General features: G+C 41.2%; 60 protein-coding genes, 12 tRNA genes, 1 rRNA gene and 1 riboswitch (1 of these 74 only partly in view). Of the genes, 17 read left to right on the forward strand and 56 right to left on the reverse strand.

Translation table 11 applies throughout. The features are described 5' to 3' along the window. From groL to ABID27_RS07680, 3 genes are all read right to left on the reverse strand, one after another. Positions 1-98 carry the beginning of a chaperonin GroEL gene (gene groL, locus ABID27_RS07670; RefSeq protein ID WP_354281440.1) on the reverse strand. The gene continues 1,525 nt to the left of window position 1, outside the view, so only the first 98 of its 1,623 coding nucleotides appear in the window; its start codon is at positions 96-98; the stop codon falls past the left edge of the window. 62 nt (positions 99-160) lie between these two features. Continuing rightward, the gene (groES, locus tag ABID27_RS07675) at positions 161-445 is read right to left on the reverse strand and encodes a co-chaperone GroES (protein WP_253365443.1); all 285 of its coding nucleotides are present in this window, start codon (positions 443-445) and stop codon (positions 161-163) included. Between the two features lie 177 nt (positions 446-622). After that, positions 623-1,018 (reverse strand): single-stranded DNA-binding protein, encoded by a 396-nt coding sequence (locus tag ABID27_RS07680; RefSeq protein ID WP_354281368.1) that lies wholly within the window; start codon positions 1,016-1,018, stop codon positions 623-625. Between the two features lie 90 nt (positions 1,019-1,108). Between ABID27_RS07680 and ABID27_RS07685 the strand changes: the two genes are divergently transcribed. Both ABID27_RS07685 and ABID27_RS07690 read left to right on the forward strand, forming a co-directional pair. Beyond that, complete coding sequence (locus ABID27_RS07685; RefSeq protein ID WP_354281370.1) at positions 1,109-1,816, forward strand: class I SAM-dependent methyltransferase; 708 nt, start codon at positions 1,109-1,111, stop codon at positions 1,814-1,816. Positions 1,817-1,825: 9 nt separating this feature from the next. Then, positions 1,826-2,599, forward strand: coding sequence for a DUF2785 domain-containing protein (locus ABID27_RS07690; protein WP_354281372.1), 774 nt, complete (start codon positions 1,826-1,828; stop codon positions 2,597-2,599). Between the two features lie 27 nt (positions 2,600-2,626). Here ABID27_RS07690 and ytpR read toward each other — a convergent pair whose 3' ends face one another. From ytpR to ABID27_RS07705, 3 genes are read right to left on the reverse strand one after another with little or no spacing between them, the layout of a single operon-like run. Then, positions 2,627-3,253: a YtpR family tRNA-binding protein gene (ytpR, locus tag ABID27_RS07695; protein WP_354281374.1), complete on the reverse strand. Its 627-nt coding sequence runs from the start codon at positions 3,251-3,253 to the stop codon at positions 2,627-2,629. Beyond that, positions 3,254-3,571 (reverse strand): thioredoxin family protein, encoded by a 318-nt coding sequence (locus ABID27_RS07700; RefSeq protein ID WP_354281376.1) that lies wholly within the window; start codon positions 3,569-3,571, stop codon positions 3,254-3,256. Further along, positions 3,568-3,852, reverse strand: coding sequence for a DUF4651 domain-containing protein (locus ABID27_RS07705; RefSeq protein WP_253365430.1), 285 nt, complete (start codon positions 3,850-3,852; stop codon positions 3,568-3,570). The genes ABID27_RS07700 and ABID27_RS07705 overlap by 4 nt, the downstream gene beginning before the upstream one ends. A gap of 52 nt (positions 3,853-3,904) precedes the next feature. On the opposite strand from ABID27_RS07705, the gene pepA reads away from it, so the two are divergent. Further along, entirely contained in the window at positions 3,905-4,975 is a 1,071-nt protein-coding gene (pepA, locus tag ABID27_RS07710) for a glutamyl aminopeptidase (protein ID WP_354281378.1), read from the forward strand. A gap of 39 nt (positions 4,976-5,014) precedes the next feature. Here the strand turns inward: pepA and ABID27_RS07715 are convergent, their stop codons facing one another. Then, complete coding sequence (locus ABID27_RS07715) at positions 5,015-5,572, reverse strand: folate family ECF transporter S component (protein WP_354281380.1); 558 nt, start codon at positions 5,570-5,572, stop codon at positions 5,015-5,017. 41 nt (positions 5,573-5,613) lie between these two features. Continuing rightward, positions 5,614-5,703: riboswitch (THF riboswitch) on the reverse strand. A 104-nt stretch (positions 5,704-5,807) separates the two neighbouring features. On the opposite strand from ABID27_RS07715, the gene ABID27_RS07720 reads away from it, so the two are divergent. Continuing rightward, on the forward strand, positions 5,808-6,524 hold the full coding sequence (locus ABID27_RS07720; RefSeq protein ID WP_354281382.1) for a hypothetical protein: 717 nt from the start codon (positions 5,808-5,810) through the stop codon (positions 6,522-6,524). Positions 6,525-6,596: 72 nt separating this feature from the next. On the opposite strand, the gene ABID27_RS07725 is transcribed toward ABID27_RS07720, so the two are convergent. From ABID27_RS07725 to comGA, 9 genes are read right to left on the reverse strand one after another with little or no spacing between them, the layout of a single operon-like run. Next, positions 6,597-7,793: an acetate kinase gene (locus ABID27_RS07725; protein ID WP_253365421.1), complete on the reverse strand. Its 1,197-nt coding sequence runs from the start codon at positions 7,791-7,793 to the stop codon at positions 6,597-6,599. A gap of 47 nt (positions 7,794-7,840) precedes the next feature. Further along, on the reverse strand, positions 7,841-8,794 hold the full coding sequence (locus ABID27_RS07730; protein WP_253365419.1) for a class I SAM-dependent methyltransferase: 954 nt from the start codon (positions 8,792-8,794) through the stop codon (positions 7,841-7,843). A 37-nt stretch (positions 8,795-8,831) separates the two neighbouring features. Continuing rightward, positions 8,832-9,152, reverse strand: a complete 321-nt coding sequence (gene comGG / locus ABID27_RS07735) for a competence type IV pilus minor pilin ComGG (RefSeq protein ID WP_354281384.1) — start codon at positions 9,150-9,152, stop codon at positions 8,832-8,834. Beyond that, positions 9,130-9,570, reverse strand: a complete 441-nt coding sequence (gene comGF, locus ABID27_RS07740; RefSeq protein WP_253365416.1) for a competence type IV pilus minor pilin ComGF — start codon at positions 9,568-9,570, stop codon at positions 9,130-9,132. The genes comGG and comGF overlap by 23 nt, the downstream gene beginning before the upstream one ends. Continuing rightward, positions 9,554-9,793, reverse strand: a complete 240-nt coding sequence (comGE, locus tag ABID27_RS07745; protein ID WP_253365414.1) for a competence type IV pilus minor pilin ComGE — start codon at positions 9,791-9,793, stop codon at positions 9,554-9,556. The genes comGF and comGE overlap by 17 nt, the downstream gene beginning before the upstream one ends. Before the next feature lie 25 nt (positions 9,794-9,818). Beyond that, on the reverse strand, positions 9,819-10,253 hold the full coding sequence (comGD, locus tag ABID27_RS07750) for a competence type IV pilus minor pilin ComGD (protein WP_253365412.1): 435 nt from the start codon (positions 10,251-10,253) through the stop codon (positions 9,819-9,821). Next, on the reverse strand, positions 10,213-10,527 hold the full coding sequence (gene comGC / locus ABID27_RS07755) for a competence type IV pilus major pilin ComGC (RefSeq protein ID WP_253365410.1): 315 nt from the start codon (positions 10,525-10,527) through the stop codon (positions 10,213-10,215). The genes comGD and comGC overlap by 41 nt, the downstream gene beginning before the upstream one ends. 1 nt (position 10,528) lies before the next feature. After that, positions 10,529-11,566 carry a competence type IV pilus assembly protein ComGB gene (gene comGB, locus ABID27_RS07760; RefSeq protein WP_354281387.1) on the reverse strand — a complete coding sequence of 346 codons (1,038 nt, stop codon included), beginning with the start codon at positions 11,564-11,566 and terminating at the stop codon, positions 10,529-10,531. After that, complete coding sequence (comGA, locus tag ABID27_RS07765; RefSeq protein WP_253365408.1) at positions 11,478-12,428, reverse strand: competence type IV pilus ATPase ComGA; 951 nt, start codon at positions 12,426-12,428, stop codon at positions 11,478-11,480. The genes comGB and comGA overlap by 89 nt, the downstream gene beginning before the upstream one ends. Positions 12,429-12,516: 88 nt before the next feature. Here comGA and ABID27_RS07770 point away from each other — a divergent pair, with 88 nt between their 5' ends. Next, a complete protein-coding gene (locus ABID27_RS07770; RefSeq protein ID WP_253365406.1) occupies positions 12,517-13,473 on the forward strand; it encodes a S66 family peptidase in 957 nt (318 codons plus the stop codon). Between the two features lie 28 nt (positions 13,474-13,501). Here ABID27_RS07770 and alsE read toward each other — a convergent pair whose 3' ends face one another. The 10 genes from alsE to pbp1b all read right to left on the reverse strand — a co-directional run bounded on the left by alsE (position 13,502) and on the right by pbp1b (position 28,515). After that, positions 13,502-14,188, reverse strand: coding sequence for a D-allulose 6-phosphate 3-epimerase (alsE, locus tag ABID27_RS07775; RefSeq protein WP_354281389.1), 687 nt, complete (start codon positions 14,186-14,188; stop codon positions 13,502-13,504). Between the two features lie 18 nt (positions 14,189-14,206). Beyond that, positions 14,207-15,313 (reverse strand): PTS fructose transporter subunit IIC, encoded by a 1,107-nt coding sequence (locus tag ABID27_RS07780; RefSeq protein WP_253365401.1) that lies wholly within the window; start codon positions 15,311-15,313, stop codon positions 14,207-14,209. Between the two features lie 13 nt (positions 15,314-15,326). Continuing rightward, positions 15,327-15,776 (reverse strand): PTS sugar transporter subunit IIA, encoded by a 450-nt coding sequence (locus tag ABID27_RS07785; RefSeq protein ID WP_253365399.1) that lies wholly within the window; start codon positions 15,774-15,776, stop codon positions 15,327-15,329. A 17-nt stretch (positions 15,777-15,793) separates the two neighbouring features. Next, entirely contained in the window at positions 15,794-16,108 is a 315-nt protein-coding gene (locus ABID27_RS07790; protein WP_253365397.1) for a PTS fructose transporter subunit IIB, read from the reverse strand. Between the two features lie 35 nt (positions 16,109-16,143). Further along, positions 16,144-16,527: a PTS sugar transporter subunit IIA gene (locus ABID27_RS07795; RefSeq protein WP_253365396.1), complete on the reverse strand. Its 384-nt coding sequence runs from the start codon at positions 16,525-16,527 to the stop codon at positions 16,144-16,146. Continuing rightward, positions 16,524-17,984, reverse strand: coding sequence for a BglG family transcription antiterminator (locus ABID27_RS07800; RefSeq protein ID WP_253365394.1), 1,461 nt, complete (start codon positions 17,982-17,984; stop codon positions 16,524-16,526). Before ABID27_RS07800 ends, ABID27_RS07795 begins: the two co-directional genes overlap by 4 nt. A gap of 148 nt (positions 17,985-18,132) precedes the next feature. Next, the gene (locus ABID27_RS07805) at positions 18,133-18,480 is read right to left on the reverse strand and encodes a DUF1033 family protein (RefSeq protein ID WP_354281392.1); all 348 of its coding nucleotides are present in this window, start codon (positions 18,478-18,480) and stop codon (positions 18,133-18,135) included. 114 nt (positions 18,481-18,594) lie between these two features. After that, positions 18,595-22,221 carry a DNA-directed RNA polymerase subunit beta' gene (gene rpoC, locus ABID27_RS07810; protein ID WP_253365392.1) on the reverse strand — a complete coding sequence of 1,209 codons (3,627 nt, stop codon included), beginning with the start codon at positions 22,219-22,221 and terminating at the stop codon, positions 18,595-18,597. Between the two features lie 83 nt (positions 22,222-22,304). Next, positions 22,305-25,865, reverse strand: coding sequence for a DNA-directed RNA polymerase subunit beta (gene rpoB / locus ABID27_RS07815; protein ID WP_253365390.1), 3,561 nt, complete (start codon positions 25,863-25,865; stop codon positions 22,305-22,307). A 256-nt stretch (positions 25,866-26,121) separates the two neighbouring features. Next, on the reverse strand, positions 26,122-28,515 hold the full coding sequence (gene pbp1b, locus ABID27_RS07820) for a penicillin-binding protein PBP1B (protein WP_354281394.1): 2,394 nt from the start codon (positions 28,513-28,515) through the stop codon (positions 26,122-26,124). 110 nt (positions 28,516-28,625) lie between these two features. Between pbp1b and tyrS the strand changes: the two genes are divergently transcribed. Together tyrS and ABID27_RS07830 are read left to right on the forward strand one after the other, a co-directional pair. Further along, complete coding sequence (gene tyrS, locus ABID27_RS07825) at positions 28,626-29,882, forward strand: tyrosine--tRNA ligase (protein ID WP_354281396.1); 1,257 nt, start codon at positions 28,626-28,628, stop codon at positions 29,880-29,882. 43 nt (positions 29,883-29,925) lie between these two features. After that, complete coding sequence (locus ABID27_RS07830) at positions 29,926-30,309, forward strand: HIT family protein (RefSeq protein WP_253365387.1); 384 nt, start codon at positions 29,926-29,928, stop codon at positions 30,307-30,309. A gap of 165 nt (positions 30,310-30,474) precedes the next feature. Here the strand turns inward: ABID27_RS07830 and ABID27_RS07835 are convergent, their stop codons facing one another. The 9 genes from ABID27_RS07835 to ABID27_RS07875 form a co-directional block, all read right to left on the reverse strand. Further along, complete coding sequence (locus ABID27_RS07835) at positions 30,475-30,684, reverse strand: heavy-metal-associated domain-containing protein (protein WP_354281398.1); 210 nt, start codon at positions 30,682-30,684, stop codon at positions 30,475-30,477. Between the two features lie 13 nt (positions 30,685-30,697). Next, positions 30,698-31,129 carry a CopY/TcrY family copper transport repressor gene (locus tag ABID27_RS07840; protein WP_354281442.1) on the reverse strand — a complete coding sequence of 144 codons (432 nt, stop codon included), beginning with the start codon at positions 31,127-31,129 and terminating at the stop codon, positions 30,698-30,700. Between the two features lie 154 nt (positions 31,130-31,283). Further along, positions 31,284-31,952, reverse strand: a complete 669-nt coding sequence (locus tag ABID27_RS07845) for a fructose-6-phosphate aldolase (protein WP_253365385.1) — start codon at positions 31,950-31,952, stop codon at positions 31,284-31,286. Positions 31,953-31,961: 9 nt separating this feature from the next. Further along, a complete protein-coding gene (locus ABID27_RS07850; RefSeq protein WP_354281400.1) occupies positions 31,962-34,418 on the reverse strand; it encodes a glycyl radical protein in 2,457 nt (818 codons plus the stop codon). A gap of 195 nt (positions 34,419-34,613) precedes the next feature. Then, complete coding sequence (locus tag ABID27_RS07855; protein WP_253365376.1) at positions 34,614-35,915, reverse strand: PTS sugar transporter subunit IIC; 1,302 nt, start codon at positions 35,913-35,915, stop codon at positions 34,614-34,616. Positions 35,916-35,933: 18 nt separating this feature from the next. After that, a complete protein-coding gene (locus ABID27_RS07860) occupies positions 35,934-36,239 on the reverse strand; it encodes a PTS sugar transporter subunit IIB (RefSeq protein WP_253365374.1) in 306 nt (101 codons plus the stop codon). 18 nt (positions 36,240-36,257) lie between these two features. Beyond that, complete coding sequence (locus tag ABID27_RS07865; RefSeq protein ID WP_354281403.1) at positions 36,258-36,578, reverse strand: PTS lactose/cellobiose transporter subunit IIA; 321 nt, start codon at positions 36,576-36,578, stop codon at positions 36,258-36,260. Between the two features lie 226 nt (positions 36,579-36,804). Continuing rightward, on the reverse strand, positions 36,805-37,782 hold the full coding sequence (locus tag ABID27_RS07870) for a sugar-binding transcriptional regulator (protein ID WP_354281405.1): 978 nt from the start codon (positions 37,780-37,782) through the stop codon (positions 36,805-36,807). A 13-nt stretch (positions 37,783-37,795) separates the two neighbouring features. After that, a complete protein-coding gene (locus tag ABID27_RS07875) occupies positions 37,796-38,536 on the reverse strand; it encodes a DeoR/GlpR family DNA-binding transcription regulator (RefSeq protein WP_253365368.1) in 741 nt (246 codons plus the stop codon). A 130-nt stretch (positions 38,537-38,666) separates the two neighbouring features. Here ABID27_RS07875 and ABID27_RS07880 point away from each other — a divergent pair, with 130 nt between their 5' ends. Next, positions 38,667-39,446 (forward strand): glycyl-radical enzyme activating protein, encoded by a 780-nt coding sequence (locus ABID27_RS07880; RefSeq protein WP_253365365.1) that lies wholly within the window; start codon positions 38,667-38,669, stop codon positions 39,444-39,446. A gap of 263 nt (positions 39,447-39,709) precedes the next feature. Continuing rightward, on the forward strand, positions 39,710-41,137 hold the full coding sequence (locus ABID27_RS07885; RefSeq protein WP_354281407.1) for a sialidase family protein: 1,428 nt from the start codon (positions 39,710-39,712) through the stop codon (positions 41,135-41,137). A 35-nt stretch (positions 41,138-41,172) separates the two neighbouring features. Here the strand turns inward: ABID27_RS07885 and ABID27_RS07890 are convergent, their stop codons facing one another. The 8 genes from ABID27_RS07890 to ABID27_RS07925 all read right to left on the reverse strand — a co-directional run bounded on the left by ABID27_RS07890 (position 41,173) and on the right by ABID27_RS07925 (position 48,923). Next, positions 41,173-41,781 carry a YesL family protein gene (locus ABID27_RS07890; RefSeq protein ID WP_253365647.1) on the reverse strand — a complete coding sequence of 203 codons (609 nt, stop codon included), beginning with the start codon at positions 41,779-41,781 and terminating at the stop codon, positions 41,173-41,175. An 81-nt stretch (positions 41,782-41,862) separates the two neighbouring features. Then, positions 41,863-43,317 carry an ABC transporter substrate-binding protein gene (locus tag ABID27_RS07895; RefSeq protein ID WP_253365363.1) on the reverse strand — a complete coding sequence of 485 codons (1,455 nt, stop codon included), beginning with the start codon at positions 43,315-43,317 and terminating at the stop codon, positions 41,863-41,865. A gap of 73 nt (positions 43,318-43,390) precedes the next feature. Further along, the gene (locus tag ABID27_RS07900) at positions 43,391-44,317 is read right to left on the reverse strand and encodes a carbohydrate ABC transporter permease (protein WP_253365362.1); all 927 of its coding nucleotides are present in this window, start codon (positions 44,315-44,317) and stop codon (positions 43,391-43,393) included. A 9-nt stretch (positions 44,318-44,326) separates the two neighbouring features. After that, a complete protein-coding gene (locus ABID27_RS07905; RefSeq protein ID WP_253365361.1) occupies positions 44,327-45,280 on the reverse strand; it encodes an ABC transporter permease in 954 nt (317 codons plus the stop codon). Between the two features lie 164 nt (positions 45,281-45,444). Next, entirely contained in the window at positions 45,445-46,947 is a 1,503-nt protein-coding gene (locus tag ABID27_RS07910; protein ID WP_354281410.1) for a zinc ABC transporter substrate-binding protein AdcA, read from the reverse strand. 9 nt (positions 46,948-46,956) lie between these two features. Further along, entirely contained in the window at positions 46,957-47,775 is an 819-nt protein-coding gene (locus tag ABID27_RS07915) for a metal ABC transporter permease (protein ID WP_253365359.1), read from the reverse strand. Position 47,776: 1 nt separating this feature from the next. Further along, complete coding sequence (locus tag ABID27_RS07920) at positions 47,777-48,478, reverse strand: metal ABC transporter ATP-binding protein (protein ID WP_354281412.1); 702 nt, start codon at positions 48,476-48,478, stop codon at positions 47,777-47,779. A gap of 1 nt (position 48,479) precedes the next feature. Beyond that, a complete protein-coding gene (locus tag ABID27_RS07925) occupies positions 48,480-48,923 on the reverse strand; it encodes a zinc-dependent MarR family transcriptional regulator (RefSeq protein WP_253365356.1) in 444 nt (147 codons plus the stop codon). 796 nt (positions 48,924-49,719) lie between these two features. On the opposite strand from ABID27_RS07925, the gene ABID27_RS07930 reads away from it, so the two are divergent. The 8 genes from ABID27_RS07930 (at position 49,720) to ABID27_RS07965 (ending at position 55,358) form a co-directional block, all read left to right on the forward strand. Then, positions 49,720-50,100 carry a hypothetical protein gene (locus ABID27_RS07930; protein ID WP_354281414.1) on the forward strand — a complete coding sequence of 127 codons (381 nt, stop codon included), beginning with the start codon at positions 49,720-49,722 and terminating at the stop codon, positions 50,098-50,100. A 168-nt stretch (positions 50,101-50,268) separates the two neighbouring features. Beyond that, on the forward strand, positions 50,269-50,589 hold the full coding sequence (locus tag ABID27_RS07935; protein ID WP_354281416.1) for a hypothetical protein: 321 nt from the start codon (positions 50,269-50,271) through the stop codon (positions 50,587-50,589). Positions 50,590-50,640: 51 nt separating this feature from the next. Then, a complete protein-coding gene (locus ABID27_RS07940; RefSeq protein ID WP_354281418.1) occupies positions 50,641-50,877 on the forward strand; it encodes a hypothetical protein in 237 nt (78 codons plus the stop codon). Further along, positions 50,828-52,204 carry an FtsK/SpoIIIE domain-containing protein gene (locus ABID27_RS07945; RefSeq protein WP_354281420.1) on the forward strand — a complete coding sequence of 459 codons (1,377 nt, stop codon included), beginning with the start codon at positions 50,828-50,830 and terminating at the stop codon, positions 52,202-52,204. The genes ABID27_RS07940 and ABID27_RS07945 overlap by 50 nt, the downstream gene beginning before the upstream one ends. 275 nt (positions 52,205-52,479) lie before the next feature. After that, complete coding sequence (locus ABID27_RS07950) at positions 52,480-52,899, forward strand: hypothetical protein (protein ID WP_354281422.1); 420 nt, start codon at positions 52,480-52,482, stop codon at positions 52,897-52,899. Between the two features lie 4 nt (positions 52,900-52,903). Further along, on the forward strand, positions 52,904-53,920 hold the full coding sequence (locus tag ABID27_RS07955; protein ID WP_354281424.1) for a replication initiation factor domain-containing protein: 1,017 nt from the start codon (positions 52,904-52,906) through the stop codon (positions 53,918-53,920). A 92-nt stretch (positions 53,921-54,012) separates the two neighbouring features. Next, positions 54,013-54,219 carry a DUF3173 domain-containing protein gene (locus ABID27_RS07960; RefSeq protein WP_354281426.1) on the forward strand — a complete coding sequence of 69 codons (207 nt, stop codon included), beginning with the start codon at positions 54,013-54,015 and terminating at the stop codon, positions 54,217-54,219. Between the two features lie 2 nt (positions 54,220-54,221). Continuing rightward, positions 54,222-55,358, forward strand: coding sequence for a site-specific integrase (locus ABID27_RS07965; RefSeq protein ID WP_354281428.1), 1,137 nt, complete (start codon positions 54,222-54,224; stop codon positions 55,356-55,358). A gap of 84 nt (positions 55,359-55,442) precedes the next feature. Here the strand turns inward: ABID27_RS07965 and ABID27_RS07970 are convergent. From ABID27_RS07970 to rrf, 13 genes are all read right to left on the reverse strand, one after another. Continuing rightward, positions 55,443-55,526, reverse strand: a tRNA-Leu gene (locus tag ABID27_RS07970). 10 nt (positions 55,527-55,536) lie between these two features. Continuing rightward, positions 55,537-55,608 (reverse strand) — tRNA-Gln (locus ABID27_RS07975). Positions 55,609-55,619: 11 nt separating this feature from the next. Beyond that, positions 55,620-55,692 (reverse strand) — tRNA-His (locus ABID27_RS07980). 10 nt (positions 55,693-55,702) lie between these two features. Next, positions 55,703-55,773: transfer RNA gene (locus tag ABID27_RS07985), tRNA-Trp, on the reverse strand. Positions 55,774-55,780: 7 nt separating this feature from the next. After that, positions 55,781-55,861: transfer RNA gene (locus tag ABID27_RS07990), tRNA-Tyr, on the reverse strand. A 17-nt stretch (positions 55,862-55,878) separates the two neighbouring features. Beyond that, positions 55,879-55,951: transfer RNA gene (locus ABID27_RS07995), tRNA-Phe, on the reverse strand. 4 nt (positions 55,952-55,955) lie between these two features. Then, positions 55,956-56,029, reverse strand: a tRNA-Met gene (locus tag ABID27_RS08000). Between the two features lie 9 nt (positions 56,030-56,038). Further along, positions 56,039-56,128, reverse strand: a tRNA-Ser gene (locus ABID27_RS08005). A gap of 6 nt (positions 56,129-56,134) precedes the next feature. Next, positions 56,135-56,206: transfer RNA gene (locus ABID27_RS08010), tRNA-Glu, on the reverse strand. A 10-nt stretch (positions 56,207-56,216) separates the two neighbouring features. Continuing rightward, a tRNA-Ile gene (locus ABID27_RS08015) sits at positions 56,217-56,290 on the reverse strand. A 39-nt stretch (positions 56,291-56,329) separates the two neighbouring features. Beyond that, positions 56,330-56,400, reverse strand: a tRNA-Gly gene (locus tag ABID27_RS08020). Between the two features lie 3 nt (positions 56,401-56,403). Continuing rightward, a tRNA-Val gene (locus ABID27_RS08025) sits at positions 56,404-56,476 on the reverse strand. Between the two features lie 4 nt (positions 56,477-56,480). Further along, a 5S ribosomal RNA gene (gene rrf, locus ABID27_RS08030) occupies positions 56,481-56,575 on the reverse strand; the annotation flags it as partial.

Consider the following 56,575-nt stretch of genomic DNA (forward strand, 5'->3'; position numbering starts at 1 on the left):
TTTGGTCCAAGAGTCACTTTGACCGTATCTGCTAAAATATCAACACCACGGACCATGGCACTACGTGCGTCTGCTGAAAATTTAATATCTTTTGCCATCATTATTTCCTCTTACTTACTATTTACTTACTATTTCTATTGTCAAACTTAAAGAGCTTTGATTAGCCCAAGATTGCCAAAATGTCACTTTCACGGACAATAGCGAGTTTTTCGTCTCCGTCCTTGATGTCAATCCCTGCGCCATTTTCCACAAGTACCAGATCATCAACTGCTACGCTCGGTGCAATCAAATCACCATTCAAGGTGCGCAGACCTTGACCAATCGCTACAACGGTCGCTTTCTTTGTCGCTTCATGTGATTTTCCTGCAAGGACAAAGCCGCCTGCTGTTTGCTCTTCAACTTCTTCAAATTTTACGACCACTCGGTCGCCTAATGGTTTTAACATAAGATTCCTCCCTTGATTTTTTATACTTTTTAGCACTCTTTTGTCTCAAGTGCTAATTCACATTTCTTATTGTATCACTCGGTCAAAAATAGTCAAGAAATACATCATGATTTTAGAAATTTTGCCCAAACTAAAAAGAGGAAATTTCCTCTTTTTAATGATGACTTAAAAGATGACTTAAAAAGGGAGGGTTTCCTCTTCCAAGACCAAATCAGCTAAATCTTCCGCGACATTATTTTCTCGCATAGCTCGCTGCGCTCGGCTTTCGAGCAGTTGGAAGCTGGAACCAATCACTTCTGTTACATATCGGGTTTGTCCATCCTTTTCATACTTGCGAGTCCGCAATTCGCCATCCAAGGAAATCAAGCTGCCCTTTGTTCCATAACTTGCCAAGGTATCTGCCAGTTTTCCCCAGAAAACAACGTTGATAAAATCAGCTTCTCGCTCACCATTTTCTGCCTTGAATCTGCGATTGACAGCGACGGTCACACGGGCGACGCTTTTCTTATTTGGGGTCTGACTTACTTCAGGAGTCGCTGTCAAGCGACCAATCAAGATAACTTTATTGTACATTTTTCATCCTCCTATCTATTTATTCGCAAATTCTGTGAAAAATCTCCTTTTTAGACTATTTTTGTTATAATTTTTCAAAAGGAGGCAAATATGGTCAATCTCGAAAATTATCGTGCTATGTTGGAACAGCCGTGGGGGAAGATTCAGTACGAAATCACCTTTGCACAACTTGCACATCTAGAAGGTAAACAAATCTTAGATTTTGGAGCTGGTTTTGGACTGGTTAGTCAATTTTTGGCAAAGAAAAATCAGGTGACCGCCGTCGAACCCAATGCAGATATGCTGGATATAGAAACAGAGACCGATTACCAAAAAGTATTAGGAAGTCTAGAGAAACTAGCTGCTTTTCCGGATAAGAGTTTCGATGTCATCACCTGCCACAATGTGCTAGAATACGTCGCTCCGGCTGAACGTCCGAATTATCTCGCAGAATTCAACCGTCTGCTCAAAGACGACGGTAAGTTATCCATCATCAAGCACAATCAAGTCGGGAAAGTGCTCCAAAACGTCGTTTTTTCAAACGATGTCGATACCGCACTAGACTTGCTAGCTGGCGGTGACTTCCACAGTCAATCATTCGCCCAAGGCAGCACCTACTCCTTAGACGAATTGCTTGAGCTATCAGGTTTGGAGCTAGAAAACTACCAAGCCATCCGTACATTTTATAGCCTGCAGCCCAATCACTTCAAAACCGAACCCGGCTGGCTAGAAAAAATGACCAAAGTCGAACTCGCCGTCTGCGACCAAACTCCTTACAAGGACATTAGCTTTTTGCAGCATGTTTGGTTGAGGAAATAGGAGGAAATTATGAAAGAAATCTTACAGAAGCAACTGGAAACGAACGAAAATTATTCCCAAGAGCAACTGACTTGGCTCATCGAGCATATCGGTGACGAAAATCCCCAAATCCGTGACGAGCTGGTCTATGCTAGCTTTTGCCATGCCATACTAGATGCCTTATTAACGCCAGAAGATTATCACTGGCTACTTCAGCAACTCTGGGAACACGGAAGTGTCACAAGTCCCCACACGCCCACTCGGTCTTTTACAGCCTTAGTTCTAGCTCTATTTCTATATGTGGATAGTCTAGAGGGAAGTCCTTATGAAAATAGACTAACTACAACAGACAAAGTGCAACTTTTCCAAGCCGCTCTGCAATTTCTATCAAATAAAACAGATAGCCGAGGTTGGGACGAGCAACTGGGCTGGCTACATGCCATCGCTCACGGAGCCGACTTCCTCCTGACAGCAGCCTGTCATCCAGATTTTCCAAAGGAAGACTTGGACAAGGTCTGGCAAAGTGTCCTATCCGTTTTCCAAAAGCAAACAAAAACGTTTTCTGCTGGCGAAGACCAGCGATTGGCAAATGTCATTGTTCAGTTAATCTTATCGGAAAAATTGTCTCCAGAAGAGTTGATTGACTTCTTAAAAACGACTACTCTTCCAAATCAAGAACCGCAAGACTATTTCGCCTATCTCAATTTCCAGCATTTTTTTCAGAAAATTTATCTAGACTTGGATAAGGAAAATCAGTTATCTGAAAATTTGAAGCTGGCAATTCAAGAGTGCTTAATCAACTAAAAAAGACGGAACGATTCGTCTTTTTATCTATGCATTCCAATGTTTCTCTGCATCAAAAGAAGCTCCCACTTCTGCATCTGCAGCTAGTTCAATAATTCCGCGTACTTGTGGAGCATTTAGCAATTCCAACTCACGCGCACTACATAGCATCCCGAAGCTGTCTTCGCCGCGCAATTGACCTGGGAAGATAAAGCTTCCATTTGGCATCATAGCACCTGGCAAGGCTGCAACTGTCTTCAAACCTTGAGCTGCATTTGGCGCACCACAAACAATTTGTACCACTTGACCATCGTGGATCTCCACTTGACAAATATGGAGGTGGTCGCTATCTGGATGATCCACCATTTCCTTGATTTGTGCAACAACAAATTTTGGTCCAGCATCGTTAATCAAGCGCTCAGAGAAACCTTCTTTTTCTAACTCAGCATTTAAGACCGCCACTTGCTCGTCCGTCAAGAAAACCTGGCCACGGTCTGCGATTTCCACCAAGGTAGAAAGATCAAAGATATTCCAAGCCACTGTCTCCCCGTTTTCTTCCAAATAGACACGCGCTACATTTCCCTTACGCTCAACGGTACGCTTGGCATCCTTCGCTTCCTTGACCAAAACCATCAAGGTATCACCGACATGTTCCTTGTTATATGTAAAAATCATCTATTTCAATCCTTCTAAAAATGTTACAATTTCTTTTTTACTTTTTCGATTTTTATCGACAAATCTGCCCAATTCCTGACCATTTTGCACAACTACAAAACTTGGAATCCCGAAGATATCCCATTGCTGAGCCACTTCTATAAATTCATCACGGTCAACCCGAACAAAGGTAAACTCTGGATTCTCTGCTTCAATTTCGGGCATGGCAGGGTAGATAAATTGGCAATCTGGGCACCAATCTGCTGTGAAAAAGAAGACCGTTTTCTGGTCTTTTTCGATATAAGACGCGATTTCTTCAAAACTAGTTGGAATAATCATTTTTCTTCCTCCTCGTAGGCAATCTCTCCTGCGTGATTTTCAAAAGTATAGACCTGGCCCGTTTCCATGACTACGCCTCCTTTTAGCAAATCTGCACTGGATTCTGCTTCATAAATGAATACCGTAGCAATCGGTCCCAGTTCCGCAAAAAATTGTCGCACCTGCACTAAAGCCTGTGCCTTTTTCTTTTCTTCCTGGACTTTCATATAATAACGCGCGCTAGCCGCAAGAATCCCAGTCCCCAAGACTCCTGCTAAAACAGCTGTCTTTTTCTTGTTCATGCAAACAATTTTACCATAAAACATGGTAAAATAATAGCAATAGGAGGTCATTATGACAAATCAATTATTCGATAAAATCAAGGAAGTAACAGAGCTTCAAGGCGTTTCTGGTTTTGAGGGACCTGTTCGTAACTATCTTCGCGACCGCATCACGCCGCACGTTGACCGCATTGAAACAGACGGTCTGGGCAGCATCTTTGGTATCAAGGACAGCCAAGCCGAACAGGCACCGCGCATCATGGTCGCAGCCCATATGGATGAAGTTGGTTTTATGATTAGTGATATCAAGGCAGACGGAACTTTCCGCGCTGTTGCTCTTGGTGGTTGGAATCCGCTCGTTGTATCAAGCCAGCGCTTCACTCTTCAGCTACAAGACGGCCGTCACATTCCAATCATTTCAGGCTCAATGCCTCCTCACCTTTCTCGTGGCAATAACGGAGCTGCAGCTCTTCCTGCTATCGGTGATGTGATTTTTGACGCTGGATTCACTTCTAAAGAAGAAGCTATGGAATACGGCGTACGTCCTGGTGACACTATCACCCCTCTAAGCGAAGCAACCTTGACTGCCAACGGTAAAAACGTCATCTCAAAAGCTTGGGACAACCGCTACGGCGTACTGATGGTTTCTGAACTCTTGGAAAGCCTCTCTGGCACCCAACTTAATAACCAACTAATCGCCGGTGCAACTGTACAAGAAGAGGTTGGCCTACGCGGCGGACATACTTCTGCCACAAAATTTGACCCTGAAATCTTCCTCGCCGTTGACTGCTCACCAGCCGGCGACGTCTTTGGAGACCAAGGAAAAATCGGCGATGGAACCCTTCTTCGTTTCTACGACCCAGGACACATCATGTTACCAAACATGAAAGACTTCCTCTTGACAACTGCTGAGGAAGCTGGTGTGAAATTCCAATACTATTGCGCCAAAGGTGGTACGGACGCAGGTGCAGCCCATCTTAAAAATAGCGGTATCCCATCTACCACAATCGGGGTCTGCGCACGCTACATCCACTCTCATCAAACTCTCTACAACATGGACGATTTCTTACAGGCTCAAGCTTTCTTGCAAGCCATCGTGAAAAAATTAGACCGTTCAACAGTTGATTTGATCAAGAAATATTAAAAAAGAACCCTCTGGCGGGATGAGCCGGAGGGTTTTTCATTATTTTTTTATGCCTGCTAATTTACGTACTTCTGGAATACGTTGTAGCTGAGGAAGAAGGGCCATTGTCGTAAAGACACGAATTGGTAATTCAAATATTTTCAACCAACGACCTGCGATAAATTGAGCCACAAATGGAACACCAAAGTAAATCTGAATTAAGAGTGGTGTAAAGATAAATGTCCCAAATAGCAAGATTACTGCCATTGCTACCGTTACATGCACCCAATCTTTTTTATTGTTCCAATCCAGCTTTTTCCCATAGAAGAAAAAGCCGTAGAGGGCGCCTTGGACTGCTTCCATCAAGGTCCACCAAATGATAAAATCTGCTCCGCCTTTTGTCAGCATATCGACAATATCAATCAAGAAAAGACTGACGAAGCCCCAAAGTGGGCCACCAATCATCCCAATCACCGTATGAACGATAAAGGTAAAGGCCACCACCAATTGTTTGGGGATGATCGTGATAGAAAATTTCTCCACAATCAAGGTCAAGGCAATCAACATGGCTAAGGAAGCCAAGAGTTGAACAGATACACGAGGATTTTTGTTTTTCATAAATGCTCCTTTTTACTTGGAGCTGTCTAGGAATTTCCTTTGACAGCGGATGCAATGGTTTACCGCGCTTTCGCTTCGTTGTGCGGCAACATCCCATCCACACACACTTAACGCAAACCACCTACTCTGTGCAAATTGCTTTGCTCTTCTATTTTAACACATTCAGAAAAAATTGACTACTCCTATATATTAAGCTATAATGAAAGCGTATAATATATATACAAAAGGAGAAAATATGAAAAAGAACTTTTTTAAAGCACTATTGCTTTCTTTAACGGCAGGAGCACTGCTACTAACGGCTTCGATGGTAAGCGCCGACTCATATGTCTATCGGCTCTACAATCCACGTAACGGCGAACACCTCTATACGACAGATGCCAATGAACGCGACGTCCTTTTCTTCAATCGCGGATGGGGGTATGAAGGAGATGGTTGGGTAGCTCCCGATCAAGGAACACCTGTCTATCGCCTCTACAATCGTGGTCTGCAGAACCACCTTTACACTTCTGACCTCAATGAAGTAAACGTCTTAACAAGCCGACACGGTTGGACAAAAGACAACAACGGTAAACCTGTCTTTTATTCAGGTGGTGAAACAAATATTTACCGTGTCTACAATCCAAAACTACGTGGATTGCACCACTGGACAACGGATGCTAATGAATACAATGTCCTTCCTCGTCACGGTTGGAGACAAGAAGGAGTTAAGTTCAAAGGTACTGCAATTGGCAAACAAATCCGTACCCAATATTTCGATCCAAATGCAGACATCATAGCTGGTGATCTTGGTAACTCTGAATGGATCTTCCTTCGAAGTGATGATGCTGCATGGGTTGCCGAAGATGCACTCAATGACCCAAGTTCTGAATTTCACCAATATCAAGATTATGAAGTTGTCGAACTAAAAACATCAAATGGTGCCACTTTCTACTCTGTAGACTTTTTCAACTAAGAATATTGCCCCTTACTGGGGCTTTTTGATTGCAAAAAAGAAGACTAGTATAAGCTAGTCCTCTCTTTTTTATTATTTACTATTTTTCAATTTTTCAACGTCACGGGCAATCATCAACTCTTCATCTGTTGAGATAACCAATACTTTGACTTTTGATTCAGGAGTTGTGATGTCGCCACGGTAGCCGAATACATTTTTCTCAGGATCGATTTCCATACCAAACCATGACAAACCTGCAATCACGTCTTGACGCATCAAGTAGGCATTTTCACCCATACCTGCTGTGAAGACGATAGCGTCTGCACCATTTAAGACAGCGAAGTATTGACCGATAAATTTCTTGATACGGTCGATAAAGATGTTGTAAGCCAACATTGCATCAGGATTTTTAGCTTGAATACCTGCTTCGATATCACGCATATCGCTAAATCCACCTGAAACTCCAGCAAGACCTGATTTTTTGTTAAGCATGTTGACAACATCAGCTGCATCTTTCAACTCAGGGTCTTGTGCAATCAAGTATGGAATGATAGCTGGGTCAATGTCCCCTGAACGAGTTCCCATCATAGGACCTGCAAGTGGTGTGAAGCCCATTGATGTATCAACAGACTCACCATGGTAGTTAGCTGTGATAGATACACCGTTCCCGATATGAGCTGTAATTAATTTCAATTCTTCTAATGGACGGCCCAACATTTTCGCAGCTTCTTGTGCGACATATTTGTGACTTGTTCCGTGTGCACCATACTTACGAACCTTGTTCTCTGTGTAATATTTTTGAGGAATTGGATACATGTAAGCATATTTTGGAAGTGTTGTGTGGAATGATGTATCAAACACCACGACACTTGTAATATCTGGCAAGATATCTCTGAAAGCACGGATACCAGCTGCTGCACCTGGATTGTGAAGCGGTGCAAGAAGTGACAATTCCTCTACTTGCTCGATAACTTTTTCATCAACCAAAGCTGACTCTTTGAAGTACTCACCACCCGCAACGACACGGTGACCAACACCTGTAATCTCTGCAAAATCAGAGATGATGCCGTGTTTCAATAGGTCTTCTAACAAAATTTTTACTGCCACAACATGGTCTGGAATATCCAAGATTTGTTGGTCTTCTTCTTTTCCAAATTTAACTGTTGAGATTGAGTCTCCTAGACCGATACGCTCAATCAAGCCTTTTGCAAGAACTCCTTCTTCTGGCATTTGATAAAGTTGCCATTTCAAACTAGAGCTACCTGCATTGATTGCAATTGTTTTAGACATAATTTTCCCCTTTAAGCGTTTTCCTCATAAGTATATCAAAATTTCACTTACTTTGCATGTCCTTCATGCCATTTTTTAAAATTGTTTGTGAATTCCTGCAAGGCCTTGGCATCCTGCAAATCTTGAAGTGGGTAGACAAATGTTTGAGATGGATTTTCCGTTTTTTTCTGTAAGACAAAAATAGATTTTGCCATGCTTTGTGTCCCAAAAAGACTAGCCGGTAAAGCAATCATAGCTACCACACTGGCATGACTAGTCAACCATTTTTTCAACAAGTCGCTCTGCGGGCTAGTCAAGAGGTCATTCGGCGCTAAGAAAATAGCGTAGCCTTCTTGCTCCAGATATTTGAGCGATTGTTCCATGAGCAAATGGTGGGCGTAGGTATGTTCTTGACTGCTCGCCACGTCATATCGCTGTGCAATCTTGTCATCCGGATAATAGCCAATCGGCAGGTCGCTGATAATCACTTGACTTTCTTTCAAAATCTGTGGACGTACCGCATCACCTTGGGCAAAACTCATTTGGCTACCGACAACATCTGCAATGCTGGCTGATAAATCAATCAAGAGGTCGTCGACCTCGATTCCTAGGTAATCTAGCTGTTTCAGGCTATGATTGAGAATGGTCTGCGCCAGATTTCCCGTACCAGAACCGATTTCTAATACGGTAACATCCTTGGCTAGCACTAAGTTATCCAGTAAAAAAGTCAAAATAAAGCCGATGCTGTCTGGGGTAAACTGGTGATTGTACTGGAGAGGCTCCGTTTGATTAGCCTTGATAAATAAAAATTGAAAAGCCCTGCGCCACTCTTCAGCGGACAGGTTGAGACTTTTCAGTTTTTGATTGTTGGCTAGGACAATTTCTGAGTCACTTTCCGTGCTCAAATAAGCTGCATTTTGCTCAATCATGGCATCGTAGATATTGGTTGACAGAGCGTTTTGGATGGTTTGGACGTTTTCTAATAGCAGATCATAAGCCTGTTCAATTTTTTCAAAATTCATATATTTATGATACCAAATTTCACTTTTTTTCGCCATATTATAAAGGAAAGAAGTACTGGTAGGTTGGTCCTGATTTGAGGCTAACAACAACTTCAAGCTGCTGGTCCGTTTGCTGGTAGCGACTTTCTCCATCTGTAAAGACCAATTTTCCCTGCTGATTGCTTGCATTTTTCAAATCTACATTGTCACGCGTCAGCTGCGCCATCAGATAAGCTTGGCTACTATTGCGACTCGCCATATGCTCTTGCGCGAGAGCGTTTTGATTTCGCAAATAGAATTGTAGCAAGAAACTAAAGACCGCTAGCATGAGTAGGGTATAAAGCAGGATGCCACCACTAACTTTTTTCTGTAAAATCATAAACAAAACTCCGTTTTTTACCATTCTCAAAAGAAAATTCGATTTCGACTAATTTTCCCTCTTGCCTCATAAATACATCCCTGAGTCCATAAAGCATGGGCTGATAACCCTGCCCCTTTTGGTTGGTTTTCCGAAAATCATCCGACTTGGACAAACCAAAAGCGAGTTCCTGCTTGTTTTTTTCGACATAAAGTCGCTGATTCTCAACTTTCTGCAACCGTACACCGTCTAATTCGCTCCGAAATTGTTCCGAAAAGACCTGCCAATCTCGGTCAATATTCTTCGTCTGATAGTGCATATCCTGGCGCAACAGACGTGTCAATCCTTCAAAAACCAAGACGCTTCCTGACAAGACAAATAAGGAAATCAGACATTCCAACAAGGTGAAAGCTGCCATTTTCTTAGTCTTTTTCCACAAGAATAATCTCCTTTCCTTGGCTAAAAACTTGTATTTTATGCTGATTGCGCTCAACCTGGACGGAAAGGCCATTCTTTTCCAAATGAGCCTGTCTGGTCTGCACCGCCATTTTCATCACATTATACAACTCCTGCTCTTTTATCATGCTCTCCTGTCTCTGCCTAGAAAGGTCAATCGCCGACAAAAACAAGCTGACAACCATTGCCAAAATCCCCAGTGACATCAAACTTTCCAGCAAAATATAGGCCTTATTTTTCCGACTTTTTATAACGACCACTCCCCATATACAACTGATAATAGACCCGTTTCTCTCCTATCTGAAACTCTAATTTTGCTAAAGAAGAATTTCCACCCTTTTTATCAAAATCAATCACAGCTCCGCGAACCAACTGAACCGTCCGAGGAAGTTTTACCTGCTGAAATCCATTTTTCACTCCATCCTGATCAACAGTCAGCTGCACAGCTTGCTGAGAGGTCACCGCCAAACGCTGACTATTTTTATAAACCTGTTCAAATTCCAAAAAGAAGAGTTGTTCCTCCACCTGATGAAAAACTGTTTGAACTGAACCTGACAAAGCAACCGCTAAAAAGCTTGTAACAAATAGGGTTAAGAGACTTTCTAGCAGGGTAAAGGCAGCTAGTTTACGGCGCAACACTGGCTGACTGTCCCTTGTGTTTTGCATAGTATTCCTTGTAGGTTTGTGACTGCTCGCTAGTGATCGAGCCGCTCTCTACCAATTTTGCCAAGCTCGCATCTCCCATATTGTAGAGTTCGTAAAGTTCTGCCTGACTCTCCACAACCTTGATAACCGCCGCTGCACCTGTTTCCTTGACTTTGTCTTTTTGTTGGCTAAGATTCGGTACGAAGAGGAGCAAAAGAACACTGATGATAACCAGTACAACTAACATTTCTACTAAAGTGAAGGCTTTAGCTTTCATTTTTAACAATCGTTTCATATTACATCTCCATATTTTGGTAAATTGGCAGCAGCATAGCCGCATAAATCAACACAATCATCAGAGCAACTCCAATAAAAACCAAGGGTTGAATGAGTTGCATACTGGCTTGAATGCGACGGAAAAATTCTTCCCAACATTCATCAGCATAGAGGACTAACTCACTGCCTAGTTTCGATTTTACCTGCCCATATTCAATCATTAAGCTGAGCTCTTTTTTGAAAAAGGAATAGGTCTTGATGTGGTCATGAAAACTCTGACCATTTGACAAGGCAATTTCCATGTCTCGTCCGATTTCTTGAAAAAGGGAAGCCGACTGCTCCTGCATGATCGCCAATATCTGAGTCATTTCAAGTCCTTGTCCGATGAGATTTCCCCACTCACGCGCATAATAGGCTGTCAGATAGGTCTGTATCAATATTCCCACAAAAGGCAGCCGAGCAAGTCGGGTATAGACTTGAATCTTAGCTGTTTTCCGATACCACCAGACAAAAAGCAGAGCTAAAAGTCCAATCAGCACCAGCATTCCAAAGAAAACCGTCGGCAGATGGGGAATCAACCAAGTGGCTACATTTCCCTTTTCCATTTGTGGCAGGAGGTAATTTTTCAATCCTAGCATAATCACGATGAGAAAGCCGAGAAGGATTAGTGGATAGGTCACCACTTCCACCAACTTCTTGCGGACTTGGTCCAGATTACTCAGGTACTCTTGAATTTTCGACAAACTAAGATGCGTATTGCCATGAATTTCAGACAGAGCAACTTGGGTCACAACAGCATCTGAAAATTGCAAATCTGCTAGTAGCTGCGAAAAAGGCTTACCCGCTAGTAATCCGTCAGATAGAATCTGTGTATACTGGTCTGCCAGCAACTGACTCCTCTTCAAAAAATCAACCACTTCTCCCAGATGAAATCCACTGGCAAACAGATTATTGAAGAGTTCAATGACTTTACGTTGTCTTGTTAAAGGTAATTTTTTCGGTTTCCGCTTGGCGAAGACTGATATGTCCTGCTGCAAGAAGCGCATCAATTTGCTCATTCCACTCTTGCGGCTGATGTTCTTGGTAGCCGTCACTGGCATAATCCACCATCCCCTTTCCTTCTATCAAACGCTGGTAGGTAATCCCCTGTAAACAATTGTCCAGCTCAGCCTCTGAGATGCCAAATTCCAGCATCCTCGTATAAACGCCAGAGATACTCTTAGCGTGAACGGTTGAAAAGACAGTCGCACCCGTCAAGCTTGCTCGAATAACCGCACGCGCCGTTTCCTCATCGCGGATTTCCCCGATAATGAGAAGATCTGGTCGGTGCCGAAGCGATAATTTAATGAGATTGTCATAGGTTCCACCGATGGCCTCGTTGATTTGCAACTGCAACATGTCTGGGTGCTTGATTTCCACAGGGTCTTCGATGGTCAAAATCTGCTGGTCAGGAAACTTCAACTGGGCTAAATGATACATAAGCGTTGTCTTTCCCGAGCCAACCGGACCCGAAAAAAGATAAAGCCCTCGTCCTTTGATATGTTCACTTAACCGCTCGACTGCATCAAACCAAAATTTCAGATTGTCCTCTCCATCATAAAGAAAACGGATGACTAGACTTTCCTTCCCACGGTAATCACCGACCGTTGACAAACGAAGAGCAACCTCACCACTCCCATAATGGTAGTTACAAGCCCCCTGTTGACTGCGGCGTTTCTCACCGACATTGAGTCCTGCAACAAACTTAAAATGGCTAATCAAGGATGAGAATGCTACCTCGTCATATTCCCCTACAAACGCCCGCCCATCCGACTTTCGTTCATAGAGCTGGTAGGCATTCTCACGGGGGACCAGATAGATATCGCTCACCTGCTTTTCTACTGCCTCACTGATCATTTTTCTAGCTAAATCTTGTACCATAAGACCTCCTCAACTATACTATTCGAAAACGCAGTTTACTTTTGAAATCTTTTTTGTTAAAATAGTAAAAATTTTTAAGGAGGTTGCTATGAAAAAGTTAAAAAAAGGAGACCACATCCGCGTACTGAGTCCATCCTCATCTATTGAGCGTCTGGGTGGTTTCGAAGCCAATATTTCTGCCAAGGAAACTCTGGAAAAGCTCGGATTTAACTTGTCCTTTTCGGAGCATTATTTTGAAAATGACATCTTTTTCTCAGCTAGCATTGACAGCCGCGTTTCAGATTTACATCAGGCATTTGCAGATGAGTCCGTCCACGCTATATTAGCGACGATCGGTGGTTCTAACTCAAACGAACTCCTTCCTTACCTTGATTACGACTTGATTCAACAGCATCCAAAGATTATCTGTGGCTACTCAGATACCACCGCCATTCTCAATGCGATTTTTGCCAAAACGGGAATGCCGACCTACATGGGACCATCTTACTCCAGTTTTAAGATGAAAGAAGGTCAGGACTACCAGAGTCAAAGTTGGCTAAATGCGGTTACGCAGGAAAATTATGACCTCATCCCAAGCAAACAATGGTCTAGCGACCCTTGGTATGACCCAAGGCAGCCCCGTCATTTTTTCCCAACTGAATGGAAAGTCTACACCTCTGGACAAGCAAAGGGTACTGCCATCGGTGGCAATCTCTCCACATTCGGACTGCTACGTGGTACAGACTATGCTCCAAAACCAGACGAATACGTCCTCTTTCTCGAGGAAGCTGAAGTGGATGATTACATCGAGTTCGCTCGCAACTTGGCCGCTATCCTACAAGCCTATCCAAACCCTCAGGCTGTTCTCATCGGACGCTTCCCAAAAGAATGCCAAATGACTGAAGAACGATTGCTCGCTATCCTAGAAAAGCACCCTATTCTCAAAACTATTCCAGTCTTATACGACATCGACATGGCTCACACCCAGCCTCTTTTTACCATCACCATCGGCGGACAAGTCAGCATCGACACCGACACACCCCGCATCCATTTCCAGACAAACTAAAAAAACGCGATTGCTCGCGTTTTTTAATTTACAAACTTTTTCCAGTCATGTCTGTGTAATCTTGAGACATGATATTCCACGAATCCTCAATCTTCTCTGTCAAGCTAAACAAGCCACTACGACCAACAATATAGATATCTGGACCGGCAGTATCAATCTGCTTAAATGTTTTCCGACTAGATGAACCATCCATCTCAATGACATATGAATAACCATACTCATCTCGTAATTGACGAAGTTCGACAATCTTGTCCAGGGTAGACTCCAAGAATCGTTGTCCTGCAAAACCTGGATCGACAGTCATAATGGTTACTTTATCTAGCAAATCAATGTAAGGTAAGATTTTGTTAACAGGTGTTTCAGGATTCAAGACAACGCCTGCCTTTAAACCTGCATCATGAATCTGATCAATCAAACGAAATGCTAGTCCGTTAATCACTTCAGCATGCATACAGATCCACTCACACTTGATATCAATCATTTGCTGAACCCAGAAGGGTTGGTCTGTCACCATCAAATGGGCTGACATTGGAACTGTACTTACTTTTCGTACTTCTTCTACAAACCACGGAGAAAGTGTGATATTGGGAACAAAATGTCCATCCATAATGTCAATGTGATAGGACCCTACCTTATCATTCAAAAAAGTAATTTCTTCTTTAAATTTATCTAGGTTCATACACATTAGCGAGGGAGAAATTTCTACTTTACTCATCTTCTTACCTCTTATCTTTTACAAAATTTCAAGGTCATCGAGATCAATATCCGCTTCATCTTCAGCATTGACAACCGCAATTTCATCCTCTGCTGTAACTGGCTTTTTAATCAAAGCATATACCAAGCCTGTTACAAGAATGTTTGCCAAGAGTGCCAAGATACCTGCCATAGGACGTGACATAGTTGGGATCATCAAGATGCCTCCAAATGGAACGGTTGAATCCGCACCAAGTGTCATCGAGACAGAACCACCTACACAGCCACCAACTGCTGCTGCAATCAAACCTGGAACCAAATTGTTCATTACAACTGGAATAATTCCCTCAACAATATTCACAATTCCCATTGGTACTGCTGACTTTAGAGTTTCAATTTCATTTTGTGTGTAGATTTTTTTATTCATCAATTTAGCGATGAAGTATGCCAAGCCAAATCCAACCGGTGTTGCTGTATTAACCAATTGAAGGGCTGTGATTGGCTCATTTACTCCTTCGGCTTGCAAGGTCAATACAAAAGCGTAAACTGTTTTATTTAAAGCCCCACCAAAGTCAACGATACTCAAGATACCAACTACACCACCAAATACTAAACGAGATGAACTTCCTAAGCCTTGAAGAACACCTGTTAACCAAGTGGTAAATGCTGAAATAGGTCCGCCAATCAAGTAAATCATAATCAAGCTTGCTACAAACGAAGCCAACAGAGGAACAATCATGGTTGGCATCAATCCTTTAGCCCAGGCAGGAACCTTGAGATTTTTCAAGATGTAAAGGGCTAGGAAACCTGCGATGTATCCACCCAGAATACCACCGATAAAACCGGCACTTACAACGTTCGCCATTAAACCGACTACAAAACCTGGGGCAATCCCTGGTTTACCGGCGATAGAAAATGCAATACCAGTTGCCACGATAACTGGCAATAATCCTAGGGCCTTCCCACCCATAGTAGCCATAGCATCCCAAAAACTAAACTGACCAATCACCAAGCTATCTTGGGCATGGCCTCCGAGCGCCATACCAATCGCTACCAAGAAACCAGCACCACATACGATAGGCACCAAATAAGAAATAGCTGTCAGCAAGTGTCCTTTAAGATTTGCTTTTTTCATTAAATCCTTCATTTTTGTCTCCTTTTTATTGAAATGCCTCATAAACTGAGGTTGGATTTGTTGCCTTTAATAATGATGAAACGACCTGGTCATTGCCCAGTTTACGAGCAAATAATGACAAGAGTTTTAAATGTTCTTTTGCTGCCTCAGCGTCGTTTCCAACAGCAAATAAAATAACCACTTTTACACCGTTCCCATCTAGAGTTTCCCAAGGAATTTCAGATTTGTTAACGCCAATTGCAACGACAGATGTTGAAACAAACTCACTTTTCCCATGAGGAATAGCCACATAATTTCCAATACCCGTCTGTCCTTCCGCCTCGCGAGCATACACGTCTTTAAGAAATCCATCGACATCTGTTACCTTGCCCTCTTCATAAAGCAGTGTCGCCAATTCACGCAGGATATCGTCTTTATCTGTAGCCTCTAAATCTGTTTTAACAAGTTTTAAATCAATTGCATCCTTTGCTTCCATGTTTTCTCCTTTAATCTCTAAGCTTTTCCAGCAACCTCTGCTAATTTTGCAATCAGCTTGTTTGGAGATTTGATAGCTGTTTCTGTTGAAACTTTTACAACTTTCTTGCCTGCAAAGCGCTCTTCACCAGAAATTTTTACATCAACTGCTAAAATAACAATGTCTGCCGCAGCAATCTCCTCTGCAGTCAATTCATTTTCAATCCCAATCGTTCCTTGGGTTTCAATTTTAATATCGTAACCTGCATTTTTCCCAGCGGTTTCTAACTTCTCTTGGGCAATATAAGTATGGGCAATTCCTACTGTACATGCTGCAATTCCAACGATTTTCATCTGATTTTCCTCCTAAAAAGTAAACTTCTTTATGTTTAATTTTCTAGCAATGCTTGTATAAATTCTTCATCTGCTAGTTGATGAACAAATGCAATGAGTTGGCGCTTAATTTCTACTTCCTCATCTTTTTTCATGGCAAGTAGGATCATTAAACGAACATCCCTAGTTGTATTCAGCCACTGAATGCTATCCTGTAATTGTAAAATAATGATTTGACTCTCTTTCAAACGATTACTTTCCAAGTGAGGCATAACAACTCCAGGAAATATTTCAATACTTGCTAGTCGCTCTCGCTCTTCTAGCAAGTGTAAAAATTGAGTCGATTCATCTTCCCCCAGCTGTCCAACTAGAAATTCGTAACATTCTTGACGTGAACGAAAAGGCTGCTGGAAAAATTGTTTTTTTAGTAGACTCTTCATGAATTCAATTCCTTAAGTAGATTTTCTAAACGGGTTTGGTCATCTCGATGAAACATACCACTTACTAATAGAACCGGTATCGTTTGGTATTCGGCTATCGGAATGGTTGATATAATCAACTGAACTCCTTTTTCAAGCAACTCATCTTGATTGATATCTTTAGAAGCTAAGACTTTCACAATCTCAATTTGAGAAAACTTATTAGAAATCTTGGCTTTTAACAACTCAGATATCCCAATTCCAGTTGTGCAAACAATCACTACTCTTATAGGCTGTTGATTATTTTCCAACACTTTAGCAAAGTACAATGTAATAAATCCATTTTCATCTTCACTAATAGTCGGTAAATCATAAGCTTGACTAACAACCTCTGAGCATTCTCTGACTAATTCGAACAAACCTAGGTAGGTCGTCTTGATTTGCGAAAGTAGCCCATTACGAATGACAATCGCTTGCTTCAGCCGTTTAAGCATCGGCTGAATATGATTGGCTAAATCTAAAAATAAATCTTGACTCACTAGCTTCTTTTGCAGTTTAAAACTCATTAGTTCTATATAGTCATTTGAAATGCGCGTTACCAATTCTGAAAATGATTGTAGATGTTGGTTGGTTGCCGTCACACGCGACGCGGCAAGATATTGATAAAGATAAAAAATCTCAACCTCAGGAACTCGAATTCCCAAATATTTAGATATATTTTCAACAATCTCTTCTGCTACTAAGTAGTGCTCTACTTGTTTATTCATCAGCTGGTCGTCAATATCAACAGCATAATGATGAAATTGACGCGCTCTTTGAATAAAAATATACAAATGGAGAAAAATATTGATATTATAGGGATAGGGCAATTGCGATTGGTAGTGTTGCTCTATGAGTTGGATTTGTCCTTTTAAAAAAGCAATGTCATTAGGATGAAAATCCAATTTGGCCTCTTTAATCAACACATCCAAATCCATTTGATCTGAGCGTTGATAAAAGTCAGATAGAGCACGGCGGACATCCCTCTCTGCTCCCAGAATAGCTAAGCTACGATGTTTTTTCTGTAATTGTAGCCCGTAACTTGCCAGTTCCTTACCGAGCCAAACTTCATCAGTTGTCAGGGCAGATTCGCTGATAAAATACACCTCAAGAATATCGATAATCGAATATGAAGACGGTGATCTAAGAAGTAACTCCCGTAGTAAACTCACTCGACGCTCTTCAACCGTCATTTTTCCTTGAACATTACCTGTACTAGACCATAATAGATAATTTTCATAGTGAAGGCGATAACCTCGACCTTTTTCTGATAAAATTATTTCCCCACTTGGAAACTGAGTATTTATCTCCTTGACAAGGCGATAAATTGTTTTTGTGGAAACTGCCAAAGAAAGTGCCGCTTCTTCCGAGGAAATATAATCTGCCTGTTCCAATAGCAAGTGAACCAACTGAGTTTGACGATCCTGCTTTATTCCCATACTTCCTCCTTAATAAAATCATAACAGAAACAAATGTAAGCGTTTTATATTTTTGTGTCTTCTACAATAGACACTCCTAACTTATTTTATTGTATCAATCCCGTCATCTATTTTCCAGACAAACTAAAAAACGCGATTGCTCGCGTTTTTATGATTTTATCTGACAAGAACGAATACGTTTTTCGCTGGCTGATTTTCGTAAGCCCTTGGGAAGAACTTCCTTGGACTCCAACAACATGATGGAATGAAAATTTTGCAAGTGCTCATCACACTCTTCGCACCAATACTGATCCTCTGGCTCCCAAAAAGCTGTCATCATACCAACCTTGCTTTTTCGCTGAGGATATTCTTCTGATAGGTAAACCCATTCTTGTTGGTAATACCTGAGCGCTTCTTCGTAGCGCTCAAACTGTTTACAACTGACTATATCTTCTTCCCAACCGTCTAAAAACCACCAGGGTTCACAGTCGCCATACATCTTCACAACACTATACATAACTACCCATTCTTCCTTTGTATGGCTTATTATAGCTTATTTTACGAAAAAAATGAAAAATTCCGCTCGGGAAAATGTTCACAAAAAAGCACACCAATTGGTGTGCTTTTACCTTTATTCAGTTACAGGTTCTTCTGTCACTTCTTCAGCTTCAATGATTTCAACTTCATTGATGGCTTGTGGTTCAAGGTTGCGGTAACGAGCCATACCAGTACCAGCTGGGATGATCTTACCGATGATAACATTTTCCTTAAGACCAAGGAGGTTATCACGTTTACCACGGATAGCAGCATCTGTCAAGACACGAGTTGTTTCTTGGAAGGACGCAGCTGACAAGAATGAGTTAGTTTCAAGGGAAGCTTTGGTGATTCCCATGAGAACTGGACGTGCTGTGGCTGGAATACCACCTGCGATAACCACTTCTACATTGGCATCTGTAAAGTCAGTGATATCCATAAGGGTACCCATGAGCAATTCAGTATCACCTGGATCCATGACACGAACTTTACGAAGCATTTGGCGAACCATTACCTCGATGTGTTTGTCACCGATTTCTACCCCTTGGCTACGGTAAACTTTTTGAACTTCAGAAAGAAGATAAGTTTCCACAGACAAGACGTCACGGACTTCAAGCAAGCGTTTTGGTTGGATTGAACCTTCGGTAAGGGCTGCACCGCGGGCAACTTTGTCACCCACTTCAACCTTCATACGAGCTGTAAATGGTACCACATATTCGCCTTCGCCAGTTTGACCTTTAACGTAAACTTTCTTAGTACGAGTTGCGGCATCTTCATCAATAGCTGTAACTTCACCCTTAACTTCTGTGATAACCGCTTCCCCTTTAGGGTTACGCGCTTCAAAGATTTCTTGGACACGAGGGAGACCTTGTGTGATATCGCTGTTAGAGGCAACACCACCCGTGTGGAAGGTACGCATTGTAAGCTGTGTACCAGGTTCACCGATAGATTGGGCAGCGATTGTACCAACTGCTTCACCAACCTCAACTGCATCGCCTGTCGCCAAGTTAATACCATAACAGTGACGGCAGACACCGTGGCGAGTGTTACATGTAAATACGCTACGGATAGTAACTTGTTCAACACCAGCATTGACAATTTGACGAGCAATATCTTCTGTAATCAATTCGTTTGGACCGATGATAAGCTCACCAGTTTCTGGATGTTTAACAGATTTCTTAGTGTAACGACCTTGAAGACGTTCTTCAAGTGGTTCAATCATTTCTTTACCATCTGTGATCGAACGAATATCAAGACCACGGTCTGTTCCACAGTCATCTTCACGAATGATAACGTCTTGGGCAACGTCAACTAAACGACGAGTCAAGTAACCTGAGTCGGCTGTCTTAAGGGCCGTATCGGTCATACCTTTACGCGCACCGTGAGTTGAGAAGAACATTTCCAAAACGCTCAAACCTTCACGGAAGTTTGACAAGATAGGCAATTCCATGATACGTCCGTTAGGCGCTGACATCAGACCACGCATACCGGCAAGCTGTGAGAAGTTTGAGATGTTACCACGGGCACCTGAGTCCATCATCATAACGATTGGGTTCTTAGGATCTTGTGATTCTGTCAAACGTTTTTCAAGTTTTTCCTTAGCTGAACGCCACTCGTCTGTAACAGCAGTGTAACGCTCATCTTCTGTAATCATACCACGACGGAATTGTTTCTTGATTTGCTCAACACGCTCATGAGCAGCCTCAATGATTTCAGCCTTGTTGTCAATAACTGGGATATCGGCGATACCCACTGTCAATCCAGCAAGAGTTGAGTGGTAGTAACCAAGGTCTTTCAAACGGTCAAGAAGGGCAGAGGTTTCAGTCGTACGGAAACGTTTGAAGATTTCTGCGATGATATTTCCAAGATTTTTCTTCTTGAATGGTGGGTTAATCTCAAGTTCAGCAATTGCTGCTTTGATGTCGCTACCTGGTGTCAAGAAGTACTTATCTGGTGTACCTTCTGTCAAGTTGGCATTATTTGGTTCTTGCAAGTATGGCAAGCCTTCAGGCATAATCGCGTTGAAGAGAATTTTACCAACAGTTGTCATCATGACTTTGTGTTTTTGGAAGTCAGTCCAAGGTTTGTCAAGGCTGTCTGTTGCGATACCAACACGGGTATGCAAGTGAACAACGCCGTTGCGGTAAGCCATCACAGCTTCATCCGCATCCTTGAAGACCATACCTTCGCCTTCACGACCAGCTTCTTCCATAGTCAAGTAGTAGTTACCCAAAACCATATCCTGAGACGGTGTTACAACTGGTTTCCCATCTTTAGGGTTAAGGATGTGCTCAGCAGCCAACATCAAGATACGAGCTTCTGCTTGAGCTTCTTCTGACAATGGTACGTGGATGGCCATTTGGTCCCCGTCAAAGTCGGCATTGTAGGCTTCACAGACAAGTGGGTGAAGACGAAGTGCCTTACCATCAATCAAAACTGGTTCAAAAGCTTGGATACCAAGACGGTGGAGGGTAGGTGCGCGGTTAAGAAGAACTGGGTGTTCTTTGATAACTTCTTCAAGAATATCCCAAATACGGTCATCTCCACGCTCAATCAAGCGTTTCGCAGCTTTTACGTTACCGGCAATGTCACGCGCAACAATTTCACGCATCACAAATGGTTTGAAGAGCTCGATGGCCATTTCACGTGGCACACCACATTGGTACATTTTAAGAGTTGGACCTACAGCGATAACGGAACGTCCTGAGAAATCAACACGTTTACCGAGCAAGTTTTGACGGAAGCGTCCTTGTTTACCTTTCAGCATGTGGCTAAGAGATTTGAGTGGACGGCTACCTGGTCCTGTGATTGGACGGCCACGACGACCATTATCAATCAAGGCATCAACCGCTTCTTGCAACATGCGTTTTTCATTTTGTACGATGATACCTGGCGCATTCAATTCAAGCAAGCGAGCTAAGCGGTTGTTACGGTTGATAACACGACGGTAGAGTTCGTTCAAGTCAGATGCCGCAAAACGTCCACCATCCAATTGAACCATCGGACGAAGATCTGGTGGGATAACTGGAAGGATATTGAGAATCATCCATTCAGGTTTGTTACCAGATTTTTGGAAAGCATCAAGAACGTCCAAACGACGAACTGCTTTAATTCGTTTTTGACCCGTTGCTGTTTTCAACTCGTCCTTAAGCGCAGCAATTTCAGCAGCCAAGTCTACTTGTCTCAAGAGGTCTTGGATAGCTTCTGCACCCATTTTAGCGACAAATGAGCCTGAACCGTATTCACGTAAACGCTCACGGTATTCGCGCTCTGTCATGATAGATTTGTGTTCAAGTGGCGTTTCTTTTGGATCAATGACCACATAGGCTGCGAAGTAGATGACTTCCTCAAGTGCACGTGGACTCATATCCAAGGTCAGACCCATACGAGATGGAATTCCTTTGAAATACCAAATATGTGAGATAGGTGCTTTCAACTCGATGTGACCCATACGTTCACGACGAACTTTTGCACGTGTTACTTCAACACCACAGCGGTCACAGACGATTCCTTTGTAACGGATACGTTTGTACTTACCACAAGCACATTCCCAGTCTTTTGTTGGACCAAAGATGACTTCATCAAAGAGTCCATCACGCTCAGGTTTGAGCGTACGATAGTTGATTGTTTCAGGTTTTTTAACTTCACCGTAAGACCATGAACGGACCTTACTTGGAGAAGCTAACGTGATTTGCATACTTTTAAATCGATTTACGTCAACCACTATTTATCCCTTTCTGTTTGTTTCAAGCCGAATCATCGACTTTTGCAAAATAGGCCGGCGGGGAGAAACTCCCCAACCTATTTTTACTCTTCTGATTGTGCGAATGCTGCTGCGGCATCTGCTGCAACTTTAGCACGTGCTTTTTCAAGATCATCTACGTGGATGATGTCATCATCTTCCCCTTCATCAAGGTCACGCAATTCAACTTCATTGTCATCTTCATCAAGGACACGCATGTCAAGACCAAGTGATTGCAATTCTTTTACAAGAACGCGGAATGATTCTGGAACACCTGGTTTTGGAATTGGTTTACCTTTTGTGATGGCTTCATAGGCTTTCAAACGACCCGTTACATCATCTGACTTGTAAGTCAAGATTTCTTGAAGGACATTTGACGCACCATAGGCTTCAAGGGCCCAAACCTCCATCTCACCGAAACGTTGTCCACCGAATTGTGCTTTACCACCAAGCGGTTGTTGGGTAACGAGTGAGTAAGGTCCGACTGAACGAGCGTGAAGTTTATCATCAACCATGTGGTGAAGTTTGATCATGTACATGACACCAACGGATACACGGTTATCAAATGGCTCACCTGTACGGCCATCGTAAAGAATTGTTTTGGCATCTGAATCCATGCCTGCTTCTTTAACAGTTGACCAAAGGTCTTCTGAGCTTGCTCCATCAAAGACTGGTGTTGCAATGTGGATACCCAAGTTGCGAGCAGCCATACCCAAGTGAAGTTCCATTACCTGACCGATGTTCATACGTGATGGTACCCCGAGTGGGTTCAACATAATATCAACTGGAGTTCCGTCTGGAAGATATGGCATGTCTTCAACTGGAACAATACGTGAAACGACACCCTTGTTACCGTGACGACCGGCCATCTTATCTCCGACCTTGATTTTACGTTTTTGAGCGATGTAAACACGAACAAGCATGTTTACGCCTGATTGCAATTCATCACCGTTTGCACGAGTAAAGATTTTCACATCGCGGACAACACCATCGGCACCGTGTGGTACACGAAGAGATGTATCACGTACTTCGCGTGATTTGTCACCGAAGATAGCGTGCAAGAGACGTTCTTCTGCTGATAGATCTTTTTCACCCTTAGGTGTGACTTTACCAACCAAGATGTCGCCTTCTTTAACTTCCGCACCGATACGGATGATACCCATTTCATCCAATTGGCGAAGTGCATCTTCACCAACGTTTGGAATTTCACGTGTAATTTCTTCAGGTCCGAGCTTTGTATCGCGTGTTTCTGATTCATATTCTTCCAAGTGAACAGATGTATAAACATCATCTTTCACAAGGCGTTCGCTCATGATAACGGCATCCTCGAAGTTGTAACCTTCCCATGTCATGTAGGCAACGATTGGGTTTTGTCCAAGGGCCATTTCACCATTTTCCATAGAAGGACCATCTGCGATGAAGTCGCCTTTTTCAATCACATCGCCAACTTTAACAAGTGTACGTTGGTTGTAAGCAGTACCTGAGTTTGAACGACGGAATTTTGAAACGTGGTAAACGTCCAAAGAACCATCTTCGCGACGAACTTCTACCTTGTCAGCGTCAGAGTAAGTAACCTTACCATCGTGTTGAGCGATGATTGCGGCACCAGAGTCATGGGCTGCTTGGTATTCCATACCTGTACCCACATAAGGTGCTTTGGGATCAATCAATGGCACAGCCTGACGTTGCATGTTGGCACCCATGAGGGCACGGTTGGAGTCATCGTTTTCCAAGAAAGGAATACATGCTGTCGCAACGGCAACTACCTGCTTAGGAGATACGTCCATAAAGTCAGCAGATGCAGCTGGGAATTCTTGGTTATTACCTTGGTGACGACCCATAACGATTTCGTCGATAAAGCGGTTGTTTTCGTCAAGTGGTGAAGTAGATTGAGCTACGATGTAGGCATCTTCTTCATCCGCTGTCAACCAGACGATTTCATTTGTGACTGTACCAGTTGCGCGGTCAATCTTACGATATGGTGTTTGGATGAAACCGTACTTGTTGAGGTGTCCATATGAAGACAAGTTATTGATCAAACCGATGTTTGGTCCTTCAGGTGTTTCAATCGGACACATACGACCGTAGTGAGTGTAGTGCACGTCACGTACTTCATATCCGGCACGGTCACGTGTCAAACCACCAGGTCCTAAGGCTGACAAACGGCGTTTGTGTGACAACTCAGAAAGCGGGTTGTGTTGGTCCATGAACTGTGACAACTGTGATGAACCGAAAAATTCTTTGATAGCAGCTGTTACAGGGCGGATATTGATGATTTGTTGAGGTGTTAAGACTTCATTGTCTTGAACGCTCATACGCTCACGCAAGTTACGTTCCATACGCGTCAAACCGATACGTACTTGGTTAGCAAGCAATTCACCAACGGCACGGATACGGCGGTTCCCCAAGTGGTCGATATCATCTACGCGACCCAAACCTTCAGCAAGGTTAAGGAAGTAAGACATTTCTGCCAAGATATCAGCTGGAGTAACAGTGCGAACATTTTCAGCTGGATTTGCATTACCAATAACAGTTACAACGCGGTCTGGATCAGTTGGAGCTACAATCTTGAATTTTTGCAAGAGAACAGGTTCAACGACAACAGCAGCGTCATTTGGAATGTATTCAACTTGGTTGAGCTCATCGAATTGTCCTTCAATTGATTCCAAAACGTCACGGTTCAAGACTGTGCCAGCTTCGAGAACAATTTCACCTGTTTCACTGTTGATCACATGTTCAGCCAATGTTTGGTTGAGCAAGCGTGTGCGAAGGTTGAGTTTCTTGTTGATTTTGTAACGACCAACAGGTGCCAAATCGTAACGACGTGGGTCGAAGAAACGAGCTGTCAAAAGGCTACGTGAGCTTTCAGCTGTTTTGGGCTCACCTGGACGAAGGCGTTCGTAAATTTCTTTCAAGGCTTCGTCTGTACGTGAATCTGCTGGATTTTTATGGATATCTTTTTCGATGGTGTTGCGGACTAATTCGCTATCACCAAAGATATCAAAGATTTCATCATCACCTGAGAAACCAAGTGCACGCACCAAAGTCGTAAATGGAATTTTACGTGTGCGGTCGATACGAGTATAGGCAATATCTTTTGAATCTGTTTCCAATTCCAACCAAGCACCGCGGTTAGGGATAACAGTTGAGCCATAGCCTACTTTACCATTTTTGTCTATCTTATCATTGAAGTAAACACCTGGTGAACGAACGAGCTGAGATACGATAATACGCTCTGCACCATTGATGATAAAGGTTCCCATTTCAGTCATGATTGGGAATTCACCGAAGAAAACTTCCTGAGTTTTAATCTCACCAGTTTCTTTATTGACCAAGCGGAAAGTTACAAAGATTGGCGCTGAGTAGTTAGCGTCGTGCGAACGCGCTTCTTCCAATGTATACTTAGGCTCTTTCAATTCATAACCAACAAATTCCAACTCCATTGTATCTGTAAAGTTTGATACTGGAAGTACATCTTCAAACACTTCTTTCAAACCACTGTCCAAGAAGTCTTTGAATGAATCTGTTTGGATTTCAATCAAATTTGGTAAATCAAGAACTTCCTTGATTCTTGAAAAACTACGACGGGTACGATGTTTCCCGTATTGAACGTCATGTCCTGCCAAGTTAATTCTCCTCTATTTTTTCTATTGATTTTTTGCAAAATCAAACACATTTGTCTTTTGTTAGAATTTTTAGAATCTTTAAGAATAGGTTACAATTCCCAAAAATCCGTCAAATAGACACAAAAAGAGCAGCTAAATCTTCCTTTTTGAAAAGTATGATTTAACTGCTGCAAGCCTTGTATGGACAATATTTCACACAAGACACACGACAAATTATTTCTCTATATTATAGCACAATTCCGTGTCTATTACAAGTTTATTCGCTCCTTTGTGAGCTGCTTGGTGTTGTCGAACTGGATGGTTTTGTCGTAGATGAAGAGCTCTTGGTTGAGGACGATCTCTTGGTTTCATTCACCGTACCAAACAAGCTATTCCACGCACGCGCTTTATCGCTATCCGTTCCACCAACCATAAAGTCATAGCTGGTAATCGGTGCCCCATTTTTCGCCCAATAGCTGGTTGTGGTCGCACCAGAAACGGTAATGGAACGACCATTTACCTGGGCTGTACCAGATTTTTGACCCGTTGAGGCCAGGACTGATGAGGAAATAACCGAGCTATCCATGTTAAAGCCGGTAGAGAACCACTCGGGTTTGGCTTGCGCCAAGGCATTTACCAAGTAGGCTGAATACTGGGCGTTATTGTTGTACCCAGTCAAGTAGTGCATTTCTGTATTGTCATCGTGTCCCGCCCAAGTACCCAGGGTTACAGAAGGCGTTGATAACATAAGCCATACATCGGCCGTGTCATTACTTGTCCCCGTTTTCCCTGCCAAGACACCGCTTGAAGCAAGTCCGGGATTCAAGGCCGACAATCGACTCGGGAAGGTCGTTGTTTCGCCAGAAGTTAGTACTCCTTTTAGCAACTGCATCATGATGCTAGAGGTTGCTTTTGAGTAGACCTGCACAGGCTTAGCCTGATGCTTGTAAATCTCCGTCCCATCTGCTGCTGTAATAGAGTCGATGATGTATTTTTGCTGGTAAACACCACCATTTGCCAGTGCTTGATAGGCATTGGTGTTTTCTGCAACGGTTGTTTCAATTCCTCCACCGAGAGGCAAACTTTCAATATCGTACATCGAGATGTCGTAGTGCATCTTATCCATGTAGGATTTGACATCAACACCGTTGTTTTGTAGCATTTTATAAGTCCAGAAAGCTGGAATATTAGCCGAGGCGTTTAGGGCATTTTGTAAAGTCATCATGCCTGTACCACTACTATTTCCGTGCATAATCTGGGTGCCGTCTGCAAAGGTTGCAGGGTAATTGGACAGGATACTAGCCGACCCCATCAGCCCCTGGTCGATCGCAATACCATAAGCCAAGAAGGGCTTGACAGTAGAACCCGGCGAACGCTTCGTAGAAAGCGCGTGGTTGTTTTGGTTGTTGGCATAATCACGACCACCGATAAAACCTAAAATCGCACCGCTATGGTTATCTAATAACACACTCCCCGTCTCAACATAACCGTTATTGGCATCCAATTCATAGCCGTGGTTAGCTGCGACACTTTGCATAGTATTGTAGATCCCCTTATCAACTGTACTCTTGATTGTGTAGCCACCTTGGCTGATTTCTTTTTCTGCCAATTCCTTATAGGATGCTACCGTCTTGTCGTTTTTAAGGTCATTTGCAGATACTTTGTCACGTTTAATCAGGTAATCATACATGACATCCTTGGCTTCAGCCATGACAGCGTAATACAGATAATCCTTATTGTCTCCCGTTACAGGGGATGGTGCGATGAAATCTTTCTTGATATCGTAGGCTTTATAAGTCTCATAATCTTGCTGGCTGAGCTTACCTGTTCGATACATGTTGTAGAGAACATCTTTTTGACGAGCCAAGCCATAGCTCATATTTTCATCAGACTTAAAGGTTCCATCTACTGAGTACGGAGAATAGACAATGGGACTCTGTGGCAATCCCGCGATAAAAGCTGCTTGCGGAACGGACAAGTCCTTAGCTGATTTTCCAAAAATTCCTTGTGCCGCTTCTTCAACACCTGCAATATTCAACCCGTGGTTATTGCGGCCAAAAGGAGAAACATTCAGATAAATTGTTAAAATGTCGTCCTTTTTCATGGCCCGTTCTAGCGCCAAGGCTGAAACAATCTCGTTTGCCTTACGGCTAAATGTTGGCGCATCTCCTACAAGCTGTTGCTTAATCAACTGCTGCGTTAAGGTAGAACCACCACTTGATGAGCCCATTCCAGCTGAGCCCAAGGCAGCACGGAGAACAGCTTTCGGCACCACTCCATTGTGAGACTCAAAGGTCGCATCCTCTGTCGCAACGACCGCATCCTTAATATTCTGAGAAATGTTGTCGCCTGTGACCGGTGTGCGTAGCAGGTCAGAGCTTACTTCTGAGATGAGACTATTGTCCGAGTAAACCACTTTGGAAATACTACTGATATTGCCCACTTGGGTCAGCAATTCCTTTTTGTCTGGCACTTTTACTTGGTCAAAAAGATTGGCAACAAATCCAACTCCAATCCCTGCTCCAAAGACGCCAAGTAAGCAGCCCAAGACAACTAAAAAATTCACCGTCAACTTAATACTACGCAGGATAATTCCTAAAATATCTCCTGCCGTCAATTTCTCATTTTCTGTTGACTTTTTCTCTTCTTTTTTATCCTGTTTATTTACCATAAAAAACCTCATATTACCCCTATTTTATCACATTTTCTTGTATTTGACGAAAATTTCCTATTTGATATAATAGAAAGATAGAATATTAATTAGAAACTGTAGGTGTATTTATGAACATTTTTGATGAACTCAAAGAACGTGGGCTTGTCTTTCAGACAACAGACGAAGAGGCGCTTCGTAAAGCGTTAGAAAAGGGTTCTGTCTCTTATTATACTGGTTACGACCCTACAGCTGATAGTCTTCACTTAGGCCACCTCGTTGCTATCTTGACATCTCGTCGTCTTCAATTGGCTGGTCACAAACCTTATGTTCTTGTTGGTGGCGCAACTGGATTGATCGGTGACCCATCCTTTAAAGATGCAGAGCGCAGCCTTCAAACCAAAGACACCGTTGATGGCTGGGTTGGAAAAATCCAAGGACAGCTTTCTCGCTTCCTCGACTTTGAAAATGGGGACAACAAAGCTGTCATGGTCAATAACTACGATTGGTTTGGTAGCGTGAGCTTTATCGACTTCCTTCGTGATGTGGGGAAATACTTCACTGTTAACTACATGATGAGCAAAGAATCTGTAAAAAAACGGATTGAAACAGGGATTTCATATACTGAATTTGCCTACCAAATTATGCAAGGTTATGACTTCTACGAACTCAACGACAAATACAATGTCACACTTCAAATCGGTGGTTCTGACCAATGGGGAAATATGACCGCAGGTACCGAACTCCTTCGTCGTAAAGCAGACAAAACTGGTCATGTTGTAACGGTGCCACTTATCACCGATTCAACTGGTAAAAAATTCGGTAAATCTGAAGGTAACGCCGTTTGGCTCGATGCGGACAAAACATCACCATACGAAATGTACCAATTCTGGCTCAACGTTATGGATGCCGACGCTGTTCGTTTCTTGAAAATCTTCACTTTCCTCACACTAGAAGAAATCGAAGACATCCGCGTTCAATTTGAAGCAGCACCACACGAACGTTTGGCACAAAAAACATTGGCACGCGAAGTGGTCACACTTGTTCACGGTCAAGAAGCCTACAACCAAGCCCTCAACATCACTGAGCAACTCTTTGCTGGCAATATCAAAGGTCTTTCTGTCAAAGAACTCAAGCAAGGTCTCCGTGGCGTTCCAAATCACCAAGTGAAATCTGACGACAACCTCAACATCGTTGAACTCCTCGTAACAGCTGGTGTTGTCACTTCAAAACGCCAAGCGCGTGAAGATGTGCAAAATGGCGCTATCTACGTCAACGGCGATCGCATCCAAGACCTCAACTACGTCCTTTCAGACCAAGACAAATTGGAAAATGAATTAACTGTTATCCGTCGTGGTAAGAAAAAACACTTCGTCGTAACTTACTAATACCCTTAACGAGCTTCGGCTCGTTTTTTCATAAGGAGATTTTATGGAAAATTGTATCTTTTGCAACTTCATCACAGAGAAGCAAATCATCCACCAAACACCTCACTTCAAAGTTGTCTTTGATATAGACCCTATCCAGACAGGTCATCTCCTCATCATTTCAAAAGACCATTACGAGAGTATGACCGAATTGCCAAAGCCACTCTTGCATGAACTCATCGAGTTACAAGCCAAACTGATTGCTGCGCTTGAAACGAGTTTGCCAATTGCTGGTGTTACAAGTGCCAGCAATGACAAGGAGCTGATGGATACTGGGACCCACTTCCACCTGCACTTGATTCCTAGACGGAAAAATGACGGATTTTGGGACAAACTTGAAATCCCGACAGAAGACTGGGACCTGAACAATTTTTTGAAGACAATCTAAAAGAACCTAGGACTCAGTCCTAGGTTCTTAACTTTTATTGTAATTTTAACAGATTGACGCACCGGGAGACCTTTTTAAGCTGGAAATAAAATTTGCAAAGCAATTGTCAACAAAATCGATTTCTGCGAAATCACGATTGAGTCCCACTCTCTTTTCATTTTCTACTTAGCCGACTGCAATGACTTCGTAGATCGTATCTTCAAGTGCCGTTTGGTAGTCCGTCTGCGAACGCTCGGTCTGTGTGTCAACTGTTGCTTGTTTTGCATCCAAGTCCACGCTGACACCAATCACTCCCTCCAGAGCAGACAAGTGTTCTGTGACATGTTTCACACAATTTTGACAAGACATGTGCTCGATTGTAAGTGTTTGTTTCATCTTTTTCTCTTTTCTAGTGGTGATGACCACAGGTACATTGACCTGATAAACAATGACAAATCAGGGTTTCTGGTGAATTTTTTGTCAAATTCTCTATTTTGCTCAAAATCTTGTGCAAGTCCGACGTGGAAAATTGCCCCTGCTCCAACAAGGCCTCCACCAGTTGACCATTTTTCGTCGAACAAACATTGTCCAATATGGTCTGGATTTGCCCGCTGAGATGCTCTTTTTCTGTCACCAGGGGTTGGTAACGATAGGTCGTCCCAACTTTTTCCATCTCTAAATAGCCTTTTTTCCGCAAACGACCCAGCAGGGTCTTAATCGTAGCCGCCTGCCAGTCAAAGCCTTCCTGCAGAGATGATATGATAAATTGTGAGTTGGAACCTGGATGAGACCACACAACACGCATAGCCTGCCACTCGGCCGCAGACATGATTTGTTCTATCATAAAGACCTCCTAACCACTTTTAGTTTACATTTGTAATCAACATTTGTCAAGGAAATGTATTTCCGTCTAGGCATGGAGGCTATGCATCAAACATCGCTAGATGCACACAGACTCACAAAATAACCCTACCTAAAATTAGGTAGGGTTATTATTAAATGTAATCCTTGCCTTGTGTTGCTTTCCAATCCGCTGCAAAATCATCTACCGCTTTTGCAATCGAAGGCATCGCAAAGGCTGCTTCAAACACATCTGGACCTGCCGTGATAGATTGTGCTCCCTGGGCCAAGGCTTTTGTCACCTGACTTGCATTTTTGAAACTCGCCGCCAAAACTTTACTAGACGAACCTGTTCTGTCAATTGCATCCACCAATTCGCCAATCACTTGAATCGGATCAATATCCAGATTCTCCATCCGATTATAATATGGAGCTAGATAATCTGCACCTGCTGAAATAGCTAACAACCCTTGCATTGTTGTATAGATGGCGGTTGCTGTGATATTAAACCCTTGGCTCTTCAAGGTTTTAATCGCTGCAAGACCGTCCGGGGTTACAGGAATTTTGATATAGACATGGTCGTCTGTCTCCTCACGAATCTTCTGCGCATCTTTAACAATGCCTTCATAATCCTTTGCTACTACTTGGACATGTAAACTAGCATCTTGTCCAATAATCTCACGAACATCTCGAATTCGTTGGAAAAAGTCAATTTGACCTTCCTTTTTGGCAATGGTTGGATTAGAAGTTACACCAGCCAACGGTAAGATATGATGCCATTTTTTTATGGCCTCTAAATTTAAAGTATCTAGTAAAAATTCCATAATATTCTCCTAAAGAGCATGTTCTGTACGTGCAATGATATCGTCTTGTGTTGCTTTGGAAAGAACGTTGAAGAAGGCTGAATACCCTGCAACACGTACAATCAAGTCACGGTGTTTTTCAGGATGTTTTTGCGCATCAATCAAGGTTTCTCGCGATACAACATTGTACTGGATATGATAGCCATGAAGGCGATTGAAGAACGTTCTGAGAAGAGCAATAAGTTTTTGCTTATCTTCTTCTTTGGCCAATGTTTGTGGGTTCACTTTTTGATTAAGAAGAACACCACCAACAATCTCTTCCGTTGGTAATTTAGAAACAGATTTCAAAACAGAAGTAGGCCCTTTTTTATCCATATTATGCGATGGCGAGCAACCTTCTGCTAGTGGTGTTCCTGCATGGCGACCATCTGGTGTCGCTAACGTGCCACGACCTTGACCCACATTAGCAGAGATTGAGGATGTGCCAGAGTAGCGGATACCTCCAATTGGTCCTCGACCATAACGAGTGTTTGGATATTTCACAATTTCGTCAACGTAGACATCATAGCACTCGCGGACGAGGCTGTCAGCATAGTCATCATCGTTACCGTATTTTGGTGCATCGTTAATCAACATTTGACGAATTTCTTCGCCACGTTTACCTGCATAATTACTTTGCAAGACATCCCACAATTCATCTGTCGTCAAGCGTTTTTCTTCAAATACTAGTTTCTTCAATGCCGCTAGAGAATCTGACAGATTGGCAATCCCAACTTGTAACCCAGAGATATAGTCGTAGACTGCTCCGCCCTCTTTCAGGTGCTTCCCGCGACCGATACAATCATCTGTAAGCGCCGAACAAAGGATATCCGGCACTTCCCGCTCAAGGCTGATATCAATTGCATTTTCTACGATAACACTCATACGAGTTAGATAACGAAGATTCTTATCCCAAGCTGCTTTCAGTTCTGCATAGGTCTTCATATCTTTAAAATGACCATAACCTGGAGTAAACCGTTTACCTGATGCTGGATCAATACCATCATTCATGGTAATGAGCAAGATTTTAGGGAAATTGATATAACTCATACCTGTACAACGGTACCCCCATTTACCCGGCACTGCTGTCTCTACACAGCCAATCGCAGAATAATCATAGGCATCATCTTCTGCAACACCTTTATTGATGAATGATGGAATAATAACTTCATCGTTGTTAAAAGCTGGCATCCCAAAACCAAGTTTCATTACTTCGATTGCTTCATTCATAAAATCAGGATTCAGTCCTGCATGGTAACGAACTGTCAAGTTTGGTTGTGGTAGGTGAGTTTGAGCAACAGATTTCAGTACTAAGAAGGATAATGGATTAACTGCATCTTTCTTATCACGTGTTTGTCCACCAATTGTAACATTTTGATAAAGTGGGCTCCCCGCTGATGAGAATGTATGAGCCTGACTGCGAACTTTATTGATAGTGATTGTCTTAATCCACAGGTTGGTCAAGCGTTCTACAACTGAATCTTCCGTTTCACGACCTGCTTCTAGATCTGCCTTCACATATGGATACATGTATTGATCAAAACGTCCATAAGACAAGGAATGCCCATTAGATTCGATTTGGAGGATACACTGGATAAACCAGACTGACTGAACAGCTTCTGCAAATGTTTGTGCAGGATAGTAGGGCACGCGCTCACAGATTGCTGCAATTTCTAATAGTTCTTTACGACGTTTCTCATCTGCTGTTTCTGCCATTTCTTTGGCCAAGGTTGCAAAACGAGTAGCATAGGTTTTAACCGCTGCAATCGTAATAAGAATAGAATCATAAAAATGGTACTTATCAATGCTTGCTGGGTCTGTTAAATCAAGTTTAGCTTTCGCTTCTCTAGTACGTTTTTCAAAGCCAACCAAGCCAAATTCAAGGAGTTTTTGGTAGTTTACCGCTAGATGGGCATCTCCTGAGTTCATCTTACCTTCCATACCGAAGAAGCCTGTTTCCATATAAACTTGTACTTCATCAGGGAGCATTGCGCCTGCACGCGCACGTAAGTTGTTATTTTCCCAAAAAGGAGCAATTTCACGTAGCTGCTCTTTTGTTTCTTCTGTGATGTAGAAAACATCACCGTCACGCTTTTCAAAGAGATCCAGCTCTTTCATGACAAACTCAAGTGTGTACTCAGGGAAGATTGGAGCGTCTTTATCTGATGAAGCTTGGTTCCCAACAATCATTGTTTCATCGTCAATATAAAGAGTCATTTTTTCCAAAATATTTTGAAGCATATAAGCGCGTTTCAATACATTTGGTTTTTCTTGATGTTGACGGTAACTTTCTGTAGCTAAGATAGCACGCTCTGCATCGATATAAGGCTTCTTGTCCAAGACCTTGTCTCGATAAGCGTACATGCGCTCAGTCAAATACCCAAAATGTTTTTGAGAATTTTGTTGGACATCGTTGTTGTATTTTTGTGTTAAACGTTGGACTGTCATAAGCGGCTCCTTTGTTTCGTTTGTAATTTTTTTGTTTACTTTCGAAATTATTATATCGCTTGTAATGCTATAATTCAAGTAAAAATACAAGTTTAGGTAAACTGGTTTCCAGACGCACATTTGTGCAATTTTTTATTTCTTACTCCTGCAAATCAATTTATTAAAAAGCTAGGGAGATAGCCTCAGCTTTTTACATTATGCTTTTTCAGACGCACATTCATTTTGATAGGCAATATTGTCCTGGATTTTAAAGAATGGGAAATAAACCACTGTGGAAACAGCCAAGACAATCAGCTGCACTACCACACCTTGCCAACCACCCACCATAAATCCTGAAATAATGGCTGGTGTACTCCACGGAAGAGTTACTCCTGAGAATGGTTGCATGAAGCCAATTGCGATCGAGCCGTAAACAATCAGAGCTGCTAAGATTGGCACTAAAATAAACGGAACAAACATAACTGGATTCATCACGATTGGGAAACCAAAAACGATTGGTTCATTTACATTAAATAAGGTAGGAAATGCTGCCACTTTCCCAAGCGCTTTATATTGTTTTGATTTTGCCGCGAACATCATCGCAACAACCAATCCAAAAGTAATACCTGAACCTGATAAAATCAAAAAGCTATCCAAGAACTGTTGGGTCACAATATGCGCACCATTGTCGAGAGAAAGTTTGTCTGCCGCTAAGAGAGCTTTGTTGGCATCTAGGTTGGACAAGAGAAGTGCTGTAACAATCCCATTGACCACCGACTGACCGTGAACCCCAAACCACCATAAAAATGAGATAAAAAAGGCAATACCGATGGCACCATAAAGCGAACCCGTCAAACCTTGCAATGGCACCTGAATAATAGCATAAATCATTTCAATAAAGGTGCCGCCAGTAGTTGCTTTAGCAAAGATATACACAAGCATAGACAACAGGAAGACAACAAAAGCTGGAGTCATGGCTTCAAACTGCTTCGAAATAGCTGGTGGAACTTGATCAGGCATTTTGATAACAACATGGTGTTGAATAAACCAAGTGTAGATGGCGCCGACTGCTAGACCTATTAAAATTGCACCAATAATACCTTGCCCTCCGAACCATACCTTAGCCATCGCATCTGCTATTTCTTCTCCCTCAGCTGGTATGTAGGAAGATTTTAATAAAATAAAGAAAGAAGAAACGGAAAGAACTCCTGCCGGTAATGGTTCAACACCGCTATTTTTAGCATAAGCATACCCAATCGCAAAACAAGAAATCAAGCCCATGATAGCAAATGTTCCTGCATACACTTGCATAAACGGTTCCGTCCATCCGGCACCAAATACATTTGCAATCGCCTTGTTTAATCCCTCAAAGGGTAACTGTCCCAAAATAAGAAATAAACTTCCCACTACAGTAAGTGGTAAAATAGCGAGCATCCCATCTTTCAGAGCAATAATCCCCCGCATATTGACAAATTTCATAATTGGGGTAATCACTTTTTGAGTATCAAATTTTGCCATTTCACACCTCTTCTTTTATCAGGCAATCAAGTCAAGCGCCAAATTAAGCACTTTTTCCCCATCCAACATACCATAATCTGCCATCGGAATAACTGCTATTGGCACATCATGTTCTTTACAAATAACTGCTGACTTATCCAAAGTATAGGCTACCTGTGGGCCAAGTAGAGCAACATCAATATTTGGAGCATAGTCGGCAATTTTTCCTTGAGAGTAAGCATTAATCTCTGCTTCCAATCCACGCTTGCCTGCTGCCACCTTCATGTTATTCACTAACATTCCTGTAGAAAAACCTGCTGCACAAAATAATGCTATTTTCACCATGATAAAACTCCTTTAAATTTATTTTTGAGATAGTTCTTGACGTAGGTCAATAATTTCTTTGATGAGATTGATCTCTGTAATAGAGGTCATCAAGTGGTCCTGTGAATGCACAAATAATGCTGTAATTTCCGACTTATTTCCACTCGCTTCCTGCGCTAAAAATTGTGTTTGTAGATTGTGTGCTTCTAGCAATGCGTTGTCTGCTAAATCAATCTCCGCTTGGCACTTATCAAATTCCCCTTTTTTTGCTAGATTCAAAGCCTGATAAATATGTTGCTTCGCGTCACCAGCATTAAAAATAAGTCCCATAATAATTTGATCTGCTACAATAATTTCCATCAATATTCCTCCTCTTTATTTTCGAGTGCTATGATTTCAATAGACTCTTTTTGTTTTGTTCGTAAACAAATCGATTTCATTTGACATATTCAATATATCATTCAAAGCAAACGTTTTCAATACCTTTCCTCGCATTCTTTTTTTTGGCACTTTTGTGCATTTTTAAATATTTTTTCATTAAAATATAAAAAAAGTCATAGTCTACATACTATGACTTTCCACTGATTTATTCCTCAGAAAACTCAAATTTATCATGATCTAACCACAGCATCTTCATTGCCGTCTCTTTATCTGTCACCAAATGATTGATGTAACCTTGCCGAATAGCTGCTAAAATCGCTGCCACCTTTTGGTCTCCGTAGGCTATCCCAATCGTTTTAGGGATACGCGCCAATCCCCCTAACTCTATGCCAATCGTACGCTCTTGCAATTCTTTATGGACAGGAGAGCCGTTTTCATCAAAGAATCGACAACAAATTTCCCCCACAGCGTGATTGTCAAGTAATACTTGATAATCTGCAGCCGTCAACAAATCTCTCCACTGACTATCTTCTGAGGGGGTCAATTGTCCCCCTATTCCAACAATCGCCACATCGATTTTGTGCCAAGCTTCTCTCAATTCTTCAAAATACTTAGAAAAACGAATACCTTCTGCTAATTCACTCGTTTCCTGCACTGCGATAGAATTGATAAAGATATTTTGGCTATGAAAAGCTTGCGAAAGTCTATAGACAAGACTATTCACATGAAAACGAGAATTGATATGGCTTGGGCCACCCGCCAATGGACAGACTAATACCCCCTGCAAGCTCTTATACCCTATCTTATCAATTGTCCGACTCAAGGTTGAACCCCAAGATAAGCCAACCACATCTCCTGAACGGACAATCCCCCTTATCATCTCTGCAGCAGCACTAGCAATTTCCTCTAACTTTTCATCTTTAGTGGCCCCTTGAGATACTTCTATCAACTCAACCTGTTTTAATCCATACTTTTTTCTAAGATATTCTTCTAGAGCAAAGAGATCTTGATTAAATTCCTTAATTGAAATTTGAACAATTCCCTCTCGCTTTGCTCTCTCCAACATTCGACTAATTGTCGTTCTATAGATTCCCAACTCTTCGGCGATTTGAGCCTGACTCTTGTCCTCTACATAGTAAAGATATGCAACTCGAGCCAATAATCTTTTCTTCTCCACCTTCATCAGTCTTACCCAATTACTCTGATACTGCCAACAATTTATCAGCCAATGTAGCTTTTAATTCCTTAGGGATCGCTGCGTCAGAGATGACGTATGAGACCTGATCTAGCGAGAATTGTTTGACAAGACTATGTTTCGTAAACTTAGACGAATCTGTCAAAATAATCAACTCCTCCGCATGCTCGGCCATACAATTAACAACTTCACAACGCATCAAATCCTTGCACATAAAGCCACTATTCTCATCATAGCCATCCGTTCCAACAAATAGCTTATCAACATGAAACAGACGAATCATTTCTTTTAAAAGTGGACCAACAGTGACCTCTGAGTTCGTTTGATATTCTCCTCCCAGCAAGAATACACTACAAGTATCATAACTACGAATATAATTAGCGATAAAGCAAGAGTTCGTAATTATTCGAACATTGCGCCGCTGCTGGCAAATCATTTCGGCAAGCAAGGCACAGGTTGAACCCGACTCTATCATAATAGTATCATTGTCTTGGATAAGCTCTAAAGCTCTTTGAGCAATCTGTTTCTTCAAATTATAATTGTAAGATAGACGTACATTCAAATCATCACCACTATTCAACACAGCATAGCCATGCTCACGATGCAATAATCCTTTGCTTTCTAACTTGTCCAAATCCTTGCGAATCGTAACCTTAGACACTTCTAACAGTTCTGACAATGTATTCACATCAATCCGTGTTTCCTGACTAACTAACTGAATAATTTTTTCTAATCGTTTCATAATAAGACCTCTCTATCTATTTTACCACATTATTCCCTTTCTTTTGAAGATAAATGTTTTTACGTTCGTAATTGAATTTCTTTCGTAACTATGATAAACTTATCACAAATAGAGAAAAGGACGATGTAGTATGGACGAAAAACAATCTGGTATTATTTTTAATATTCAACACTTCAGCATTCATGACGGTCCTGGTATTCGAACTACTGTTTTCTTAAAAGGTTGTCCTTTACGTTGCCCTTGGTGTGCCAACCCCGAGTCACAAAATAGACAACCCGAGAGCATGCTCAATCAAGTAACAAATACTCTCGAAACCATCGGAGAATATCGTACAGTTGAAGAAATTATGGAAGAGGTCCTAAAGGACCGTGATTTCTATGAGGAATCTGGCGGGGGTATAACACTGTCTGGTGGAGAAATTTTTGCTCAATTCGACTTTGCTATCGCAATTCTGAAAGAAGCAAAAAAACACAATCTCCATACAGCTATTGAAACAACGGCATTCGCAAAGCCTGAAGAATTTAAAGAACTCATTGAATATGTTGACTTCATTTATACAGATTTGAAGCATTATAACCAACTAAACCATCGTAAGGTTACTGGAGTAAATAATAGCCTTATCATCAAAAATATTCACTATGCCTTTGCTCAACAAAAACAAATCGTTTTACGTATCCCCGTTATCCCTGACTTCAATGATAGCTTGGAAGACGCTGCCGCATTTGCTCAGCTATTTAACCAACTGTCGATCACTACCGTTCAACTTTTGCCATTCCATCAATTTGGGGAAAACAAATACAAACTACTGGGACGAAACTATACCATGTCCGATGCAAAACCTTATCACCCTGAGGACCTTGTCGAGTATCAAAATATCTTTCTCCAACATCAAATCAACTGCTATTTCTAACATCATTTTATCAAAACTACTAGCCAGACTAGTAGTTTTCTTCTCACCTATGCGCTCCACCATGACAGCTGTACCCTTGGTTCCCCCTCTGCCATCACCTATTTGATTCTAAGTTTACATTTGTAATCTCTTTTTGTCAAGAATGGCTCGCTCCTTCTACAATCTTTATTCCTTCTTCTACAGATTTTAGGCATAGGAAAATGGACATTGTTCCGTGCACAACTTTGTGATACTGTGGAAAAAAATAGAAAAGAGAAAGACAAATGATAAATTTTGAAAATCTGACTGTCAGTCCTCCTCAACTAATTTTTGAAGGTGGTCAACAAGATCAGAAAAGTTCTCACGGCGTATTTAGCTATCGGATTCCCGCTCTTCTCCTAACACACTCTGGAAACCTATTGGCTGCAGCTGACCAACGAATGGAGCATCACTTTGATTGGGGGGATATCCGAACTGTTATCAGACGAAGTCAGGACAAGGGGATAACTTGGAATCCTATTACAACTGTGGTTGATTTGGCAGACAATCCAAATCCTGCTACAGACGAAGAAAAAGCAGCCTTTACCATTGATACCGCCCTCATCCAAGAGCCTAGTAGCCAACGTATTTTTGCCTTGTATGATATGTATCCTGAAGGACGTGGCATTTTTGGTATGGCAGAGCAGTTTGAAGCAGCCCACACGCGCATCGGAGAAAAGTACTATCTCAACCTCTATTGCAATAAAAAAAACCAAGCCTATACTATCAGGGAAAATGGACAAATCTTTAGTCCAGAAAATGAACCAACGGACTTTTTTGTAACCATAGAATCCACCCAGGCTCCCTACTCAGACTTAGGAAATCTCTATCAAGAAGGAAAATATTTGGGCAATGTCTTCCATACTAGCAATCAGACTGCCCCTTTCCGCGTTGCCAAAACCAGTTATATCTGGTTATCCCACAGTGACGATGACGGTCAAACTTGGTCCTGTCCCCGTGACATCACAGCCCAACTCCGTACGCCACAAATGAAATTCCTAGGTGTTTCTCCTGGAGCAGGTATCGTCCTAAAATACGGATCATACACTGGGCGCCTCATCATTCCAGCTTATACTACTAACTTTGTTTCTCACCTCACAGGATCCCAAAGTTCTCGCGTCATCTATTCCGACGATGCTGGACAAACCTGGCAAATAGGGCAAGCTATTAACGATCATCGTAGGCTTTCAACAGAAGAAATCATTCATTCTGAAACGATGGACAATGAACTGGCTCAAAATACTGAGTCCGTAGCTGTTCAACTAAAAAATGGAAATCTCAAACTCTTCATGCGCAATCTCAATGGCCACCTTCAAGTTGCAACCAGCAAAGATGGCGGTCTAAGCTGGGAAACTACCATTCAGGAATATCCCAACATCACCGATGCCTATGTCCAACTATCTGCTATACAACTTGAAGAAAACAACGAAGAATACATCCTCCTCGCCAATGCAGAGGGACCTGGCCGTACCAATGGGCACCTTCGTATTGCTAAAGTCGAAGAAAATGGTGACTTCACTTGGCTTTATTCCCACCTTATCCAGGAAGGTGAATTTGCCTACAATTCCCTTCAACAACTTTCCGCCAACGAATTCATACTACTCTACGAACACCGCTCAGAAGAGCAAAATCCCTTCTCTATCTACGCACGAAAACTCACCTTCTCATCCTAAACCACATTAAAAAGCAGAGGTAAAAACCTCTGCTTTTATTGGTCTGATTCAATCATTTGGTCAATCAACTGACGATTCGGTTGAGTCACCTGATGCAGAAACAAGACCAGCAACCCAAAAGTAAGAAAAAGATAGAGTCCCTTATATTGCCACGTCAGCACTAAAACCCCAAAGAGCGCCAACATGGTCAAGAGAAATTGCTTGAAACTAAGAAAGACACTGATAAAAGAGAGCTTTATATTCTCCCAAAATGGAATGTCATACTCAGCGTTGTAGAAAATCAAGTACACATACATCATGAAGTTAATCACAATTGCAAGCATAATGAGGAAAGAAACCATCCAAAAGAGTAAATTTTGGAATTGGATAGACCAATAGAGATTGAAAACAAGGAAAACAGCAATGAAACTGAAGAGCCAGAAACAAAGGTTCGCCTTCACAAAAGAGGACTTCCATACTGAAAAAGCTCTTTTAATCGAATAATTCTTCTCATAACTTTTTGTTTCTAAAAAAAGAGTGACAATTGTTTCCCAAGCTGGACCAATCCCAAATACAACTCCCCCCAATATTGTCAACAAATGAAAGAGGAAGGTCAATTGCATCAATTTCCAAGTGATGTAAAATAATTTTTCCACCCCTGTCATCTTTCCATCTACCATACTCTCTCCTTCCACAAAGAGGGCTATCACTAGCCCTCTCACTATCTTTACATCTAGTCTTACATCTTATTTTTTATGTGCAACAAATTCGTCCAATTGTTTTTGCAATTCAGCTTGAACTTTGTCCCATCCAGCATCTTTCAAGTCTGACAAGAATTTTGGAAGAGTGGCATCTGGATCAACGGTACCTGTGTTCAAACTTGCTTTGTACCGGTTCATAACGTTTGAGATGTTTGACAACTCAGTCTTAATGCTGTCTGTATTCACCGCAAAACCAAGAATTGGTGATTCAGCTGCATCTTTGATAGATTGGTCGCGTTTTGCAATCATCTCATCTGTGATAGATTCTTGTGTGTAGAGAATCTTGTTGTTACCAGTGTTCCATGCTGACATGTGTGTACCTGGTTTGTAGCCGTCAAGCAATTTAATTTTCTTGTCGCCGACTTTTTCCCAAGCTTCGCCTTCTACACCATATACCAAGCCATTGAGCAATTCTGGGTCACTGTTTAAAAGCGCCAATACTTCAACTGCCTTTTCTTTGTTCTTAGAAGCATTTGATACGACAAAGTTTGCCATTTGGGCTTGTGAAGTTGTCTTCAAGGCTTTTGTCAATGGACGAGAAACGATTTCTTTGCCGGCAGCATTTGTAAGGATGGTGTCGCCGTAGTCCATAGGACCTTGTGTTTCTTCGCGCATGAACCAAGTGTCACCATCAAGTGGGTAACCTTCAGTGTTTGTAGCCGCATCACTTGGAATCAAACCTTCTTGGTACCATTTATGCATCAAACGTAAGTTTGCTTTGAAAGAATCTTCAGCGTATGGGTTGATAATAGTTGCTTTTCCGGCATCAACTTTCACTGCAAATGGATTGTTTTTGTTGAGTGGGTAATCATAGTCACCTGAAAGGTTAAATACTTGACCAATAGCAAATGCTGCAACGTTTGGTTCTTTTTCATGGAAAGCTTTCAAGATTGGTTCAGCATCTGCATAGGATTTAATCCCTGAGATATCCAAGTTGTATTTATCCAAGAATTTTTTATTGAATGACAACATTTGTTGAGCATAAACATTGGCATCTACTGGGAAGGCATACAATTTACCATTTACCAAGTTCCCTTGGATGTAAGCTGGTTCAAGATTATCATAGGTTTCCTTGGCATATTTTGGCATCAAATCTGTCAAATCAGCAAAGGCACCTTTTTGCGCATTTACCACATAGTTGTAAGCATAAGCAATATCATAGCTTTCACCTGAAGCGATGATCGTACTCATCTTATCCCCCCATTCACCCCAACCGATGTACTGCATATCAATGGTTGCACCAGTTTTTTCTTTGATGCGTTTGTTGGCGATTTCCATCAACTTATCAAAGTTATCAGGTTTTTCACCGATTTGGTACATCAATAATTTGGTGTTGCCACCTTTTTCAGTTGAAGCAGATTTTCCGCTGCCACATGCAACCAAGCTGGTAGCTGCTAAAGCTGTACCTGCAAAGCATAATAGTCGTTGCCACTTTTTCATAAGTGAACCTCCTAAGTTTTTTCTTTGTTAAGACAAATTAAATGAATTGACCACACGGCCTGCCATCCAAATCCTACTCTTTTACCCCACCAATCGTCAAACCACCAACAAAGTGTTTTTGGAAGAATGGATAGGTGACAGCAATTGGTAATGTTGCAATCACGACGATGGCCATCCGCACAGACTCTTTTGGCAAGGAAGCCAGACCTTCTGACACCTGAGCACTCATACCAACATTTTCTGCTAAAGCCTGTAAGTTGTTTTGGATTTTCATCAGCAAGAATTGCATTGGAAACAGCGCATCATTTTGAATGTAAAGTAGCGCTTGGAACCAGTCATTCCAATAGCTCAAGGCTGAAAAGAGACTGATTGTCGCAATCCCTGGCACGGCCAGCGGTAAAACAATTTTGACAAATACTTTGAATTCACTCGCGCCATCAATCCGAGCAGATTCGATAATGCTATCTGGAACCGTCTTCTTAAAGAAGGTCCGCATGATCATTATCCCGAATGGCCCCAATGCCATCGGCAAAATCAAGGCCCAAATCGAATCCTTGAGCTGGAGAAGATTGGTCACAACCAAGTAGTTTGCTACCATCCCTGATGAAAAGAGCATGGTGATCAAAGCATAGATTGTAAAGAATCGACGATATGGGAAATACGGCCGTGAAATCGCATAAGCGTAGGTCGATGTCATCGTTGTATTGATGATGGTTCCCACCACAGTTACAAAGATAGATACCCCAAAGGAACGCATAATCCGCTGAGCCATTGCTCCCTCAAAAACATAATGATAAGCATGTAACGACATCAATTTTGGAAAGAAACTATATCCATGCTCCAATAGATAATTTTCATCCGTTAGCGAGATAATGATGACAAAGACAAAGGGAATAATACAAGAGAGAGAGAACAGGGCTATCAAAACATTAAAAATAAAATCTGTTCGTTTATCAAACGTCCGTACATTGACTTTTTTTACTTTTTTCTTTTTCTCCATTTCTGCCTCCTAGAACAACGCGCCGTCAGGATCCATACGTCGAACAATCGCATTTGTTATCAACAAAATACAGGTTCCAACTACCGACTGATAGAGACTAGCAGCTGAAGCCATACCGATATCTCCCGTCGCAGTCAAGCTATTGTAGACGTAGGTGTCCAAAACGTTTGTTACTTCATACAAAGCACCCGAATTCTTTGGAAGTTGATAGAAAAGACCAAAATCTGAACGGAAGATATTTCCGATGTTGATAATCAACAGCACTGACATCATTGGCAAAAGCTGAGGAATCGTAATATTCTTGATTTGTTGCCACTTACTAGCACCATCCACCATTGCAGCTTCATAATAGGTATCACTAATCCCCATGATAGAAGCATAGTAAATAATACTATTGTAGCCAAGACCTTTCCAGACACTCATAAAGAGCAAAATGAACGGCCACCACGTCGTGGTGGAGTACCACATGATTCCTTTTCCTCCGTGTTGAACAATCAAACTATTGATCAAACCGCGGTCTGGATTTAAAAAGGCTCCCAAGAAATACTGAATGACTACCCACGATAAGAAGTAAGGCAACAAGGACATTGTGTGGTAAACCTTCACCAGTTTCTTATTGCGCAACTCACTCATGACAATCGCAAAGGCAATCGCAAAAAATACATTAAAGGCCAAGAAGACCAAGTTGTAACCAATTGTATTACGCGTAATCAGCCAAGCGTCATTTGAAGCAAAGAGGTATTTAAAATTATCAAATCCAACCCATGGACTTTCCTTCAAACTTTGAAAAAAACCACCCGCTGAATAATGGAAATTTTTAAAGGCAACTACATTGGCTAACACTGGTATGTAAAAGAAAAATATAAACCAGACAAAGCCTGGCAAGACCATCAGCAATAGCGCCTTATAGCGAAATACGTTTTTCCAAAAGGATTTTTTCTTCTTCGTGGTCGCTTTCTTCATTTGCCAACCTCCTTTTGTTGAACTCGTTTTTATATTCTAATTATAATAAGCGCTTTCATTTTGTATAAGCCACAAAGTATAGATTTCATAAAACAAATTATAGGTGTAAATTTTCTTGCCTCTTACATACAAAAAATCCACTGCCTAGCAGTGGATTAATCTGATTAGTGAGCCATCATTTCTTGTGCAATTTCAATACCTGATTTATCACTTGGATAGAATGTTGGCCAGTTTTCCAATTCATTCAAAATCTCATCTTGGCTAGTATTGCCGTAGAAGATATGGAAGTGGAAAGCTTTGCTTGGAGCAATACCGTGGTCACTAAATTGAACGTATTTAAATTGACCAGGATTTGCATCTGTTGCTTCAAAGAGGAATCGAACCCCACGATTTCCTTTTTTGTAATTCAATACCTTATAACCAACATATTTGTAGGTATGTTTTTCTGATTTACCATTTACTACAAATTCCATTGTATCACCCTTGATATTGATGTTGCTGATATCTGATTTGTAGCCTGTGTCATAGTAAGCTTTGTATTCTGCCGCTGTCATGTCCCCCTTCAATTTTGCTTTGTAATCAAAGACTTGATCCAAAGTACCATCTTTCAAGAGTGGATAAACAGATTGCCATTCACCTGCGTAGTCTGACAACTCGCGGTCTTTGATATCCGCATCCGCAAAATAACCATTGTAAACTGTCTTAGCTGTTTCAGCAGCAGTTTCTGGTTTAATTTCAGGACCAGCTTGAGAAGTTGTCTTTTCAAGAGATTTCAGATTTTCTTCCATGACAGAAATATAATCTTCACCCTTGTCCATTTGTTCTTCCGTCAAGCTTTCCAAAGGATTCAAGACAGCCGTTTCAGCACCTGTTTCTTTAGCTAAAGTTTCAGCAACCTTCTTAGAAGCATTTTCTTCAAAATAGATATACTTGATACCATTGTCCTTCACATATCTGCTCAATTCAGCCAAACGAGCAACTGTTGGTTCTGTATCAGCAGAAACGCCTGTAATTCCGACTTGTTTCAAACCGTAATCCAAAGCAAGATAAGCAAAGGCTGTATGCTGTGTCACAAAGGCTTTTTGCTTAGCTTGTGCCATGCTGTCGTCATATTTTTTATCCAAAGCTGTCAACTTCTTAATATAAGCTGCGGCATTTTTCTCAAAAGTAGCTTTCTTATCTGGGAATTTTTTACTCAATTGGTCACGGATAGACTCTACCATTTTAATAGCGCGCTCAGGTGACAACCACACGTGTGGGTCATAAGCATGGTGGTGACCTTCGTGCCCCTCTTCATGCCCATGATCGTGCTCTTCCTCTTCACCACCTGGCAATAGAACCATACCCTCAGTCGCCTTGATAGCCTTCACTTTTTTACTATCAAGTTTAGAAACCCAAGTTTCCATGTTTTCATTTTCGTATACAAAAGCATCTGCTTCTTGAATTTCAGCAATGTCCTTTGCAGAAGGCTCGTAGTCATGTGGCTCTGTACCAGCTTCAACTAAGAGTTCTACATCTGCAGTATTTCCTGCAACTTGTTTTGTAAATTCATAGACCGGATAGAAAGTTGTTACAATATCCAACTCACTCTTTTTCTCGGCTGAATTACTACAAGCAACTAAGACTAGAGCTGACAAACTCAACCCTAAAACTGCTAATTTTTTCATGATTTTCTCCTATTTTTTCAAAAATTTATTGAACACATTTACTACTAAAAAGATACTAATAAAAATCAAGGTAATACTTGCACTAGCAGGCGTCTCTGCATAGTAAGAGGCAAACAAACCAGTCACCATACCAAAGAATCCAAGCCCCATCCCAATAAAGATAACGGATTTAAAACTTTTTCCAAGACGCAAGGCAATCGAAGCTGGCAAGACCATAATCGTCGATACCAAGAGTGCTCCAGCTGCCGGGATCATCAAAGCAATAGCCACACCCGTAATCACATTAAATGCAATCGACATGGCACGAACCGGCAAACCATCCACAAAGGCAGTATCCTCATCAAAGGTCAAGATATACATTGGGCGTAAAAATAGCAAGGTCAAAACAATCACGACAAGCGCAATCACAAATAAAGCAATGACCTGCTCCTGATTGATGGTCACAATAGAACCGAACAAATATTGTTCCAGACTAACACTACTACGACTACCGCCACCACGATTCATCAAAATCAAGGAAATTGCCAACCCTGTCGACATGAGAATGGCCGTACCAATTTCCATGAAATTTTTGTAGACCGTACGCAAGTACTCCAAGAAAACAGCTGCCACAATGACCACAATAATCGTTGACAAAGTCGGTGAAATCCCCAATACCAATCCAAAGGCAACCCCTGCCAATGAAACGTGGCTCAGCGTATCACTCATCAAACTCTGACGACGTAAAATCAAGAAAATTCCCAAAATTGGCGAGAAGAGACTCATCGCAATAATCGCTAGAAAAGCACGTTGCATGAAATCATAATTCAAAATAGAAAAATCAAACATACTATTCCGCACCTCCTTCTTCAACGCCATGCACATTGAAGCAACGCCAAGGAGACTTCTGGTCACGAATCAAGTAAATATTTCGATCAGCATATTTCTCAAGCTCATCTGGATCATGTGTAATCATCAAAACTGACTTTCCATGTTTCTTTGCACTATGATGCATCAATTCATAAAAAGCATCCTTTGTCCCACTATCCATACCCGTTGTAGGCTCATCTAGAATGAAAATATCTGGATCTGAAGCAAACATTCGAGCAATGACCGCACGCTGCTTCTGACCACCGCTAAGTGCTCCTAATTGCTTATCACAATGTTCCCACATACCAACTGCATCTAAACTGGCCTTGATATGCTCCTCATCATGCTTGGTCAAACGACGAAACCAGCCATTACGAGGATAACGACCCGATTTTACAAACTCATAAACCGTACTCGGAAATCCAGCATTGAAACTAGCAATCTGCTGCGGCAAATAAGCCATCCGTAATTTCTTCCCTTGAATATTCTTCTCTGCAATCGTCACCTTACCTTCTTTGGGTTTCAAAATCCCCAAAGTTGCCTTTATCAACGTTGTCTTCGCAGCACCATTTTCACCCGTCAAGGTCACAAATTCGCCACTATCCAAGTGATAATGAATATGCTCCAAAACAGGTTCATTGTCATAATGAAAAGACAACCCTTCAACTGTAATGTATCTCATCTTATTTACGAATCTTTCCAATCAAATCATTCAAAAAACGACTAATAATTTCCTGCTCACTGTCAGAATAAGCCGTCAGAAGCTCATTGTAAGACTCAATCGTATGATGATGATGATGGCTATGTTCCTCAGCGATTGGCTTAGCCAAATCCGTCAATTGATAATGAATAACACGAGCATCCTTCTCATCCCGAACTGCCAACAACATCCCTTGCGCCATCAAAGACTTAATCGCCTTAGTAATAGCAGCCTGACTAACATTTAATTGCTTAGCAATTTCAGAATTGGTAAAAGACGAATCCTCAATCAACATCAAAATATGCTCCTGAGTATTGGTCAACGTCACATCACTCTGACAATGACCAACTAAAATTTCTAATTGATTTTCAGAGCATAACACAATCTCACGCAAAGCTTGATCAATCTGATGCGCAACTTGATTCATATGAAGTACCTCATTTTTCGTAAACTTGTTAATTAACTAGTTAATTATACATTAAAAAAATACTTTTGACAAGAATTATGAAGCGTTTCTGCAAATTTTTGGAAATAGCTAACTTTCTTGATAAGTAAAGCCCCTTCCCCATATTCTTTAAAACAAAAAAAAGAACCCAAAGGTTCTTTACTAAGCTATACCGGCGGCCGGGGTCGAACCGGCACGTCCTTGCGGACACTGGATTTTGAGTTTGGTTCTATGATATTCTTAACTTCACAAATCCCATAAAATCAAGTTTTCAAGAAACTACTTCTATCATAAAAACGATAGTTTTTTTATTTTTAGTAACTTTTTAGGATTTACTTTTCCTCAATCTATCCATTATTTCTTTACTTAACTTATCAATATCCTCGTCAGTACCTAGCTCATCCCCATACAACTTACTAAAAGTAAAAGCCTTATAAACTTTGTCACGACTTTCCTCAGTACCATCATCAAGTAATTCTAGATAATGTTGAAAATCTTTAATTACTCTTTGTTTCACTGCTTCAAAGTCTTCGTGTTCAGTAACAAAATAATCGACAGGACACCATTCATTAACGAATTGAATTACGTCATCCCAGTATCCTATTTTATCTCCCTCTTCAAGTATAGTTGTACCATGAAGCTAATTATAGCATACATAATAAGAGTTTAACAGTTGTTCCAATTAAATTATTTTTATAAAAGTATTGACAGGACCAAAAAAGTCTGTTACTATGTATTTACGGGATAAAAAAACCACCTTATCTGTAAAGGAGAAGTCATGGAAAAAGAAAACATTCGTATGCGTTTAGCAACTGAATCAAAATTAATACTAGATGAATTACAGCAACAAATTTTTGAAGAAATTGGTCTTGAAGCCAGTTATTCTAGTATTGTTAGTCAAGCAATTAGGAAAACTGTTCCAAAAATGCATGAAATTGACTGGCAAGCTTTAAAGAAAAGAAATTTAGTTTTATCATCTCCTAAAGAGAGTAACGACTGGAATTATCAAACATCCTTTATGTTAGAAAAAGATGTGCTTGATTTAATTTCTGAATTGCAAAATTACTTTTTGGAGGTCTTTCAAGCTAAACGAATTCATCGAGCTTTTTGTGTCAGATTATGCTTAAAATTTCACTACTTATTACTTATGAATAAGTAGAATAGTGATTATTAAACAGAGCGTAGAAACTCTGTTTAAAATTTAGTTTATTACGGGATAACAAAACCACCCAAATAAGGAGAAGATATGGGAGCAAGAGCGTCACCTATTAAGAAAAATTATTAATTGTTGATAAAAAATGATTCAGTAAGTAAAAAGGAGAAAAACATGAAGACATTTAAAGACATCTTCGATAGTGAAAAAATGGAAATGCCTAACGAGGTTGGTATTTGCCGATTGCAACGTTTCAATTCAGATATGTCCGTAAGTTTCAGGCTAGATGATGATTCACGAGACTTTTTACGGAAACATTTACCACCACTTGGTAGAATTTATGAGCCAACTTTAAAGAAATTAGCAGAAAACATTATTATCTTAAATCGGCAGAAACATCGTGTTTCTGATAAAACTAGGATTTCCCTAATGAATGAACCAGTTTATCAAGGGTACAGAAACGCTTCTTTTTATAACTCTATAATTGAAGCTTAGTGATGTAGGGGGAGCAAATCCTCCCCTTTGGTTTTACGAAAGGAAATTACAATGAAAATTTATAAGTTCTTATTTTACATTACATACTCGGCACTTATCGTATCTGTATTTTTTAATTTTGAATTGACTGATGATATTAGCCCGATAATTAACACATTTTTTGTAGCTGGAGGTGTGCTTATTATCCCTCTAATTTTGTGGGCATTTGACCTTATTTCAATTGAGAGCGAGAAGGGAAGTGTTGAAAATGATAAAGCAACTAATAAGCTGGAACAAACAGAGGCTTAGAACTGTTGAACCTAATTTATACATACCTTTTTGTTATAGCGATATAATTGCAAAAGTTTTTTATATTATTCTTGCCATATTTATATTGGCAACTGTTTTATCTTTCCAAGAGAATTTTGCTACTGCAATTGTAGGTTTTGTATTTACAACTATATTTTATTTGGTGTTTAACTATTGGAGGAAGTTAAAACGTAGGTATTTTAATGGGATTTCACAATCTCTCAACTATTTAATTATAACTAATAAGTTCTATGATAGTAAATTAGTTGATGGAAAAGAATATATTACCAATCATTTGGTGCTTAAATATAGGGAAACTGAAAGCACCGTAGAAGTATATGCTATGAAGTACGGTGACAAATATAATGAGTTAACTTCAAAAATTGGCTCCCTTTTATCCAGTTCACTTTCTTTGAACTTGGAAGAAATGACAGAAACCATCAATCAAGTAAGTTATACTTTTCCTAAGTTTGCAGAGAAGAGGTTGACTTGGGAAGACACCCTAAAAACTACAAGTTTGACAGTTTCCGAAAAAGTAGGCTGGCAATTTGGCTCTCCACCCCATGTCATTTTGGCAGGTTCGACAAAGTCAGGAAAAACGGTGATGATTGAAAATCTTGTGGCTCAGTACTTGAATTTGGGTTCTGAAATTAAATTGCTAGACCCTAAAAAGGGAGAGCTTTCTTGGCTTGTAGGGCAAAAGCTAGAGGATAGGCTAGGCTATAAGGTGGTTTATAATTCTCCTTTTCAAATCGCAGGGGCTTTAAGAGAGGCGGTCGAAGAAATGAATAGGAGATTTCAAGTTATGGCAGATAACCCAAAAACATATATTTCTAAAGGGAAAGTGCTGTCTTGGGCGGATGTTGAAGGGAACTATCCACTTGTAATTGTATTAGATGAAGGTATTGCTTTTAAGACAGAGGCCGAAACCACTAAAGAAGGTAAGCAAGCCTATCAAGAGGCAATGTCTAATCTTGGGAGTCTCTTGGTTAAATCTCGTCAAGCCTCCATAGAAATTATTGTCGGTTTGCAAAGAGCATCTAGCGACTTTATACCTACATATATGAGACAAAATTTTGGCACAGCTCTCCTATTGGGTTCAACCACCTCAGATTCGGATTCTTGCCGTATGATATTTTCAAGTCAAGATGTTGATTACAAAACTTGCGATATTGGAACAGGTTACATTCAGATAGACGGAGTTATCCCTACCCCTAAATATGTAGAAGTGCCATTCAAATCTGATGATTTAGATTTTGAAAGATACTTTGACCGAGCTTGTGACCGCTATTGGAGTGTTAGGAATAATGACGGTCTTTCTAACTAGCGAAATAGGGACGATTGCCCAGGGGGCAGAATCGAGCGGAGCGCTCCTCTTTTCGCTAGGGAGAAAGAGCCCACCGACTGCTTTGCAGGAGGTCAGAAAGAAGCCCCCAATACTAATAGGGGGTACACACATACATGAAATGTTGTCTAAGCCCTTGATACGTAAGGGGTTACGGCTTGTTGCTTGTACCAATAAGACTGAAACCCTTGTGAGAGTAGGGAAAACGGCACTTATCATGTAGGATACGGTTTTATATAGAAATGGAGTAAATTATTATGACTTACAATATGACAGATACAAACATTAAAATTGGATTGCTTGACCTTGACATGTCACAGTTTGATATTCCTAAGAAAGTAGTGATTTTATCACTTAGGGTGAATAACAAATATAAAGAAGTCAACGGCGAAAATGTAAAGACTGATGAAGTAAGTAAAATTACTTGTACTGTTCTTGACGCTGACAAAGTGAAAGTTCTCACTGAAATGGGAATTTCTACGGATGACTTAAAAGCTATTAACCTAGAAATTATAGGTAATCTGGATAAGATTGCAAAACTTGCTCAAAATGAGGCTTTATTGAATGTTCCTGTTGAATTGATTCAGCCTAAAGTGAGACTAGCTTGGAATATGGTTAGGAGTAACTGGTCAGGCGTAAAATTAGTATGTGAGGATATTAAAGTTCTAGGAGTGTAATCCTATGAATACTGTCCGAATAGACTATTTTGCGGTAACGGTTAAGAGTGTCCCCCCTGAAAAGGTTTTGACTGAAATACTATTGATTCCTTTGGAAAATTTCACTTTGAATAACTGGGGAATCAATAAGTATCAGCGACATTATGCCTGTTCAGAGATAAAAGTATATTTTAATGAAGACAGACTATCAATGGGAGTTTTTATCGAATTAAAGGGGCAAGGCTGTCGCCAATATGAAGAATTTTTAGATGGTCACGAAAATAATTGGATTGCCTTAATTAAGCGTTTGTATCAGCATACTGTCAACTTTACTAGACTAGATATTGCTCACGATATATTTGACGATAGTTTAGATGTTCAACGACTCTATGATTACTGTAAAAAGGGGCTATGTATCTCAAAAGCAAAACATTTTGAATATCACGAAAAATCTGTTTTAGAGAATGGAGAACGGGTAGGAGAAACAGTCGCCATAGGCTCGAGGGGTAATCAGCAATGGTGTATTTATAATAAACGCATGGAGCAACTTGCCAAGCAAGATATTGTAGAATATCCGTCTTGGATTCGTGCAGAATTGAGATGTTGGCAGGAAAAAGCCAATATTATTGCAGAGCAACTATTTCTAAAGCGCCCTCTATCATCTATCTATTTTGAGGCTATAAACGGTCATTATCGGTTTGTTCAGCCTAATGCTACGGATAGTAACCGTTGGAGAAGAAAAAAAGTTAAATGGTGGATAGATTATTTAAAGACAGAAAATCAAACAGTCTTAAGTGTTGTAAGGACTAAGCCAACACTACGTCAGTCAGAGGAATGGACAGAGAAGCAGGTTGCAAAGACCTTGGCAAAAGTCTACATAGCAAAACATCAAGCCTACGATGTTGAAAAAGCTGAGAGTTATATTCAAGGTCTTTTAACAGAAGGTTTGTCCAGACTAACAGATAGCGATAAAAAAGATATAGAGCAATATATTCGAGAGCAGAATAGTTCTCTATTATGGGGAGAAGAAAAGACGACCTGAAATACAAGTCGCCTCCAAAATTAACTAACTAGATTATAGCATAAGAAAGGAAAGTGTCAATGATAGAGATTTGACACAAGGGACTACGTTATATGATAGCAACTATTACTAAAGATGACCTTATCCAACTAGGCTTTTCCGAAGGAACTTCAAGAAGAATTATTAAACAAGGTAAAGCCTTACTTGTCGAAAGAGGATTTACTGTTTACCAGAATAAGCGTATAGGAACTATTCCAGTAACAATTGCAACAGAGTTATTAGGTTTTGATGTGCAAAATAGCCCATTAGCTAGGCGGTAAAAATGGCAATCCGAAAAGATAAAAATGGTAGTGGTTGGATTGTCGATATTAGTAACGGTTTTGACCCGATAACGTTAAAACAACGTAGAATAATCAGAAAGGGCTATAAAACCAAAAAAGAAGCAACTGAGGCAGAAAACTATCTACGTAGTGTAGAACTAAAGGAACGCTACTTTGGAGCTAAAATAAGCGTTTCTATGCTATATGAATTACTCAAAGAAGAAGATATAATAAATCATCGTAAGGTTAGCTATATCAACACGCAAGAGAATAACTACAACCGACACATTAAAGATTATTTTTCAAACGTCGATAATGTCGGAAAATTGACTTATGAAGACATCTATCAATTCAGGGAACATCTTCGGCAAAAAGTAGCCCAAAATTCGGATAAGCCATTAAGCACAAATACAATCAATAAAATAATGATATTGCTCAAAAAAATATTTGATGTAGGTTTGCGAAATGGTTATTACAATACAAATCCAGCAAAGTTACTAAAAAAATTGCCTGTTGAAAAGACTAGAATGCAGTTTTGGACAGTTAAAGAATTTCAGCAGTTTTTAAATCTCTTTGAAGTAGAGGAGTACAATATCAAATTATTATTTACTGTACTCTTTTTTACAGGATTAAGACTTGGAGAAGCACTTGCCCTTACGTGGTATGACATAGACCTTACAAACAACATAGTTCATGTTACAAAATCTATCTATGTTAATAAAGGAATAAGTCACGTTAGTACAACAAAAACCAAAGCAGGTACTAGAAGAATTGTCATAAATCGTAAATTAAGCAATCAATTATCAACTTGGCAAACACAACAGTCAGAACTACTACACAAATATACCGAAGACCCACAAAGCTTACAAGTGTTTCAGAATAGCCCGATTATGATAACAAAAAATAGCATTGAAAAACAGTATAAAAGAATTCTTGAACGCGATGAAACACTTAAAAAGATACGAATACACGATTTTAGGCACTCACATGCTTCGTTACTAATAAACCAGGGAGAAGATTACCTAGTTGTAAAAGAACGTCTAGGACATGCTTCTATAACCACTACAATCGATACCTATTCTCACTTATACCCAAGTAAGCAAAAGGATTTAGCTGATAAACTAGACGACATATTATAAATTAGAAATTTTTAGTAACTATTGCAAAATAAAATCAGAAAGAAATCAAAAAGACAAGGCATAGAAACCTTGTCTTTTCAACTATACCGGCGGCCGGGGTCGAACCGGCACGTCCTTGCGGACACTGGATTTTGAGTCCAGCGCGTCTGCCAATTCCGCCACGCCGGCTTAGTGTTAACTGGGGTAGCTGGATTCGAACCAACGCATGAGGGAGTCAAAGTCCCTTGCCTTACCGCTTGGCTATACCCCAATAATAAAATAGGCGAGTGATGGGAATCGAACCCACGAATGTCAGAGCCACAATCTGATGTGTTAACCACTTCACCACACCCGCCATATTGTAACACGGGCAGTAGGAATTGAACCCACACTGAAGGTTTTGGAGACCTTAGTTCTACCTTTAAACTATGCCCGTAAAGGTATGGAAGGGGAGGGATTCGAACCCCCGAACCCGAAGGAGCGGATTTACAGTCCGCCGCGTTTAGCCTCTTCGCTACCCTTCCAGAATATAAAGTTTTAATGGCGCGAGACGGAATCGAACCGCCGACACATGGAGCTTCAATCCATTGCTCTACCAACTGAGCTACCGAGCCAATATTGCGGGAGCAGGATTTGAACCTACGACCTTCGGGTTATGAGCCCGACGAGCTACCTAGCTGCTCCATCCCGCGATGTGTGTAAGGAGGATGTGGGATTCGAACCCACGCACGCTTTTACACGCCTGACGGTTTTCAAGACCGTTCCCTTCAGCCGGACTTGGGTAATCCTCCAATATATAGTCCGTACGGGATTCGAACCCGTGTTACCGCCGTGAAAAGGCGGTGTCTTAACCCCTTGACCAACGGACCATATTATTAATGGGCACGAGTGGAATCGAACCACCGACCTCACGCTTATCAGGCGTGCGCTCTAACCATCTGAGCTACGCGCCCAAACATTCTTTCGAATGAGTGGTAATGGACAAAGTCCAAAGCGGGTGACGAGAATCGAACTCGCGACAACAGCTTGGAAGGCTGTAGTTTTACCACTAAACTACACCCGCTTATGGGAGTTAACGGGATCGAACCGCTGACCCTCTGCTTGTAAGGCAGATGCTCTCCCAGCTGAGCTAAACTCCCAATTGCTAAGCGACTACCGTATCTCACAGGGGGCAACCCCCAACTACTTCAGGCGTTCTAGGGCTTAACTGCTGTGTTCGGCATGGGTACAGGTGTATC

Source organism: Streptococcus gallinaceus (assembly GCF_040545695.1).
GTDB lineage: Bacteria > Bacillota > Bacilli > Lactobacillales > Streptococcaceae > Streptococcus > Streptococcus gallinaceus.

What these genes read in the sequence shown, in the direction of transcription:
- groES (WP_253365443.1), bottom strand. Translation starts at nt 445, where the DNA reads ATGTTAAAACCATTAGGCGACCGAGTGGTCGTAAAATTTGAAGAAGTT.
- ABID27_RS07680 (WP_354281368.1), bottom strand. Translation starts at nt 1,018, where the DNA reads ATGTACAATAAAGTTATCTTGATTGGTCGCTTGACAGCGACTCCTGAA.
- ABID27_RS07685 (WP_354281370.1), top strand. Translation starts at nt 1,109, where the DNA reads ATGGTCAATCTCGAAAATTATCGTGCTATGTTGGAACAGCCGTGGGGG.
- ABID27_RS07690 (WP_354281372.1), top strand. Translation starts at nt 1,826, where the DNA reads ATGAAAGAAATCTTACAGAAGCAACTGGAAACGAACGAAAATTATTCC.
- ytpR (WP_354281374.1), bottom strand. Translation starts at nt 3,253, where the DNA reads ATGATTTTTACATATAACAAGGAACATGTCGGTGATACCTTGATGGTT.
- ABID27_RS07700 (WP_354281376.1), bottom strand. Translation starts at nt 3,571, where the DNA reads ATGATTATTCCAACTAGTTTTGAAGAAATCGCGTCTTATATCGAAAAA.
- ABID27_RS07705 (WP_253365430.1), bottom strand. Translation starts at nt 3,852, where the DNA reads ATGAACAAGAAAAAGACAGCTGTTTTAGCAGGAGTCTTGGGGACTGGG.
- pepA (WP_354281378.1), top strand. Translation starts at nt 3,905, where the DNA reads ATGACAAATCAATTATTCGATAAAATCAAGGAAGTAACAGAGCTTCAA.
- ABID27_RS07715 (WP_354281380.1), bottom strand. Translation starts at nt 5,572, where the DNA reads ATGAAAAACAAAAATCCTCGTGTATCTGTTCAACTCTTGGCTTCCTTA.
- ABID27_RS07720 (WP_354281382.1), top strand. Translation starts at nt 5,808, where the DNA reads ATGAAAAAGAACTTTTTTAAAGCACTATTGCTTTCTTTAACGGCAGGA.
- ABID27_RS07725 (WP_253365421.1), bottom strand. Translation starts at nt 7,793, where the DNA reads ATGTCTAAAACAATTGCAATCAATGCAGGTAGCTCTAGTTTGAAATGG.
- ABID27_RS07730 (WP_253365419.1), bottom strand. Translation starts at nt 8,794, where the DNA reads ATGAATTTTGAAAAAATTGAACAGGCTTATGATCTGCTATTAGAAAAC.
- comGG (WP_354281384.1), bottom strand. Translation starts at nt 9,152, where the DNA reads ATGATTTTACAGAAAAAAGTTAGTGGTGGCATCCTGCTTTATACCCTA.
- comGE (WP_253365414.1), bottom strand. Translation starts at nt 9,793, where the DNA reads ATGTCACTGGGGATTTTGGCAATGGTTGTCAGCTTGTTTTTGTCGGCG.
- comGD (WP_253365412.1), bottom strand. Translation starts at nt 10,253, where the DNA reads ATGCAAAACACAAGGGACAGTCAGCCAGTGTTGCGCCGTAAACTAGCT.
- comGC (WP_253365410.1), bottom strand. Translation starts at nt 10,527, where the DNA reads ATGAAACGATTGTTAAAAATGAAAGCTAAAGCCTTCACTTTAGTAGAA.
- comGB (WP_354281387.1), bottom strand. Translation starts at nt 11,566, where the DNA reads ATGAGCAAATTGATGCGCTTCTTGCAGCAGGACATATCAGTCTTCGCC.
- comGA (WP_253365408.1), bottom strand. Translation starts at nt 12,428, where the DNA reads ATGGTACAAGATTTAGCTAGAAAAATGATCAGTGAGGCAGTAGAAAAG.
- ABID27_RS07770 (WP_253365406.1), top strand. Translation starts at nt 12,517, where the DNA reads ATGAAAAAGTTAAAAAAAGGAGACCACATCCGCGTACTGAGTCCATCC.
- alsE (WP_354281389.1), bottom strand. Translation starts at nt 14,188, where the DNA reads ATGAGTAAAGTAGAAATTTCTCCCTCGCTAATGTGTATGAACCTAGAT.
- ABID27_RS07780 (WP_253365401.1), bottom strand. Translation starts at nt 15,313, where the DNA reads ATGAAGGATTTAATGAAAAAAGCAAATCTTAAAGGACACTTGCTGACA.
- ABID27_RS07785 (WP_253365399.1), bottom strand. Translation starts at nt 15,776, where the DNA reads ATGGAAGCAAAGGATGCAATTGATTTAAAACTTGTTAAAACAGATTTA.
- ABID27_RS07790 (WP_253365397.1), bottom strand. Translation starts at nt 16,108, where the DNA reads ATGAAAATCGTTGGAATTGCAGCATGTACAGTAGGAATTGCCCATACT.
- ABID27_RS07795 (WP_253365396.1), bottom strand. Translation starts at nt 16,527, where the DNA reads ATGAAGAGTCTACTAAAAAAACAATTTTTCCAGCAGCCTTTTCGTTCA.
- ABID27_RS07800 (WP_253365394.1), bottom strand. Translation starts at nt 17,984, where the DNA reads ATGGGAATAAAGCAGGATCGTCAAACTCAGTTGGTTCACTTGCTATTG.
- ABID27_RS07805 (WP_354281392.1), bottom strand. Translation starts at nt 18,480, where the DNA reads ATGTATAGTGTTGTGAAGATGTATGGCGACTGTGAACCCTGGTGGTTT.
- pbp1b (WP_354281394.1), bottom strand. Translation starts at nt 28,515, where the DNA reads ATGGTAAATAAACAGGATAAAAAAGAAGAGAAAAAGTCAACAGAAAAT.
- tyrS (WP_354281396.1), top strand. Translation starts at nt 28,626, where the DNA reads ATGAACATTTTTGATGAACTCAAAGAACGTGGGCTTGTCTTTCAGACA.
- ABID27_RS07830 (WP_253365387.1), top strand. Translation starts at nt 29,926, where the DNA reads ATGGAAAATTGTATCTTTTGCAACTTCATCACAGAGAAGCAAATCATC.
- ABID27_RS07835 (WP_354281398.1), bottom strand. Translation starts at nt 30,684, where the DNA reads ATGAAACAAACACTTACAATCGAGCACATGTCTTGTCAAAATTGTGTG.
- ABID27_RS07845 (WP_253365385.1), bottom strand. Translation starts at nt 31,952, where the DNA reads ATGGAATTTTTACTAGATACTTTAAATTTAGAGGCCATAAAAAAATGG.
- ABID27_RS07850 (WP_354281400.1), bottom strand. Translation starts at nt 34,418, where the DNA reads ATGACAGTCCAACGTTTAACACAAAAATACAACAACGATGTCCAACAA.
- ABID27_RS07855 (WP_253365376.1), bottom strand. Translation starts at nt 35,915, where the DNA reads ATGGCAAAATTTGATACTCAAAAAGTGATTACCCCAATTATGAAATTT.
- ABID27_RS07860 (WP_253365374.1), bottom strand. Translation starts at nt 36,239, where the DNA reads ATGGTGAAAATAGCATTATTTTGTGCAGCAGGTTTTTCTACAGGAATG.
- ABID27_RS07865 (WP_354281403.1), bottom strand. Translation starts at nt 36,578, where the DNA reads ATGGAAATTATTGTAGCAGATCAAATTATTATGGGACTTATTTTTAAT.
- ABID27_RS07870 (WP_354281405.1), bottom strand. Translation starts at nt 37,782, where the DNA reads ATGAAGGTGGAGAAGAAAAGATTATTGGCTCGAGTTGCATATCTTTAC.
- ABID27_RS07875 (WP_253365368.1), bottom strand. Translation starts at nt 38,536, where the DNA reads ATGAAACGATTAGAAAAAATTATTCAGTTAGTTAGTCAGGAAACACGG.
- ABID27_RS07880 (WP_253365365.1), top strand. Translation starts at nt 38,667, where the DNA reads ATGGACGAAAAACAATCTGGTATTATTTTTAATATTCAACACTTCAGC.
- ABID27_RS07885 (WP_354281407.1), top strand. Translation starts at nt 39,710, where the DNA reads ATGATAAATTTTGAAAATCTGACTGTCAGTCCTCCTCAACTAATTTTT.
- ABID27_RS07890 (WP_253365647.1), bottom strand. Translation starts at nt 41,781, where the DNA reads ATGACAGGGGTGGAAAAATTATTTTACATCACTTGGAAATTGATGCAA.
- ABID27_RS07895 (WP_253365363.1), bottom strand. Translation starts at nt 43,317, where the DNA reads ATGAAAAAGTGGCAACGACTATTATGCTTTGCAGGTACAGCTTTAGCA.
- ABID27_RS07900 (WP_253365362.1), bottom strand. Translation starts at nt 44,317, where the DNA reads ATGGAGAAAAAGAAAAAAGTAAAAAAAGTCAATGTACGGACGTTTGAT.
- ABID27_RS07905 (WP_253365361.1), bottom strand. Translation starts at nt 45,280, where the DNA reads ATGAAGAAAGCGACCACGAAGAAGAAAAAATCCTTTTGGAAAAACGTA.
- ABID27_RS07910 (WP_354281410.1), bottom strand. Translation starts at nt 46,947, where the DNA reads ATGAAAAAATTAGCAGTTTTAGGGTTGAGTTTGTCAGCTCTAGTCTTA.
- ABID27_RS07915 (WP_253365359.1), bottom strand. Translation starts at nt 47,775, where the DNA reads ATGTTTGATTTTTCTATTTTGAATTATGATTTCATGCAACGTGCTTTT.
- ABID27_RS07920 (WP_354281412.1), bottom strand. Translation starts at nt 48,478, where the DNA reads ATGAGATACATTACAGTTGAAGGGTTGTCTTTTCATTATGACAATGAA.
- ABID27_RS07925 (WP_253365356.1), bottom strand. Translation starts at nt 48,923, where the DNA reads ATGAATCAAGTTGCGCATCAGATTGATCAAGCTTTGCGTGAGATTGTG.
- ABID27_RS07930 (WP_354281414.1), top strand. Translation starts at nt 49,720, where the DNA reads ATGGAAAAAGAAAACATTCGTATGCGTTTAGCAACTGAATCAAAATTA.
- ABID27_RS07935 (WP_354281416.1), top strand. Translation starts at nt 50,269, where the DNA reads ATGAAGACATTTAAAGACATCTTCGATAGTGAAAAAATGGAAATGCCT.
- ABID27_RS07940 (WP_354281418.1), top strand. Translation starts at nt 50,641, where the DNA reads ATGAAAATTTATAAGTTCTTATTTTACATTACATACTCGGCACTTATC.
- ABID27_RS07950 (WP_354281422.1), top strand. Translation starts at nt 52,480, where the DNA reads ATGACTTACAATATGACAGATACAAACATTAAAATTGGATTGCTTGAC.
- ABID27_RS07955 (WP_354281424.1), top strand. Translation starts at nt 52,904, where the DNA reads ATGAATACTGTCCGAATAGACTATTTTGCGGTAACGGTTAAGAGTGTC.
- ABID27_RS07960 (WP_354281426.1), top strand. Translation starts at nt 54,013, where the DNA reads ATGATAGCAACTATTACTAAAGATGACCTTATCCAACTAGGCTTTTCC.
- ABID27_RS07965 (WP_354281428.1), top strand. Translation starts at nt 54,222, where the DNA reads ATGGCAATCCGAAAAGATAAAAATGGTAGTGGTTGGATTGTCGATATT.